We start from the raw sequence: 46,881 nt of genomic DNA, 5'->3' as shown, positions 1-46,881 counted from the left end.
CTTGGACAGAAAGGCATGGCGCCATGCGGAAACTGATCTACGGCATGAACCTGACCCTGGACGGCTACATCGCCGCGCCCGGCGACGACATCGGCTGGGGCAGGCCTAGCGACGAGCTGTTTCAGTGGTGGCTCGACCAGGAGTTGGCGATCGGGCTGTTGATGTACGGGCGCAAGCTGTGGGAGGCGATGAGTTCCCACTGGCCGACCGGCGACCAGCAGCCCGACGCCACCCCGGCGCAGATCGAGTTCGCGCGGAACTGGCGGGACACGCCAAAGGTGGTGTTCTCCTCGACGATCGACAAGGTCGACCGGAACACCCGCCTGGTCACCGGCGACGCCGTAGCGGAGATCACCCGACTCAAGGCCGACGACGGCGAGCCGATGAGGGTCGGTGGCGCCACGCTCGCTGGGGCGGCCATGCGGGCCGGGCTGGTCGACGAGTACGAGATCGTCACCCATCCGGTGCTGGTGGGCGGCGGCACACCGTTCTACACCGCGCTGGACAGCTGGGTGAACCTGAACCTGGTGGAGACGCGAACGTTTCCCGGCGGCGTGGTCCTGACCAGGTACGAGACGAGGCGTTGAGCGCGATTCCCTTGCTGCTTGTCTGAGGGAGTGGCAGCATGCCCCGGAGCAAGGTCGAGCTGTTCGCTGCGACAAGGCAGGGCTCGCCACTCCTCGCCCTCACCCGATAGATGCCGATACCAGTCGAGACCGCGGCGGGGTCCAGGGATCAGCGGCAAGATGTTTTCGGCGCCGGGAGTCCTTGCGCGAGTGGAACGGTCCGGTGGACGGGTGAGGTGGCGGCCGAAACGATCTTGCCGCCCCTGGAAGCCGACGGTGGCTCGGCGCACACTCCCTGGCATCGGGTGAGGGGTTCCACCGGTATATGCCGTGGTGCGGTGTCGTGTGATCTGCGACGGGCGCTCTTGGCTGGTGGGCGTGGTTGCCGTGGCTCTCAGGATCAGGCCGCTAGCGAGTGGCCGCGCGGTCCGAGGACGGCGCCCCGCGCCGCCCGCAAGGACGTGCGCGGAGGCGCGGCGCTCGCGCCGCGCCTTGATCCACAAGAGCCAAACTCGGCAACTGGCCCCACGGCCGACCGACCACGTCAGGTCTCGTCGCAGTAGACCTCGACTGTCGTCGGTCGCGCCGACTCCAAGACGATCATTCCGGATGCTGGTTGACCACGTCGACCCACTCCGGCAACTCTCTCCCGTCGCCGGGGAACCACCACTCCGAGTGTGATCCCAGCGCCCGAAGCGGAGGCGCCGGCAGGTACCGGAGATCGCAGTGGAACTGCAGATACTCATCGGAGTCACGCAAGCCGAACTGCCTGGTGAGATCGAAGTGGAAGCGCGACTCGCCGGAGAAGTCATGGACCCCGAACTGGTACAGAAGCCCATCGGACTCCGGCTCCCGCGGCACATCAAACTCGATCCCGCTGAACGAGCCGAACAGCGTCCACGCCGTCGCCGCGGTCAACGACTCCATCGTCAGGCCCGCCCGACACACGAGCCTGCGAAATACCTCGGGCGAACCCCAACGACTCGGCGGACGATCCATCAGAAGAGACCCCCAACCCACTCAGGTGCTCGTGGATCATTTGCCAGCGGCCGTTGCGCTTGGTCATTGCGTTCGTGCCTCGTCCTTGCCCCTCGCGCCGCTCGCCGTTGGTGTAGCCCACCCAACGGAATCGGTACCGCACGACGGCACAATCGGGTGAGGCGAAGATCCACTGCACGTCGCTGATCGTGTAGACCTCGTCCTGGAGCGTGTCGCCGATGGCCTCGACCAACGGCTCGTCCTGATCGCGCTACGCCTCCAGGCGCTGAAGCAGTTCCGCCTTGGCAGATTGATTCATGTTGAGCATTCTCGGGCCGCCCAAGGCCAACGTGCACTCATCAGCCGCGATTCGCGCACATGCCGATGAGCTGCCGTAGGGGCGGTGCCGGCCAAGACCCTTGCGCCAATCGCGACCTCACTGCTGTTCACTGGTGTCGTGGTTGTGCAGGACCAGCGCCTGGGGATGGCGCACTTGGTCGATGGCGGGCGGGTGGCCTATGCCCTGACAGGCAGCGGGCCGTTCCTGCTGGTCGCGCCGGGATGGCTCAGTCATCTCGAGCTTGGATGGGCCATCCCTGCCGAGCGCATGTTCCACGAGTCGCTGTCGTCGGGCCGCACGCTGGTGCGCTACGACCGCCCTGGTTGTGGCCTCTCGGACGCCTACGACGGCCCTCGCACGATGGCGCTCGAGCTTGCCACGATCGCCGCGGTGACCGAGGCGCTCGGCGTTACCCGCTGTGAGGTCCTGGGCTGGTCGCTTGGCGCGGCGGTGGCCGCGCAGTGGGCCGCCGATCACCCGGAGAAGGTTTCGCGTCTGGTGCTGTACGGCGGCTGGGCGACCGGTGACGCCATCGGCGACGAGGACAGCAAGAGGCACATGCTCGGGCTGCTTGCCTCTCACTGGGGTCTGGGATCAGACCTGCTCACCGATCTCTTCGCACCCGAGGCTGATGCCGGCACCCGCCTCGCGCTCGCCCGCTACCAGCGCGCAGCCTCCTCGCCCGAGACAGCGGTCGCCTTGTTGCGTCTCGCTTACGCCCTCGACGTGCTTCCGAGCCTCGCGCGGGTGCAGGCGCCGACGCTGGTGCTGCACCGGAGAGGAGACCGAGCCGCTCCGTTCGACCAGAGCAGGGTGCTCGCCGACGCGATCCCGGGTGCCCAGCTTGTGGAGCTCGTGGGTCGCTCGCACCTTCCTGCCATCGGGGAGGTGGAGTCGCTGGTCGAACAGGTGCGACGCTTCCTCGGACTGCCACGGCTACGAAGGAACGTTCCCACGGGACTCACCGCCCGCCAGACAGAAGTCGCGGCCCTCGTGGCGGACGGCCTCACGAACCGCCAGTTGGCCGACCGTCTGGGCATCACCGAACGATCCGCCGAGTCGCACCTCGAGCGGATCCGGCTGCGGCTCGGGTTCAGATCTCGTTCCCAAGTCGCAGCCTGGTACGTCGCGCGACACCCACACAAGTGAGGTAATTCCACGGCTGCGCCGGGGACGGCCACCCCGCAGCATGGAGACATGTCCCGACGCCCTGCTCATCTCCTGCTCTCGGCCGCCGCCTGGTTGGGGTTCGTCGCTATCACCGTGTGGACGATGGCCTTTCTCGCTGACATGGTCGTCCCCAGGACCGTCGACGGACCCGACCGCACGACCACCGCTCGCGCGGTCGCCATCGACCTGGCGCTCCTGCTGCTCTTCGCCGTCCAGCACTCGGTGATGGCTCGTCGTCAGGTGAAGTCTTGGCTGAGTCGGCGGATCCCGACGGCGCTCGAACGCACTTTCTACGTGCTCGCCACAGACATCTGCCTCGCGCTGCTGCTGGTGCTCTGGCAACCCTGGGGTGGGCAGATCTGGCACGCCGAGGGGCGGGTCACGGTCATCGCCTGGTCGCTCTTCGCTGCCGGTTGGGCGCTGGCGATCACCGCGACGTTCGCGATCGATCACCTCGAACTCATGGGGCTGCGGCAGGCCGGATGGGCGGCCGCTCGAGACCCCGGTCCCACCTCTGCCCTCTATGTCGGCGGCCTCCACGCCGTCGTGCGGCACCCGTTGATGACGGGGCTGGTGCTGGCCTTCTGGGCGACACCACGGATGGGCGCATCGCATCTTCTCTTCGCCCTCGCCGCGACCGGCTACATCGCCGTTGGGGTCATGTTCGAGGAGCGCGACCTCCGCAACACGTTTGGAGCGTCCTACGACGACTACGCCGCCCGCGTCCCCGCCCTCGTGCCCAGACTTCCCATCCGGCGAGGCTCTAGAGCCTGACGGGCGCCCGGGATTCTCATCTGGGCGCGGGCATAGTGACACTGTGGCCGTGGGCAACTTGTCGCCCGGGGGCTCCTGGTGAGCACAGAAGGACGGCCGCTCAAGGTACGAGCTGACGTGGGACGGCCACACTTACTGACGCAAGACCTGGTCACGCATCGTGGCAAGCATGTCGTCCCAGTACTCGAAGATCGTGCTGCCGTGGCCCTTGCTGGATCGGATGACAACGGTCGAGTCGGGAATTCGCACGGCGAGCCAGTGGCCGTGCGCCGGCGGCACCATGCGGTCCAGCTCTCCGTACCAGAGCCAAGTCGGAACCCCAAGGCGTGTGGGATCGATATCCCAGTGTCCGCCCCAAGCGACGTTGTCGCGGGCATACCCGTCGTAACTCTGCAAGGCGTCGCGGAGATCCGCGGCCCAGCGTCGCTTGGCCTCTGCGTCGAGCCATCTGGTGTCTGCCGTGGGTGCGCCTCGGAAGAACTCCTCGACCATTGCCTCGTCAGACAGCCTGAGCATTCTGTTGTAGGCGATGCCTCCCTGGGCTCGGAAGCCTTTCAATGCTCCGGACACGTCCCCAGTGTCCGTGAGCGCGAGCAATGGGAGGTCGGGATCTTCAATGTCTGGCGGTTCTATCAGCCGCCACGGCCCGATGCCGGCTACGATCCCGACCGCCCGAACTCTTCCCTGGTCAGCAAGTCCCGTGGCGAGGGCGTAAGGACCTCCACCCGACGCGCCCAGCACGGCGAATGCGTCAATGCCCAAGGCTTCGGTCACCAGGAGCGTGTCGAGACCGACGGACGCGAGGCTGGGCGCGGTGTCGGTCGAACGCCCATAGCCTGGCCGATTGAACGAGACCAGCCGTACATTCTGCCGACGTGCCGCGTCGGCGCCGTGCACAGCCTGAAGCCGCCCCGAAGGTGTGCCGTGGTGGAACACGATCGGCACGCCGTTCGGATTGCCGCCCTCCCAGACTTGGAGTGCTCGGTCGTCAGGAAGGTTCACCAGGCGACTCCCAGCCTCATCCGCCATGGCATCGAAGATAGACCCAATGATGGCCGATCCTGCCTCTTGCGTGAGCCGTGCGGCGCAGCAGATCCGTCAATCGCACCCGGGCGTATGCGCCTGTGATCCGTCGCCACGCGGCAGGAATCGCTGATGTGTTCGCGGCTGCGGCTGACCACGTCGACGACGTCCAGGACGACGAAGACGACGGGCCAGACACGTCACCGTTCGTGTCGTGTTAGCAGAGGCGTTTGCAAGAACAGCCGCGGACAACGCGAAACCCCAGGTCATCCACCTGGTGACCTGGGGTTTTGCTGGCGCGCTCGGAGGGATTCGAACCCCCAACCTTCTGATCCGTAGTCAGATGCTCTATCCGTTGAGCTACGAGCGCCGGACAACGTTGGGTAACGATACACGGGCTGGGGGGCTGGGTGCCAATCGGGGGTTTGGTGCGGTTTGAGAGGGCTGTACTGCGCTCAGGGGGCGTCGGTGGGAGGGCCGACGCGCCGGGGTGAGTGGGGGTGGAAAGAGGGGTCGGGGAGGGGGTGTGGGCCATAGCATCCGGGGATGGATATCGGGGATTTGCTGGGCGGTAGGGATCTCAACGATGCGAAGAAGGCCGTCGGGTTCGTGATGGCGAACTCGGACGACTTCGAGAAGATCCTCAAGCGGCTGAACGACGGCAGCGGCACGATCGGTGACGTCGCGTCGGAGATCGAGAGCCTCGCGGGCAACCTGCAGAACCTGTCGGGCATCCTCGCGAACGTCGGCGAGGCGCTCGCCGACCTCGGCACGAAGCTGTCCGAGTCCGGCGGCTCCGTGAAGACGCTCATCAGCTGAACCCAGTGCGCGAGCAGCCGGGCCCGCTTCACAGCGATAGTCGCCGGGCTCCCAGGAGCTCGCCATCGGCGCACGCCCGCGCCAGAGACGGGTGTCGCTGGGAGCTCGGTTCCTCCCGGAAAGCACGGAACCAAGAACGGGTGGGTGACGTCCAACGCGCCGGGTCGCGCGTGGGTGACCGTTGATTGGTAAGGGAGGACCTCTGCGTGGCTAAGGTCGCGGGCATGGCGAGTCGACTGGTTCGGGGTACTGCGATCGCGTGCGGGGTGGCCGCGATCGCGGGCCTCGGGATCGGATACGCGCTGGGGGAACCGGTCAGTCCGGACGACATCCTCCCCGCGCGCAAACTACCGGCGGATCTCTGCGCCCGAATCGGCGACGTCCCCACCTTGTTGCCCAAGGCCACCAAACCCGGCCTCGTCCAGACCGGCACATCGACCGTCCACTGCAGCGCCAAGGCGGACGAGCAGACCCAGCCCACGCACACCTCCGTGGCGCTGACCATCAACATCACCCCGTACGCCGGCAAGGCCGCGGGCGCGGGTCAACCGCCGTTCACGCCGGCCACCGTGGCCCGGCAGACCTTCCAGCGCAAGCCTTGGCAGGAGGTCAAGGACCGACCCTTCCCGACCAAGCTGGACAAGCGGGGGGACCTCAGCCGGCAGGGCTGGCGGATCTCGGTGCTGGTACTGCGGGCCGACATCATCGTCCAGGTGGACTACACGGCCCACCCGATCGACGGGGGCGTCGCCGAGCAGGCCGCACTGGTTCTGGCAGAGCGCGCGATCTGGGAGGCGAAGTGAATCCCACCCCGCAGATCAACGGGTTCGAACTCGACCAGCGACTGTTCGGCCACCCGCTGGCGGAGATCTGGCGCGGCCGCTCGTTCACCGGCATGGAAGTCGTCGCCCTCGTCCTGAGCGAGGCCGGCTCGGCTGATCCGCAGGTCCGCGACCGCCTCGACCTGGCCAGCCGCGGCGCCGCGCTCCGACCGGGCCAGCAGGAGACCCCGCTCTGGGCGGCGAACCTCAGCACCGAGCGGCCGTACGCGATCACCCAGCTGATCCCCGGCCAATCCGGCGCCGAACGACTGCTGGATCCACTCGACGGACTTCTGGGGAACGACGAGGAGTCGCTGGCCGCGGTACGGAGCCAGTTGTCCCAGTACGGCGCTGCGCCACTGCCGCCGGCGGATCAACCGGCCGAAGTCCCGTCGTACGCGCCAACGCCGGAGACCACAGCGACGGCGGCTGCTCCGATGAACAAGATCGAGATGGCGAGGCAGGTCCGGCACAGGATCGGCCGGTGGACGTATCTGGTCGTCATTCTCATCGTGCTGCTCGTCTTCACCGTCCTGTACTCCGTGGGCGCCGCGATCGGTAGTGCCGTCAAGGAGCAGCCGCCGGTGGAAGGCCCCGCTGCCGCACCCGTGAGCCCGGGTCCGCTCCCCTCGCCGGCGCTCCTGCCGGGTGTTCCGAAGGCCGAGACCGCCGGCTATGCGCCACCAGTCCCGGCGGTGGGTCTGGTCGGCGCGACGTACGAGCGCGGAGCCGATGTGCAGGTGGTCGAGAACCTCGAGTTGCCGTTCGCGTTCGGCTGGCCGCGGCCGCCGATCACGGTCGACCTGGGCGAGTCGTCGTCGATGCTCTACCGGCGGGTGCTGACCGAGAAGAACCCCACCCAGTCCACCTTGGACGCGCGGATCGCGCTCCATCCGTGCAAGGACCTGGCGGCGTGCCTGGCCGAGCGAGCGGCGTTCGACAAGGAGTGGACGACCGCCTTCAAGACGCCGGTTCCGGCGACCGCGAAGGACGCGCGGACCTGGGTGACTGTGCGCAACGGGGCTCCGTACACGCTGACGATGACGCACACCTACACCAGCGCCGGCCGATCCTGGCTCGTCGGCGTGACCGTGACCGGCCTGACCGGCGAGGAGCCCGCCGTCCAGAAAGTCCTCAACGACATCTGGCGCCAAACGCAGTAGTCAGGAGCCTCATCAGCAACAGAAGTTGCTTCCAGACCAGCTGAGACCGGAGACCGGCCGCGCGATCACCGCGCGGCCGGTCTTTTTTACTGGGAAAGCCCTTGTCAGCGGAAATCTGTGACGGGCCTCACGTCTGAACGGTTTTCAGCACCCTCCGCAGTCGCGTACGGTTAGTACCACTTGCACACTGGTATACGCCCACTGGGCATACTGGTATGCGACAGATCACACCGCCAGCCAGCTGAATCGAACCGCCGGAGACCCCGGCGGCCGACGTCGTACCCCCTCAACGTCGAGGGTTCAAGCCGTCGGTCGATCGCGAGAGGGAATGAGCCGCCGATGACGACCACCGCCAGCCCTGCCCATACCGAATCCGTATCCGCAACGGCTGGCCTCAGCGCCGAGGCCGCAGCAACCACCCCCACGACCTTCGACCTGAGCAACGCGCCGACCGAGCACGCGGGCCTGCTGGCCTGGGTCGCCGAGGTCGCCGAGCTCACCCAGCCCGACCGGATCCACTGGGTGGACGGCTCGGACGCGGAGTACAAGGTGCTCACCGACGAGCTGATCGCCGGCGGCACGCTGGTCCGGCTGAACGACGAGAAGAAGCCGAACTCCTTCTGGGCCCGCACCGACCCGTCCGACGTCGCCCGGGTCGAGCAGCGCACCTTCATCTGTTCGGTCGACGAGGCCGACGCCGGCCCGACCAACAACTGGATGGCCCCGGCCGAGATGAAGGCCCTGATGACGGAGCTCTACCGGGGCTCGATGAAGGGCCGGACGCTGTACGTCGTGCCGTTCTGCATGGGCCCGCTGACGGCGGAGAAGCCGATGTTCGGGGTCGAGATCACCGACTCGGCGTACGTCGTCGCCTCGATGCGGATCATGGCCCGCACCGGGTCCGAAGTACTGGCGAAGATGGGCACCGACGCGAAGTTCGTGCCCTGTCTGCACTCCGTCGGCGCGCCGCTGGAGCCAGGTCAGACCGATGTGCCGTGGCCTTGCAACGACGAGAAGTACATCGTGCAGTTCCCCGAAGAGCGGACCATCTGGTCGTACGGCTCGGGCTACGGCGGCAACTCGCTGCTGGGCAAGAAGTGCTACTCACTGCGGATCGCCTCGGCGATGGCCCGCGACGAGGGCTGGCTGGCCGAGCACATGCTGATCCTGAAGCTGATCTCGCCGGAGAAGAAGGTCCACTACATCGCGGCCGCGTTCCCGAGCGCCTGCGGCAAGACCAACCTCGCCATGCTCGACCCGACGCTGGAGGGCTGGGAGGTCGAGACGCTCGGCGACGACATCGCCTGGATGCGCTTCGGCGAGGACGGCCGCCTGTACGCCGTGAACCCGGAGTTCGGGTTGTTCGGCGTCGCGCCCGGCACCGGCTGGAAGACCAACCCGAACGCGATGCGCACGATCGAGAAGGGCAACTCGGTCTTCACCAACGTGGCGCTGACCGACGACGGCGACGTCTGGTGGGAGGGCTACTCGCAGACCCCGCCGAACCACCTGACCGACTGGAAGGGCCGCGAGTGGACGCCGGAGTCCGGCGAGCTCTCGTCCCACCCGAACAGCCGGTTCTGCACCCCGATCAAGCAGTGCCCGATCATCGCCGACGAGTACGAGGACCCGAACGGCGTACCGATCTCGGCGATCATCTTCGGCGGCCGGCGCGCGACCACGGTGCCGCTGGTGACCGAGTCGCGGGACTGGGACCACGGCGTCTTCATGGGCGCGACCCTGTCGTCCGAAACGACCGCCGCGGCGGTCGGCGAGGTGGGCGTCGTACGGCGCGACCCGATGGCGATGCTGCCGTTCCTCGGCTACAACGCCGGTGACTACCTGAACCACTGGCTGACCGTCGGCAAGGACAACGACGCGGCCAAGCTGCCGAAGATCTTCTACGTGAACTGGTTCCGCAAGGACGAGGCCGGCAAGTTCGTCTGGCCGGGCTTCAGCGAGAACGGCCGCGTGCTCAAGTGGGTGATCGAGCGCCTCGAGGGTCAGGCGGCCGCGGTCGAGACCCCGATCGGGTACGTGCCGACCACCGACGCGCTCGACGTCACCGGGCTGGACCTCAGCGTCGAGGCCCTGCAGGTTGCGCTGAACGTGGACGACGAGGAGTGGAAGGCCGAGCTCCCGCTGATCGAGGAGTGGTTCGCCAAGCTCGGCGACAAGGTCCCCGCCACCCTCAAGCTCGAGCTCGACGGCCTCAAGGTGCGCCTGGGCTGAGCCTCCGGTACTCCGACAGCTGACCCGGAAGCCAGCCCGTCGGACTGCAAACGAAGCGCCCCGGCCCAGCCGGGGCGCTTCGCTGTTCCCGTACTGCGTCCGCCTGCCGCCCGCTCGCCTGGCCCGCCTCGAGAGGGTCTTGATAGAGCTGACGCGAGTCCTGATAGAGGATCGCAAGGAACGACCGGCGACCCTTGAACCCGGTTCAGGCGACGCCTTGGATCGTGAGGTGTTCACCCGTTCTCGACGAATCGACCAGCGACCCATCGGATGCCGTAGCTCGTATCCGGCACGCAGGACAGCGCTGGATTCGTCTCCATTGTTGCCATCCCTCGTCGACGCGGCCGACAGCGTCGAGCTCAAGATCTGCCTGATCGACGGCCAAGTCGGCCCGGCCGTCGCCGCGCTGGGGATCGATCTGCGCAAGGCACGACCGCAACAGGTCTTCTACCTCGACACGCCTGACCTGACCCTCCACCAGGCCGGACTGATCGTCCGCGCCCGCCAGTTCCACGACCGCAAGGACGATTCGGTCATCAAGCTGCGCCCCGTCACGCCTGACCGGCTCAGCGCCGACCTGCGGCACCTGACGGGTTTCAAGGTCGAGATCGACGTGACGCCCGGCGGATTCGTCTGCTCGGCTTCGTTGAAGCGCCGGCCGCAGGAAGGCGCGATCGCACAGGCTGTCGGCGGCACCCGGCGGTGGAGCCGGGTCTTCACCACTGAACAACGTCGGTTCTTCGATGAGTACGCACCCGACGGGCTCACGCTCGACGACCTCGGCGTACTAGGCCTGGTCCTGGCGCTGAGAGATCGGCAGCGGATCCCAGGCCTTCCCCATCCGCTTGTCGTGGATCTCTGGAGTTACCCCGGCGGTCGGCGCCTCCTCGAAATCTCCCGGCGAGTGCCGTCTGCCAAGGCCTTCGCAGCGATGGCCGAATGGCGGACGTTCATCACGAAGCACCATCTGCCGACCGACGGCAACGACGTGACCAAGACCGCGACGACGCTCCAACTGTTCGCCCATGGGTTGACCGAGCTCAGTCCGCGGTGACGGCCAGCGTGAAGGGCGAGGCAGGTGCAGCGCGCTTCGCAGTACTGCGGGGGCTGGCACCACGTGCCGGCCGGTTACGTCACCCGGATCACCGTCGATCGCATCACCGGCGTTGGTCCTTGGGCCAGCTGAACTGTCCGGAGCTCGCGAGTTGATCGACTGCAGCTCACGAGCTGATGGACTGCCGCTCGCGTGCCGTTGGTGCGCTCAGTAGTGGTGACTGAGTTGGTCGAAGGGGACCCGGCGGGTTTGTTCGTTGCCTGGGGGGTCCGTGTACTGGATCAGAGCTGTCCAGCCGTTGCCGCAGTGCAGGCGGCCGATCAGCCAGGCGGAGCGCCAGTCGTCGTGCACCAGAGCGTCGACGTGCGCGGGAAGTTCCAGTCCCAGGATCGATCGGAGGTCCAGCTCTGGCCGGACGGCCGAGTCCGTCATCACCACCACACCCTCTCGTGAGGCCTTCGAAGAGAACCGGCACCCCGTTCTCCGAACCGCGGCCTGAGGAACCGGGCGTCCCCGACACTACCCAGGCCGAAGCCGGTCGCGCGGCCTTCTGCGCATCGCGAAGTTGCCACGGAAGCGTTACGAAGAACCTCCCGTCAGGTGTTTCCCGGCACTAGGTTGGCCTGATGAAGGTTGGCGTGATGCTTCCAGTGGGTGGTTCGGACGGACCTGACGGGCGGATGCCTGAATGGGCCGACGTTCGCCGGATAGCGGAGTCGGCAGAGGAGGCCGGGCTCGACTCGGTCTGGCTCGCCGACCACTTCTTCTACCGGGCCCCCGACGGTACGACGTACGGCATGCACGAGGCGTGGACGCTGCTCAGCGCGGTGGCCGCGGTGACGGAGCGGGTGGAGCTCGGCACGATGGTGCTGTGCGCGTCGTTCCGCGACCCCGGGCTGGTCGCGAAGATGGCGGCGACGATCGACCAGGTCTCCGACGGCCGGCTGATCCTCGGAGTCGGCGCCGGCTGGCACGACCCGGAGTACGAGGCCAACGGGTTGCCGACCGATCACCGCGTCGGCCGGTTCGCGGAGTGGCTGGAGATCGTCGCGAGGATGGTCCGCGGCGAGACCGTCACCTTCGACGGCACGTATCACCAGGTCCACGAGGCGATGCTCGAGCCGCCCGCGCGCCGGCGGATCCCGATCCTGGTGGCGGCCCGGCAGCCGCGGATGCTGGACCTGACCGCGCGCTGGGCCGACTCCTGGAACACGGCGTGGTTCGGCGCCGTCGACGATCGGCTCAAAGGCCGGCTGCGCGACCTGCAGTCGGCGCTCGCGACCGCAGGGCGGCCGGAGGACGAGGTGACGAAGACGGTCGGCATCAGCGTCCGCGACCCCGAGCAGCCCGCGGTCCCGGAACCGGACGACCACGCCTTCGCCGGCACGGTCGACGAACTCGCCATGCTCTTCAAGGACTACGAGTCCCTCGGCGTCGAACACCTGATCGTCGGCATGGAGCCGATGTCCCCACGCTCAGTAGACCGCCTAGCCCAAGCCAAACACCTCGCCGCCAGCTAACCCGTACGTCGGTCTTGGAAGGCGAGCCGGCCGCCTGACCAGCTCGCGGCGGCCTGGTAGTCACGTGGGGGCGCAGTACCGGCAGAACGGCGAGAGCCGCCTGCGCGTTGGCGCTGGCGGCTCTCTGTACTGCGGAGGCGGGGGGATTTGAACCCCCGAGAGGGGATTACCCTCAACCCGCTTAGCAGGCGGGCGCCATCGACCGGACTAGGCGACGCCTCCTCCGACGGTCCCCGTGGGGACGCGACGACGGCCAAGACTATCCGGAGAGGTGGGTCGTGGGCAAAGCGGGTGGCAGTCGCCTTGGGTGTGTCGACCAGCACCCCTGTAATCTGGCCGAATCGACGGGGTCGGTAGCGTCAGGAATCGAATGAACGTCAACCAAGGAGGCCGTGCCGGCGTCTGAACAATCGAGGGTCGTCATCTCGGCCCGGCACGCCGTCACGTCGTCGATCAGGGAACGGAGCCATGTCGCGGAGCACTCGCGCAGCAGGACGCAGGTCCGCGCCTAGAGCCAGCCGAGCCCGTCACCGGTCGCATCGAGCCAGAACCACGTCGAAGGCGATGGGCCTGACGCTGCTCAGCGCGCTGATCCCGGGCCTGGGCTTCGTGCTCGGCGGCCGCGCCAAGCTCGGCGCGTTCATCATGACGCTGAGCGTCGGGTTGCTCGCGATCGGTGCCTACGTCGGCCTGACCAAGCGTGACTCGATCCTGGCCCTGGCGGTGGACCCGAGCCAGTTGCTGATCGCCACCTCCGGGGTGGTGCTGCTCGGCTTCTTCTGGATCTGCATCGTCGTCTCCTCGCACAAGCTGATCCGTCCGGTCAGCCTGACCGCGACCGGCCGGCTGGCGGGCTCCATGTTCGTCGGGCTGCTGTGCTTCGGCATCGCCGTACCGACCACCGTCGCCGCGCAGACCGTGATGGCGCAGCGCGACCTGGTCGGCAGCGTGTTCCAGTCGGAGGGCAACTCCAAGAGCGCCACCAGGCCCAAGGTCGAGGACAAGAAGGACCCGTGGGCGGACACCCCCCGGCTGAACCTGCTGCTCCTCGGCGCGGACGACGGCGTCGGTCGCGAGGGCACCCGCACCGACACGGTGATCGTGGCCAGCATCGACACCAAGACCGGCGACACCTCGCTGATCTCGCTGAGCCGGAACTTCATGCGGATGCCGTTCCCCGAGGACTCCCCGCTGCACAAGAAGTTCCCGGACGGCTACTGGGATCCGAGCCTCGGCAACGTCGAGCAGCCGGAGTTCTACCTGGACTCGATGTACGACAACATCCCGAAGAAGTACCCGCACATCCTAGGGCCGTCCGACAACGAGGGCGCGGACGTGATGAAGGTGTCGGTGGGCGAGGCGATGGGCCTCGACATCGACTACTACATGCAGGTCAACCTCAAGGGCTTCGAGCAGATCGTCGACGCGCTCGGCGGGATCACCGTCAACATCAACTACAAGGTCCCGATCGGCGGCGACTACGGCGAGGGCCCGGGGTCCAACAGCGAGCGCAAGCCGTCCGGGTACCTGGAGCCCGGCCCGAACCAGAAGCTGAACGGGCACGACGCGCTCTGGTTCGCCCGCGGCCGCTACGGCCTGAGCGACCCGTCCCGGCAGGAGCGGCAGCGCTGCACGATCCACGCGATCGTGAACAGCGCGAACCCCAAGACCCTGGTGACGAAGTACCAGGCGATCGCCTCGGCCAGCAAGCAGTTGCTGCGCACCGACATCCCGCAGGAGATCCTGCCGGCGTTCATCGACCTCGGCCTGAAGGTGAAGAACGCCAGCGTCTCCAACGTCGACCTGGACAAGAGCAAGAACTTCCCGACCGGCAAGAACCCCGACTACGAGGCGATGCGCGAGATCGTGCAGAAGGCGATCGAGCCGAAGACGAAGCCGGTCGCCTCGACGCCGTCCAAGGCGCCGTCCAGCACGTCGACCAAGAAGCCGGGCAAGCAGACCTCCACCCCATCCAAGCCCGAGGCCGGCACCCCGCAGAACCTGAACGACGCCTGCGCCTACGACCCGTCCCAGACCGGCAACTGACCCGTACTGCGAACAGCCCGCGGCGGGGGCGGTTCGCAGTACACGGCAGGAAGCTGTCGCCGGAGTGTGAGTGATCCCACGCCCCGGGGTCGGCCGGGCTATGGCGCCGATGAGATCCTTGCCCGATGCGTACGACGTACCGGATGCGGCCCGGGCGGTTCCTGGGGATCCCGGCCGCTGGGTTGATCATCCTTGGCGTGGCGGCGGTGCTTTGGGCATTCGGGGCGCCGGCTGCCGCGGTGGCGGTGTTCGTCACCCTGGGCGGGCTGATCGTGCTCGCCGGACTGTGGATCCTGCTCCGGCCGCCGGTGCTGCTGAAGTTGGGCGACGACCAGGTCGACGTACGCGGACTGCGGACCTCCTGGACCGACATCACCGAGGTGGGCCGGGTCGGCACCACCCAGGGCGAGGCGCTCGTGCTGCGGACGAAGCAGCCCGATCACTCGGTCCTGGTCCCGCTGCGCTGGCTTGCCCCGGCGCAGGTCGGCAGGCTCGAGACGGAGCTGCGCGAGCGGCTCAACAAGGCCCACGGTTACACCATCTGGGACGGGACTGCCGGTGAGCCGGACGACCGCGCAGAATGAGCTCATTCGTTTGAGCTGACAATGTGAACTGACAAGGGAGCCCGAAGACCGTGTTGTCGTTCGAGATGTCGTCCGAGGAACTGCTCGCCTACCAGGGGACGAACCCCCGGCCCGCGGATTTCGACCAGTTCTGGGAGAAGGCGCTGGCGGAACTGGCCGCAACCGACCCGGAGACCGAGTTCACCGAGGCGACGGACTTCCCGTTGCCGTTCGCACGGACCGAGCACCTCTACTTCACCGGCACCGGCGGCTACCGCGTGCACGCCAAGGTGATCCGCCCGCACCTGGCCGAAGGCCCCGCGGTACTCATGTTCCACGGGTACGGCGGTGAGCAGCCGAAGTGGGTCGACCTGCTGCCGTACGCCGCCCGCGGGTTCACCGTGGCCGCGCTGGATGTCCGCGAGCAGGTCGCGTTCCGGACGGAGTCACAGCAGGCCAACAGCTTCTCGCTGCGCAACCACCTCGTCGAAGGACTCGACGGCGGCCCGGAGAGCCTGCTGTACCGGCACGTGTTCCTGGACACCCGGCGGCTCGCGGACATCATCGGTGGCCTGCCCGACGTGGACGCCACCCGGATCGGCACCACCGGCTGGAGCCAGGGCGGTGGGCTAAGCCTGGTGTGCGCCGCGCTCACCCCGGGGATCAAGTACACGGCGAGCGTGTACCCGTTCCTGACCGACTACCAGCGCGCGTGGGAGCTCAACCTGGAGAGGGGGCCGTACGACGAGATCACCACCTGGTTCAAAAAGCGCGACCCCCTGCACCTGCGCGAGCAGGAGGTGTTCACCACCCTCGGCTACATCGACCTGCAGAACCTCGCGCCGCGGATCCAGGCCGAGGTGACGCTGTACGTCGGCCTCGAGGATCAGGTCTGCCCGCCGTCGACGCAGTACGCGGCCTACAACAAACTGACCACGGCCAAGCAGCTCCGCGTGTACCCGGACTTCGGTCACGACGACCTGCCGGGCGCCTTCGACGAGATCTTCCAGTCACTGAGTCAGAAGCTGTAGACAACCCCTTCGGTAGCCCCGCAGTACCCGCCACCACCTGATGATTGGTGAGTACTGCGCGGCCGCCTCGGGATTCCTCAGTTCGCTTCCTTGCCGACCCAGTAGTGCCAGGGTGGAGACGCCACTGGTGACCGGGTCAGACCGTCCGGCCAGGTGGCCGGCAGGTCGTGACTCCGAGCCGCGTACAGCACCACCTCCGATGCTGTGCGGTCCCCTCGCACGGCGACCCTGGCGGCTGTCTCGGCTCGCATGTCCGCGAGGTAGTGAATCGCCGGCAGGAACTCGGCACTGAGGCGGGGGCTGAGCCGGCCGACCGAGTCGTCGTCCAGCCTGACCTCCACCACCATCCGAGGTCTCTCGGAGAACCCGTCCTCCTCCTCGACCGCGTGCATGGTCCCGTAGGCCCAGCACTCGCCTTGCGGCCGGAAGAACGGCGCCAGCACGTCCGGATGCACCTCGCCGCCGGGCACCACGATCCCGCTGCCGGGCGGGAGCAGGTGATAGCTGCCCGGCGGTGGCAGGTTGACCGGGACCAGCATGTGCGGCTGGCCCAGCGCTACTGCCACGCTGGCGTGGAACTCGGTGCCCTGGTCGCCCTTGCCTTCCCAGTCCGCCGGTTCCCATTCACTGACCCACAAGTGGCAAGGCACCTGCGGTTGCAGGCCCTGTGCCACCAGTTCTGACAACACCGGCTGGTACCGGTGCGCGTCGTCCCTCGGCAGGTAGCCGACCACCTTGCCCTGCACCCGAACGGCAATCGAGCGCGGGTCGAAGCGGTTCTGCGGTTCCGGGACGAGCTCCGCAGTGGTGTCCAGGTCTGCGCCTCGAGCCGGGATGGGATCAGGAAAGAGCCGACGGATCGCCTGCTCGTGCGGAGCCTCCCGCACGACCTCCTGACCACACCACAAGGCATCTCCCCACAGACTGAACGGAATCGATTCCATCTGTGCCCTCCAGTCCCCGTTGACCGGTTTACTCGGCTCATCCCGTCCAGGACCCTGGCCGTTACACCGAGTGAGCGTATGAGAACTAGACTGCCCCAACCATAGCTGTTTCACGCATGGAACCATGACCTGTTGTGGAACGGTGTCCCGTCGGTCCGGACTCTGGACGTAGCGTGTCTTGTGCTGCGAGCAAATCGTTGGAGATCGTGCAGATGCACGGGAAGGAACGCCATGCAGGGCAGTGATTCAGTCGCTCGTTACACCGTCGACGCGGAGCGGATCGAGGACGCGGTCAAGCGTTTGGACGGGGTCGCGGTGCGCACCCCGTTGCAACGCAACCTGCGACTCTCCGCACGCACCGGCGCCGATGTCTGGCTGAAGCGGGAAGACCTGCAGATCGGCCGCTCCTACAAGCTTCGCGGCGCCTACAACCTGATCGCCCAGCTGGACGACAAGGCGAAGAAGGCAGGCGTCATCTGTGCCAGCGCAGGCAATCACGGCCAGGGCCTCGCGTACTCGTGCCACATCCTCGATGTGCACGGCCGCGTCTACGTGCCCAGGACGACACCGCGGCAGAAGCGGGACCGGATCGCCGCGCTCGGCGGCAGCCAGGTCGAGGTGATCATCACCGGCGACTCGTACGACGATGCCGCCGCGGCCGCTCTCGCCGAGGCGACCGAGACCGGCGCGACGCTTGTTCCCGCCTTCGACGATCCCCGAACCGTTGCAGGACAAGGGACTCTCGCGGTCGAACTGGTGGATCAGCTCGGCCACGCGCCCGACGTACTGGTGGTTCCCGTTGGTGGCGGCGGGTTGATCGCGGGCGTTGCGACCTGGCTGGCGGAGCGCCACCCCGGCGTGCGGGTTGTCGGAGTCGAGCCTGGCGGTGCGGCGAGCATGGCCGCGGCTTTGGCAGCAGGAGAACCGGTGACCTTGCCGCACCTGGACAGCTTTGTCGATGGCGCCGCGGTTCGGCGGGTGGGCGACGTGACGTTGCCGTTGGTCTCGGCGGCGGGTGTGGAGATGACGTCGGTGCCCGAGGGCCTGGTGTGCTCCGAGATGCTGGAGCTCTACCAGACCGACGGGTTGATCGCCGAGCCCGCAGGAGCCTTGTCTGCCGCGGCTCTGGGCAACGCCGTCGAGGTGAGGCCCGGTGACACGGTCGTCTGTTTGCTGTCCGGTGGCAACAACGATGTCAGCCGCTATGGCGAGATTCTTGAACGCTCGCTGGTACACGAGGGCCTGAAGCACTACTTCCTGGTGACCTTCCCCCAGGAGCCGGGCGCGCTCCGGCAGTTCCTCGACGGAGTGCTCGGCCCGGACGACGACATCACCCTGTTCGAGTACGTGAAGCGCAACAACCGCGAGACGGGTGTCGCGCTGGTCGGCATCGAGATCGGCCGGCCCGGCGACATTTCCCTCCTCTTGGAACGGATGGACGCCGCGCCGCTGGACATCGAACGGATCAAGCCCGACTCCGCCGAGTTCCGCTACCTGATCTGACCTCTTGGATGATCAGGGCGTCGGTAGGGACCAGACGTCAGCGATGGAAGGGTCATAGCCGGAAGCAGTCGCGTTGTGCTGGACCCGGATCCGCACGGTCTCACCGGTCAGCAACGCCGGATCGTCGACCACGAACTGGTAGGTCTCCAGCCCGGCGCCCGACTTGTTCATCACCCGGTGCTGGACGACCGTCCCGTTGACCTTGACCTCGTAGTCCTTCACCTGCGTCTTGTCGTACGTCTCCACCAGCCGCAGGACGAACGGTTGCAGAAACCGGATCCTCGCTCCCATCGACGAACCTCGCCGTCAGCCCGACCGGCGCCGCGTTCCCAGCCACCGGTACTGCGACCGGAACGCTGAGCGAGGTCTCTCCACCGGGCGCCAGCGTTACGGGGTTCGACGGAGCAGGCGTGATCCATCCCGCCGGCACGTCCACCTCGAGTCGCCCGGTCACGGGAGCGGCCGAGCGGTTCCGGACCGCGGCGGCCACGGTGGTCGTCGTACCGGGTTCGCCTGAGGCTGGGGTGGCCATGGCCGAGGTCAGGCCGATCGGGGCGGGCGCCACCGTGAACTTATAGGTGCCGGAGGCAACTGTCAGGGCGACGGTCGAGCCTTCGTCGACGACGTCGGTGTCTTCGGCGCGGTCGAGGCGACGTGGATTTCGTAGCGGGTCTGGGTGGTGCCGCGGCGGCTGCCGTCGAGCTGCCAGCTCAGGCGGGGCGCGCCGGCAGCGATACCGAGGGGGTTGGTGAGGTTGTTCGTCTTCAGGTTCTGGGGCACGGGGGATCGTGGGTGAGCAGGGGGTGCCGCGCTGGCAGGCAGCAGCGGGGTTAGGAGCAGGACCGCTGCCAGCAGGCAGGTCAGGCGGGAGCGAAGCGACATCGGGGCGGACTCCTCACAGAGACGGGCGGATCTGCAGGGGGAGAACAGGGGATGTGTCGTACTTCGAGGGAGGGGGTCGGTGGGACGCGAGTCAGTGGGAACGGTGTCGGTGCGCGCCCAGGGTGGACGGGCTCCGTGCGCGCGGCGGGGTCGGTGGGCGTCAGAGGAGGCCGCGGCGGGCGGCCCAGACGATGGCTTCCATCGCGGTGCCGAAGCCGAGGCGGTCGCAGGCGGCGCGGGTCCGGCGGCGCACGGTCCGCTCGGAGAGGTCGAGCCGTCGCGCTACCGACTCGACCGGCAGGCCGGTCGCGAGCAGCCGGAGGAGTTGGAGGTCGTCGTGGCTGATCTCGCGGTGGCGGGTCTCACCGTGTGGGGCCCACCGCGCTCTGGGCAGGGTCTCGTTGTGAAGGACGGTCATCCGGAACCTCCGAACACCCGGGACTCGGCGGCGTCCCAGTCGGCCGGTTTGCCCTGCGGCTCGTAGCGCCGCAGTTCGTGGGTCGCGCGCACCAGCGCGCGCATCGCGGTCAGGTCAGGCAGCGGAGCGCCCAAGGCGCGTGCCTGGACGAGCACGTTGCCCAGGGCGGACGCCTCCACCGGTCCGGCGAGAACTGGCAGGCCGCAGGCGTCAGCGGTCAGTTGGCAGAGCAGTTCGTTTTGGGAACCGCCGCCGATCACGTGCACCACGTCGATCTCGCGGCCGGCCACAGTCTGCGCCAGCCGGAGCGTGCGGCGGTACGCGAGCGCCAGGCTCTCGAGGATGCACCGGACGGTGGCCGCCTTCGATCGCGGCGACTCCTGCCCGGACCTCGCACAGAACTCCGCGATCCGGACAGGCATGTTGCCTGGGGCAAGGAAACTCGGATCGTCCGGATCGATCAGTACTGCGTACGCCGGCGCGGCGGCGGCCTCGCCCAGCAGCCCAGGCAGATCGTCGGTGCCCCAGACCCGCAGGCACTCCTGCAGGATCCACAGGCCCATCACGTTCTTGAGGAACCTGATCCGGCCGTCGACGCCGCCTTCGTTGGTGAAGTTCGCCTGCTGCGCTTCTTCGCTGAGGATCGGTTCGTCCAGTTCCAGCCCGGCCAGCGACCAGGTCCCCGAGGAGATGTAGGCGAACCGCTCCCCCTCGGCCGCAGGCACGGCTACCACCGACGACGCGGTGTCGTGCGAACCCACCGCGATCACGGGAGTCGCTGGATCCAGCCCGGTCTCCTCGGCCACCGCGGGCAGCAGTGGCCCGATCACTTCCCCGGCTTCCCGCAGCGCCGGCAACAACCTCACCGGTACTCCGGCCCGCGCGGCGAGTGTCTCACTCCAGCCGTGCGCGCGGACGTCGTGCAGCTGGGTGGTCGAGGCGTTCGTCGCCTCCCCGCTGAGCTTGCCGGTCAGCCAGTAGGCCAGCAGGTCCGGGATCATCAGCAGCGTCTCCGCCTGCTCCAGAGACCTCTCCGCCGCCAACTGGTAGATCGTGTTGAACGGAAGCTGCTGCAGTCCGGTCACGGCGTACAGCTCGTCGGCGGGGATCGTCCGCAACACCCGATCCATCACGCCGTCAGTCCGGGAATCCCGATAGTGCACGGGATTCCCGAGCAGCCTGCCGGCACCGTCGAGCAATCCGTAGTCGACCGCCCAAGAGTCGATCCCGACCCCGTCCAGGCCACCCGCGGCGCCGCCCGCCTCCGCGACGGCAGCCGCCTTCCGGAGACCGACCAGCATCTCGCGGTAGAGGTGGAGCACGTCCCAGTGCAGGGTTTCGCCTAGACGGACCGGGCCGTTCCAGAAGCGGTGGACCTCTGTCAGCTCCAGCTGGTCCGGGCCGACGCGGCCGAGCATCACCCGGCCGCTCGAAGCGCCCAGGTCCACCGCAGCCAGTCTCAGAGTCACCTGCCTCTCCTCCTGCTCACCGCGGGTCGACAACGGTGAGGTCGAGGTGGAGCAGGTCAGCGACCGCCTTCAGCTCGGCCACGCGATGGCCGGTGCCGAGAGCCCAGTGGTGCGCCACTCCGGAGGCCGACCACGCGTCGGTCCACTCTCCGGGGTCGCATCCGAAGTCGACGCGGGAGGTCGTGTTGCCGATCTGCAGCAGCGGCCCGGGAACGACCGTGCCCTCGGACGCGATCAGCTTGAACGACCCGTCCCGGAGCTGTCCGAGCCCGAGCGCCGTCACCGGTCCGTGCTTCACGTCGAACTCGACAGAGACACCCCAGCCACGCTTGCCGTGGTACACCCCGAGCCCGCGCAGCAAGGGCTTCTTCGCGCTGATGGCGAGGTGGGCGGGGCCGTCGTGACCCATCTCGACCACGTTGTCGTTGAAGTTCAGCGCCTGCAGTTCGGTGAAGGAACCACCGCCGCCGAGCTTGTCCATCACCAGCATCGCCAGCGAGGTGCGCAGCTCGTACTCACCCGCGGCCGGGACTCCCCGAGCTGTCAGCAACGAGGCGCCGAGGATCATCCCGGCGGCGACCCGTTCGTGCGCCTCGCCGTCGAGTCCACGGTGGTAGTAGGCGAGCGTGTCGAGCTCGAAGTCCTCGACCAGCCGGTCCAGCGCGACCGAGACGGTGGCACCCCAGCGGAAGTCGTCCTCGACCACGGAATCGTCCAGTGTGAAGACGTCCTGCGCGACCTTCATCCGGGCTTCGGTCTCGGCCTCGGTGACCTTCTCCACGCGGACTCTCAGGTCGTCGATCTCCAGGATCTCGACGTGTCCGCCGAGCTGCGCGGAGACCAGGGTCGGGTCGGAGATCACGTCCATCATGCCGGGGTAGAGATGCCCGAGCAGGCCGTGCCGCCCGTGGCGCAACGCTGCCCTGACTCCAGCGGCCTTGAGCCACCGCTCGATCCGAGCCCACGCGCGCTCGTCCTCGACGTACCCGGAGACCGAGCGGAAGTCGATGCCGCAGCGCTCGAAGGCGTTCGCCATCTCCGGCAGCGGGCAGGCGCCGCAGTACGCGAGCCAGGCGCCGGTGTCGAACGACGCATGGTCCATCGCCCCGGTCGGCTGCAGGTTGAGCAGCAGGACCGGAGCACCGCTGCGCTGAGCAACCGGGACCAGCATCGACGCGGTCATATAGGTGGTCAGGAACCCGACGATCAGGTCGCAGTCGGCCAGCCTCAGCTTCTCGGCTGCTGCGGCTCCCTCGGAAGCGTCGGAGATGAAGCCGACGTCCACCACCTCGCAGTCGAGCTCGGAGAACCGCTCCGACACCCGACGCGCCGAGGCCTGCAACTGGGGCAACAACTCGGGGAACTGCGGCCAGTACGCGCCCAGCCCACCCGCGACCAGGCCGATCCGGGTCTTGCGCGACTCGACCCACGGCAGTACGCCGTTCCCGTCGACCGAGCGGCTCGGGTCACTGCTCCACATGGTGATTCCTCCTCAGCGCAGGAAAGCGGCGGCTACGCCGGCGTCGACGGGTACGTGCAGGCCGGTGGTGTGGGACAGGTCCCCCGCGGCCAGAGCGAAGACAGCGGCGGCCACGTGCTCCGGCAGCACCTCGCGCTTGAGCAGCGTGCGCTGCGCGTAGAACGCGCCCAGCTCCGACTCGGGTATGCCGTACACCGCGGCGCGCTGGGCGCCCCAGCCCTTGGCGAAGATGCCCGAACCGCGGACCACGCCGTCGGGGTTCACCCCGTTGACGCGGATCCCGTACTCCCCGAGCTCGGCCGCGAGCAGGCGGACCTGGTGCGCCTGGTCCGCCTTGGCGGCGCCGTACGCGACGTTGTTCGGGCCGGCGAAGACCGCGTTCTTGCTCGAGATGTAGACGATGTCGCCGCCGATGCCCTGGTCGATGAGGACCTTCGCGGCCGCGCGGGAGACGAGGAACGAACCCTTCGCCATCACGTCGTGCTGCAGGTCCCAGTCCTTCTCGGTCGTCTCCAGCAGCGGCTTGGAGATCGAGAGACCGGCGTTGTTGACGACCAGGTCGACGCCACCGAAGGCCAGCACGGCCTCCCGCATCGCTCGGTCGACCGCGTCCCCGTTCGACACGTCGGCGCTCACGGCAATGGCTTGGTCAGTACTGCCGATCTCCTTGGCGACCGCTTCGGCCGCGGCCACGTCGAGGTCGGCGACGACCACGCACGCGCCCTCCGCGGCGAGCCGGTGGGCGATGGCCTTGCCGATCCCGGAACCACCGCCGGTCACGAACGCGACCCGGGTGGCCAGCGGCTTCGGCTTCGGCATCCGCTGCAGCTTGGCCTCCTCGAGCGCCCAGTACTCGATCCGGAACTTCTCGCTCTCGTCGATCGGCGCGTACGTCGAGACGGCCTCGGCGCCGCGCATCACGTTGATCGCGTTGACGTAGAACTCACCGGCGACCCGGGCGGTCTGCTTGTCCTTGCCGAAGCTGAACATGCCGATCCCGGGTACGAGCACGATCGCCGGGTCGGCGCCGCGCATCGGCGGGCTGTCCGGCGTCGCGTGCCGGTCGTAGTAGGCCGCGTAGTCCTCGCGGTACCGCAGGTGCAGCTCCCGCAGCCTGGTGGACGCCTCCTCGATCGAAACCGTGGGCGGCAGGTCCAGGACGAGCGGCCGAACCTTGGTTCGGAGGAAGTGGTCCGGGCAGGACGTGCCGAGCGCGGCCAACTCCGCCAGCCGCTGCCGAGCCGTGAACTCCAGCACCCCGTCGGAGTCGGTGAAGTGCCCGACCTGCGGGTTATCCGTCGACGCCAGCCCACGGATCAGCGGCGCCAACCCAGCAGCCCGCTCCCTCCGCTCAGCCGGCGGCAATGCCTCGAACCCCGGTACTACGGGTCCGAACGGCTCGGGCTTTCCGTTCTGTGCGAGGAAGAGCTCGGCGGTGCGGATGATCTCCAGCGAGTTCGCCTCGCACTCCGCGGAGGTGGCACCCCAGGCGGTGATGCCGTGACCGCCCAGGATGACGCCGATCGCCTGCGGGTTGTCCTTCTTCACCTGGGCGATGTCCAGGCCGAGCTGGAAACCGGGCCGCCGCCACGGCACCCACACGACCCGATCACCGAAGCACTCGGCCGTCAGCTTCTCGCCGTCGGCCGCAGTGGCCAGCGCGATCCCGGAGTCCGGGTGCAGGTGATCCACGTGTGGCGCGTCGACCAGACCGTGCATGGCGGTGTCGATCGAGGGCGCGGCTCCACCCTTGCCGTGCAGGCAGTAGTCGAACGCCGCGACCATCTCGTCCTCACGGTCCACCCCCGGGTAGACCTCGACGAGCGCGTTCAGCCGGTCCTGTCGCAGTACGGCCAAGCCTCCGGCGGTGAGGGTTCCGAGGTCGCCTCCAGAGCCCTTCACCCAGACGAGGTCCACCGGCTGCTGGGTCACCGGGTCGGTGGCCGTGCCCTTGGCGGACGTGTTGCCGCCGGCGTAGTTGGTGTTGCGCGGGTCGGCACCCAGTCTGTTGCTACGCGCAACGAGTTCGACTGGGGTGCTTGGGGCGTCCGACACAGTCATGCTCCCCATCCGGCCTGCTGGCCGTCGGCTCGGTCCTTGCTGATCTGCTCGAAGTAGCCGGTGCGGTGGTAGGCGGCGACCGGATCCGGGTCCAGCCCCTGCGCCGTCCGCAGGTCGGCCAGCAGCGGCCGGACGTCGGTGTTGAAGGCGTCCATCAGCGCCGCGTTCGCGGCCAGCACGTCACCTTCCTGCTGGGCCTTGCGAAGGGCGTCGCGGTCGACCAGCAGCGCCTTCGCGGTGGCCTCCTGGACGTTCATCACCGAGCGGATGATCGCCGGGATCTTCGCTTCGATGTTGTGGCACTGGTCGAGCATGAAGGCGATCCCGCGGTCCGGGTCGAGCGCGTCACCACGGACGATCTCGTTCATGATCCGGAACAGCTGGAACGGGTCCGCCGCTCCCACCATCAGGTCGTCGTCGGCGTAGAACCGGCTGTTGAAGTCGAACGCGCCGAGCTTCCCGGCCCGCAGCAGGAACGCGACGATGAACTCGATGTTCGTGCCCGGCGCGTGGTGCCCGGTGTCGATGCATACGGTCGCCTTCGGCCCCAGCTCCAGGCAGTGCGCATACGACGTGCCCCAGTCCGGCACGTCCGTGGCGTAGAAGGCCGGCTCGAAGAACTTGTACTCGAGCAGCAGCCGCTGGTTGTCGCCGAGCCGCTCGTACACCTCGTGCAGTGCTTCCGAGAGCCGGTCCTGCCGCTCCCACAGGTCGTCCTGCCCGGGATAGTTCGTGCCGTCGGAGAACCACAGCTTCAGGTCGCGCGACCCGGTGGCGTCCATGATGTCGACGCACTCGAGCAGGTGGTCGGTCGCCTTCCGCCGGATCCGCGGGTCCGGGTTGGTGACGCTGCCGAGCTTGTAGTCGTCATCCTGGAAGACGTTGCTGTTGATCGCGCCCAGCCGGACGCCCTGCTCCTTGGCGTAGGCCGCCAGCTCGGCGTAGTCGTCGACCTTGTCCCACGGGATGTGCAGGGCGACGCTCGGCGCCACCCCGGTGTGCTTGTGCACGACCGCGGCGTCGGCGATCTTCTCCTGCGGGGAGCGGGGCACGCCCGGCTGGCTGAACACCTTGAACCGGGTCCCCGAGTTGCCGAACGCCCACGAGGGCAGCTCGATCTCCTGACGGCTGAGGGCATCAGTCACGCTGGTCATGTCAATCCTCGGTATTCGGAGTCAGATGGAAGATCTCGGGCAGCAGCACGAACGACTCGTCCGGCGGCCGGCCTTCTGTGCCTTCTCGGCTGGTGAAGAACTCGGTCATCTCGGCCTGCCAACGGGTGTTCACCTCGGTGGCCGCCATCGCCTTCTGAGCCGCCTCCAGGTCATCGGACTCGACGTATCCGATCAGCAGCCCGTCGTCGCGGAGGAAGAGCGAGTAGTTGTGCCAGCCGGAGTCCCGGAGCGCGGCCTGCATGTCGGGCCAGACGTCGCGGTGGCGTTCGACGTACTCGTCCAGCCGGTCCGGCTTGACCTGGAGGCAGAAGCAGTAGCGGTTCACGAGATCCCCGGGTGGCTCAGAAGTCGAACTGGTCGATGTTGGTGGCGGTGAACTCGGTCGGCGGGCCGAGCACGATCTCGCCGGCCTCGCCGACGGTGTACTCGCCGAGTGCGACCCCGGCAGCCATCGCGGCGCGTGGTGAAGCGGGCTTCAGCTTCTTGCCGCCGATCTTCACCGTGCCTGCGTCCCGCGGATCCACACCGAAGATCGACTGGACGACCTCGGACCGTCCGGAGCCGACCATCCGGCGCACCATCTCGTCGACGGTCACCTCGCTGACCAGGTCGGTGGAGACGTGCTTGCCGTCGCGCATGATCGTGACCCGCTCGCACAGTGCGGTGATCTCCTCGAACCGGTGCGAGATGAACACCAGCGCGGCGCCGTCGTCCCGCAGCGACCTCGCCACCGCGAACAACCGCTCGACCTCGACGCCGGTGAGCGCCGCGGTCGGCTCGTCCATCACGACCACCCGGGCGTCCGCGGACAACGCCTTGGCGATCTCGACGAGCTGCTGGTCGGCGATCGACAGACCTCTCGCCGGACGGTTCGGTTCGATCGACACCCCGAGCCTGCTGAACAGCTGCGCGGCCTCGCGGAGCATCGCCGTCCGGTCGATGGTTTTGAAACGACCCAGTGGCTGACGCCCCATCGCGATGTTCTCCGCGACGGTCAGGTCGGGGAACAGCGTCGGCTCCTGGTAGATCACCGCGATACCGGCCGCCTTGGCGTCGGCCGGGGTGTTCAGCTCGACCGGGAAACCGTCCAGCTCGATCGTGCCGGCGTCCGGCCGATACACCCCGGCGAGCACTTTCACGATGGTGGACTTGCCTGCGCCGTTCTCGCCGACCAGAGCGTGGGCCTCACCGCCGTACAGGTCGAACGAGACGTTCTGCACCGCGGCGACGGCGCCGAACGACTTCGAGACCACACGCACGCGCAGCAACGGCGCCTGGTCCGGCATGTCCGCCTCCGGTTGCTCGCGGGTCGCCCCTGGGTGATCACTGGCTGCTGACCGGGTCGATTGCTGAAAGGTTTCAACGAGATTGCAAGAAAGTAAGCGTGGCCGCATCCGGTCGTCAAGGGTTCGGCCGGAATCAGGTGGGAAACCACAGGATGAGACTGAGGAAAACCACAGGGCGGAGGTACGCTTCGTCCCCTATCACGTTTCAAACCGGGGAGGCCGCGTGACACCGAGTGGCGCAGCGGACCGTGCCCGCCGAACCCCTGATCCCGGCACCGGCCGCCCACCCCGTACTGCGGACGCGGCCGGCGGTCGCTCTGGGCGAGGGGCGGACCCGGCGGGCCGGGCGGAGCGCGCGGTCAGTCCGAGTGTGCGGCGACAGGCGCGGCGACTGCGGCCCGGGCGGGCGACTCGGGCGGCAGCAGGTGTGAAGGATGTCGCGGCCGCGGCCGGGGTGTCGCTGGGCACGGTGTCGAACGTGCTGAACCGGCCGGAAATGGTCAGCCCGACCACACGTGCGAAGGTCGAGGCGGCGATGGCGTCACTCGGCTTCGTCCGGAACGAGTCGGCCCGGCAACTGCGCGCCGGCAGCAGCCGGATCGTCGCCTACCTGATGCTCGACGCGGGCAACCCGTTCTTCACCGACGTCGCCCGTGGCGTCGAGGAGGCTGCTCAGGCAGCCGGCCTGTCGGTCTTCCTCTGCAACAGCAACGAGGACGCCGCGCGCGAGGCGGACTACCTCGACCTGCTCGAGCAGCAGCGGGTCCAGGGTGTGCTGATCACGCCGATCGACCCCGACTCCTCGCGACTGCGCAAACTCCCCTCCCGCGGTACGCCGGTGGTCCTGGTGGACCGGGCGATCGACGACGACGAGCACTGCTCAGTCGCGGTGGACGACGTACTCGGCGGCGAGATCGCCCTGTCCCACCTGATCGAGCTCGGCCATCAGCGGGTCGCGTTCGTCGGTGGGCCGAACACGATCGGCCAGGTGACGGACCGCCGCGATGGCGCCCGGCGAGCGGTCGAGGACGCGGGCCTGCCGGCCGACAGCCTGGTCGACGTACTCACCGGTGCTCTGACGGTCGCCGAGGGTAGGGGCGCTGGGCAACGACTCGCCGGGCTGCGGGCCGATCGCCGTCCGACGGCCGCGTTCTGCGCGAACGACCTGCTGGCGTTGGGTTTGCTGCAACAGTGCGTCAGTTTGGGCCTGCGAGTGCCGGAGGATCTCGCGATCGTGGGCTACGACGACATCGAGTTCGCCGCGGCCGCTGCGGTGCCGCTCACCTCAGTCCGCCAGCCCCGCCAACTCCTCGGCCGCAGGGCCGCCGAACTGCTCCTCGACGAGTCGAGCAACCCAGACCACGAGCACCAACGGGTCACCTTCACTCCCGAACTCATCGTCCGCACCTCAACCCGCGGCACCACCTGACAACCCAGGGCGCCCCGCGCCCGCCGTACGGGCGAGCGCTCCGGTTTGGTTTCCCTTGGGCTCGGGCCGGACTGCTGACCGTCGTACCCCTGCGGACGGCGGTATGGGAGGCCGGCCCGAGGCCGAGGGAAACCAAACCTCTACGCGAGGTTCGCCGGGAGGCCGTCGTTGCGGACCAGGTCGACGACGTTGTCGGCACCACGGAGGGCTGCGACGACCCCTGGATCCGGTGCGGTGAGGATCTCGTCGAGGTCGGCTTCGTCGAGCGCCGGGTCCGGCTGGTAGGCGAGGCGCTCCTCGTCGAGGGAGAACTCGCTGGTCACGCCGGGCTTGTCGCCGCGCGGATCCTGCCGGTACCAGGTGCCGTCGAGGTTGACCGCGACCATGCCGTGCAGGAAGTGGCCGCCCTTGCCGTTGGAGAGCCGCTGGTAGCAGAGGCCCGCGGGGACTCCCTCGGCTCGCAGCAATGCCGTCAACAGGTGGGACTTGGCGAAGCACAACCCGGTGCGGTGCTCGAGGACCTCCGACGCCTTGACCGTGACGCGCGGATCGCCGGCGTCCATCGAGTGGTTCACCTCGTCGCGGGTGAAGTCGAACGCGGCGCGCGCGAAGTCCGTCGTACCGGGGTTGTCGCGGCGGAGGCGGGCGGCGAGCGCGGTGATGGCGGGATGCGACACGTCGATCACTTCGTCTTCGGCCAGGTACTCCTCCATGCGCTCAGTCTGACACGAATGTCCATGATCCGAAACTGATCGTCTCATTTATCGGATCTGGCCCTTGACCTTGAGTGGACTCCAGTTCAGAGGGTGCACACATGACAGAGATGAAGATCGCTCTCGGAGCGATGGAGTTCGGCAGCCGGATCGACGAGCAAACCTCGTTCGCCCTGCTGGATGCGTACGTCGACGCCGGCGGCGTCTGGATCGACACGGCCAACTGCTACTCGTTCTGGCAGGTCCCGAGCGGCCGCGGCGGTCAAAGCGAGGAACTGCTCGGCCGCTGGTTCGCGGCCCGTCCCGGTGTTCGCGACCGGGTCAAGCTCGCCACGAAGGTCGGCTGCGAGCCGCTGTGGCCAGGCAGCTTCCCCGAACACACGGAGGGGTTGAGCGAGAAGGTGATCGATGCGGCGCTGGAGACCTCACTGCGCCGGCTCGGCATCGACCACATCGACCTGTACTGGGCGCACCGTGACGACCTCACCACACCGCTGGAGGAGACCGTCGCCGCCTTCGGCAAGCACGCGAAGGCCGGCACGATCGGCCGGATCGGACTGTCGAACTATGCGCTGTGGCGGGTCGAGCGGATGCGCGGACTGGCCCTCGAACAGGGCGTCGAAGGCCCGACCGCGCTGCAACTGCGGTACTCCTACCTGCAGCCGAGGCCGTTCGTCCGGAACAACGCGCACGACCACCGGTTCGGCTGGATCACCGACGAGGTGCTCGACTACGCCGACCGCAACCCGGAGCAGGAGTTGTTCGCCTATAGCCCGCTGATGTCCGGCGGCTACGAACGCGAGGACCGCCCGATCCAGGAGGCCTTCGACCACCCCGGTACGACGCGGCGCCTGGAGATCCTGTCCAAGGTCGCCGCCGAACTGGGCGTCTCCCGCAGCGAGGTGGTCATCGCCTGGCTCACCGGCGGCTCCCCCACAGTCACCCCGATCGTCGGCATGAGCACCCCCGCCTACCTCCGAACCGCCCTGGCCGGCGCCGGCCTCACCCTCCCCACCAACCTCAGAACCCTCCTCGACGAACCCTGGTGAATCCGGTCGCACGAAACCGGATCCACCGCCGGTGTCCGAAACTGGAGACCGTGGGCTGCTGGTGGACCGGGTTTCGTGACACGATTTCGGGGTGGACAGGGATGGGTTCTGGGAGCTTGTCGAGTCGGCTCGGGCTGAGGTGGATGACACGGTCGCGGATCCTGACGGGGTCGCCGACTCGTTGACGAAGGCGCTCGGTCAGCTGGCGACGGAGGAGATCGCCGGGTTCGGGGTCGAGCTGGAGCGCCTGCAGGCTGATTCGTACTGCCAGGACCTGTGGGGTGCGGCGTACCTGATCAACAGCGGCGCGTCGGACGACGGGTTCGACTACTTCCGCGGCTGGCTGGTCGCCCAGGGGCAGGAGGTCTGGGACGCCGCGCTGGCCGACGCGGACTCGCTCGCCGATGTCGTCGACGAGGACCTGGCCGAGGAGTTCGAGGGCTTCAACGGCGAGGGCATGCTCACTGTCGCGGTGAACGCCTACGAGTCCGCCACCGGCTCGGACAAGGGCTACTGGGAAGCGGTCGAGGAGGCCGGCATCGACACCCCGGACGTGCCGATGGGTGAGAACTTCGACTTCGACGACACCAGCGAGATGAGGACCCGCTACCCGCTCCTCGCCGCCCTCTTCCTCACCGACTGACCGGACTCCCAGTTGCGGGAGGTCAGGCCGGTTCGCCGCTGAGGCGTTCGATGAAGGTCCGGAGGCGGAGGCGCCAGCGGGGTTGGAGGACGTCCCCGTCGGCCACGGCGAGGCTGACCAGGTGCTGGGTCATCTCGAAGCCGGCGACCGCGTCGCGCAGCGCGGTGAGCGTCTCCTCCGGTACTGCGTGCCGCCCGTGATCCGGCTCGTCGTGGTCCTGGCCGACGGGGCGGCTCACCCAGCCGGCACCGAAGCTGTTCGGCACCAGCAGTTCCGGCACGAGTGACTCGTGCGAGAGCGAGGCCAGGTCCTTGCTGCCGTTGTCGATGCTGAAGATGGTCGTACCGCGGCGGCGTACGTCGTCGATCCGTTCGAGCAGGGTGTCCGCCGGGGCGTTCTCCGCCACGACCAGGAGCGACTCGCCCCGGCCTGCCTCGCGGAGCCGGTCGAGGCCGATCGACAGGTGCGGCGGCGCGTCCGGCGGTGGCGCCCAGCGGACCAGGGCCGGGCGGATGTCCTCGATGCCCGCGCCGTGGAGTTCGTCGTCGAGGTGCGCGGTCAGGTGCCACGGCTCGTCCTCAGGTGGGCCGAACAGCATCAGCCCGCCGGTGCGGGTGGTGAACCTGCGCAGCGAGTGGGCGAACTCGGTGGTCCGGCTGCCGAGCTCCGTGCCGGTCAGCATCTCGCGGAGCAGCGTCGCCTTGGTGAGGTCCACCCCTCAAACCTGACACAAGTCCCCGGACATCGCGACTCGGAGTACAGGGGCTCAGGAAGGGCTGAGCCGGTCCGCCCTGGTCCGCAGGTAGTCGCGCTCGGGGATGGACGTCGTACGTCGGGCCGCCAGCAGGTAGCTCTCCCGGGCGGCATCGAGGTCACCCGACATCTCCAGGAAGTGCGCGCGGACGGCCTCGAGGCGGTGGTGGTCGGTCATCCGGTGGTCGGAGTCGAGCGGCTCGAGCAGCGCCAGCGCCTCCTTCGGGCCGGTCGCCATCGACACCGCGACGGCGTGGTTGAGCCGCACCATCGGGTTGTCGGAGAGCTGTTCCAGCACCTGGTAGAGCGCGACGATCTGCGGCCAGTCCGTGTCCTCGGCCCGCTCCGCGGTCCCGTGCACCCCGGCGATCGCGGCCTGCACCTGGTACGGCCCCAACTGGGTCCGCGAGAGCGCGTCGGTGACGAGCGCGTCGCCCTCCTCGATGGCGGCCTTGTTCCAGCGCGAGCGGTCCTGCTCGGCCAGCGGGATCAACCCACCGTCGGGATCGGTACGAGCCGGTCGGCGCGCGTCGGTCAGCAGCATCAACGCCAGCAGTCCGGCGACCTCCCCGTCATCGGGCAGCAGCCGGCGGACACCGCGAACCAGCCGGATCGCCTCGGTGGTGAGCTCGGCACTGTGCAGATCGGTGCCGGACGAGGCGGTGTAGCCCTCGTTGAAGATCAGGTAGAGGACGTGCAGCACAGCACCCATCCGGGCGTCGCGCTCAGCCTCGGGTGGCATCTCGAAGGAGCTGCCAGCCTGCTTGATACTGCGCTTGGCACGACTGATCCGCTGGGCCATCGTCGACTCGGGCACCAAGAAAGCGGCGGCGATCTGAGCAGTGCTCAAACCGCCGACAGCCCTGAGAGTCAAGGCGATCTGGGAGGCCGCGGACAGCGCCGGATGGCAACACAGGAACAACAGCGTGAGGGTGTCGTCCTGACCACCCGGATCGTCGATTTCAGGGCCTGCGGCAACGAACTCCTCCGGCGCGGCCAGGTTGGCGGCGTTCTCCTCGCGCTTGCGGCGAGCGGAGTCGCTCCGCAGCAGGTCGGTCAACCGCCGGGAGCCGACGCGGATCAACCAGCCGCGCGGGTTGTCCGGGACCCCCTCCTCCGGCCACTGCTGGGCAGCCGCGAGCAGCGCCTCCTGGACGGCCTCCTCGGCCAGGTCAAAGTGGCCGTAGTGCCGTACCAGCGCACTGAGCACCTGCGGGGTCTCTTCCCGCAGCAGCAGCTCGAACCCGCTCACATCTCCAGCCCGGAACTGTCCATCACCGGTCGCACCTCCACGGCGACGTACTTCGCGTCCGGCATTCGCGCCGCGTATTCGATCGCCTGGTCGATGTTCTCGCACTCCACCAGGTAGAAGCCGGCCAGGTGTTCCTTGGCCTCGGCGTACGGGCCGTCGGTGGTGGTGGGGATGTCGTCGCGGACCGACACCGTCCGGGTGGTGATCGGGTCGGCGAGGCCGGCCGAGCTGACCAGCAGGCCCTGCTCGGTGAGTTCCCGGCTCAGCTCCAGGTGCGAGCGGCCCAGGGCTTCGCGCTGCTCGGCGGACAGGCCCGCCCAGCTCTCCGGGTTGCTGTAGATCAGCAGCATGTACTTCACGGGCACCATCCTGACGGTCGCGGAGGCCGTTGTGACCCCCTCTCACCCGGTACGTCGGAACCGGACCCGCTGATTTCGACAGAAACGGTCCGCGATCGAAATGTCGAGGTGGTCCGGACGGAGCCGACGTCCCCGGTGTGAGATGCCCAGCCCGGGCGTCCGGAGTACTGGAGGACGACCACCATGCAGAACGCTCCTGATCCGAAGCGCTGGTTCGCGCTGGCCCTGCTGTGTGTGGCGGGGTTCATGATCATCCTGGACGCGTCGATCGTCCTCGTCGCGGTGCCGTCGATCGAGCGCGAACTGACCTTCTCCACCGGCGGCGTGCAGTGGGTGCCGAGCGGCTACGCGCTGATGTTCGGCGGGTTGCTCCTGCTCGGCGGGCGCATCTCCGACCTGCTCGGACGCCGCCGGGTGTTCATCGCCGGACTGCTGCTCTTCGCCGCTTCCTCGCTGCTCTGCGGGTTCGCCTGGACCGGCGACGCGCTGGTGTTCGCCCGAGGGCTGCAGGGCATCGCGGCCGCAGTACTGGCTCCCAGTGCGTTGTCGATCGTGATGACGACGTTCCCGGACGGGGCAGAGCGCAACAAGGCGCTGGGCATCTGGGGAGCCACCAGCGGCGTCGGCGGTACCGCGGGGTCGCTGATCGGCGGGCCGGTCACGGACGGGCTCGGCTGGGAGTGGATCTTCTTCATCAACGTGCCGGTCTGCCTGCTCGTGGCGGCGCTGGCTCCCACCCTGCTGAAGGACAGCCGCGGCCCGGGCCGGCGCGGGTTCGACGTCACCGGCGCGGTGACCGTGACCGCCGCCCTGATCGTTCTCGTGTACGCCGTGATCGAGGCGCCGACCTCCTCCGCGGGACGCACCACGCTGCTCGCGCTCCTCTCCGCCGTGCTGTTCGCGTTGTTCGTCCTGGTCGAGCAGAGGTCGTCCGCTCCGCTCGTACCGCTGCGGCTCTTCCGCTCGCGTGCAGTGGTCGGCGGCAATCTGATCGGGATGACCTGGGGTCTGGCCGCGTTCGGGCTGAACTTCATCTACACGCAGTACGCCCAGCTGGCACTCGGTACTTCGGCGATCCGGTACGGCCTGATGTCATCGGTACTGGCGGCGGCAGCGGTCGGCGGTTCCATCCTGGGGCAGAACTTGGTGACCCGGATCGGCCCCCGCCCGGTCGCGGCCGCGTCGCTCGTGGTCGCCGGCATCGGCAGCACGGTGATGAGCCAACTGAGTGCCGATTCGGGGTACTTCGAGACGGCGTTCTGGGGGCTGACGATCTTCGGGGCGGGACTCGGTGCCGGTTCGGTGGCCGGAGCTATCGCCGCGCTGAGCGATGTCGCCGCCGAGGACTCCGGAGTCGCCTCGGGTCTGCAGAATGCGACGTTCCAGATCGGCGGCGCTGTCGGGATCGCGGCGCTCTCCGCAGTGGCCGTCGCTCACACGCCCGGCTCGTCCCCTGCCGAACTCGTCCACGGATACAAGGTCGCGTTCACCGCTTGCTGGGCCTTCATCGCAGTCGGCCTGCTCGGAACCGCCTTGCTGGGCAAGCGTTCCGCCGATCGCCCGCAGTTGGCCACGGAGGTCGCCAGCCACTCGTAGTGCGCCCGGACAGCCTGCGCCAACTCCAGCGGCTGCCGTACTGCGAAGTGCCACGGCAGGCCGGACAGCATCCTCGCCATGGCGGCAAGGTCCTCCGCACCGCTCATCAGGACGACACCACCAGCAGGGCCTTCGTGCAGGTCTCCCGCAGTCAGCGGGAGGCTTGCACGGGCCGTCTCCAGGTCGGTGTCGAGCCAGACCTCGGTTCGGTGCGACCAGGCTCCGAAGGTGAGCCCGTGCATCACGTGGGCCACGACGTCGAACCCGTCAGGCGGGGTGAACCGGGTGGCGAGTTCCGTGGCGCGGCCGATCCGGTCCACGCGGAACGTGCGGACTTCCTGGCGCAGGTAGTCGTGCCCGACGAGGTACCAGCGCTTGCCGTGGACCACGAGTCCGTACGGGTCCACCTCGCGCACGACTGGCTCCCCGGAGTACGGGCGGTGTTCTATGCGCATCCGGTGCTTGGCGCGGACGGCTGCGGCGAGGGTGAGGGCCACCTCGGGCTCTGGTTGGGCGGTTGGCCTGCGGTCGGCCACTACCGACGTACCGGAGATCAGGGCGTTCACGCGCTCGCGTAGTGCGGTTGGGAGGACCCGGTTGAGCTTCACGAGGGCTCGAGCCGTCGGGGACGGCTCGGTCACGTCCTCGGCATCACCTACGGCCGCCAAGGCTACAGCGACGGCAACCGCCTCGTCGTCGCCCAGCATGAGGGGCGGCAGACGGTATCCGCGCGCCAGGCGGTAGCCGCCGTACCGGCCTCGTTCCGCTTCGACGGGGATGTCCATCTCGCGGAGGGCGGTGACGTAGCGGCGCACTGTGCGGGCGTCTGTGCGGAGCCGGTCGGCCAGCTCGTCGGCGGAGACCAGGCCGCGGTCCTGCAGCAGCTCGAGGAGCGCTAGAACGCGAGTTGCGGGTCTGGACACAACTCGAGAATAAACAGGGCAAAACCTGTCCACAATCCTCAGTAGCTTGCTCGGTGTAAGGCACCGAACGACACAAGGAGCAAGCAGATGATCGTCCTCGTAGGTGGTTCGTTCCTCGGCGGCTGGGCGTGGGAGAAGGTGACGCCGCTGCTCGAGGCAGCCGGGCAGCGGGCGCTGCCGTTGACCTTGACCGGGACCGGCGACAGGTATCACCTGGCTTCCGCCGAGACCACGCTCAACCTGAACGCGGACGACATCGTGCACGCGATCGAGTACGCCGACCTGCGGGACGTGGTGCTGGTAGCGCACTCGTACGCGGGTGCTCCGGCGACGATCGCGACGAGCCGGATCCCGGAGCGGATCGCGCGAGTGGTCTACATCGGCGGGGTGCTGCCGGTGGCGGGGAAGACGTTGTTCGAGGTGGCGGGGCCGGAGACCGAGGGGGCGATCCGGCAGACCGTCGTGAATGGCCAGATCCCGGTGATGACGGATGCGCTGCTGGATCTGGTGTTCGGCGACCACGGGCTGACTCCGGAGGATCGCGAGTACCTGCGGGCGCGCGGGACCGCGCAGCCGATCGGCACGTACACCGATCCGGCGCCGGTCGATCTCAGCGGGGTGGAGAAGGTGGCGAGGACGTACGTTGCGTGCGCCAACGATCCAGGTGAGCCGGCGGAGACACCTGGTTTCGACGTCGACACGATCGCCAGCGGGCATTGGCCGATGATCACCCGGCCGGATGCCCTCGCCGAAGTGATCCTCCGCTGGTGCTGAGGTCTCCAGTGCTGAAGGCGTTAGGGCGCGGTGAGGACTGTGCCGCGGAGTTCGACGCGGTCGCCGACCACGGCGGAGACCTTGGCGGCGATCTGCTGGGCCCGCTCGTCGTCGTCGGTGTCGATCATGAAGAAGCCGGCGATCTGTTCCTTGGCCTCGCCGAACGGCCCGTCCGTGACGACCCGCACGTCGTCGCGGATCTGCACGATCCTGCCCTGGCTGGGAAAGGTGAGCCCTTCCGCGCTGACCAGTTCGCCGGTCGCGGCGAGCTCGTCCTTCAAGATCATCAGGTCACGCAACCCCTGCCGGTCCTGCTCGGACCCGGTCCAGGAGTCGTCGGCATTGCCGAAGATCATCACGAGGTACTTCATACCGGCGCATCGTAACCAGCCCCTCCGACAGAACCGGCCCACGAGCAGAACAGGGCCCCGCGAGCCAGAAGCTCGCGGGGCCCGTCTCCTCAGACGATCAGAACCAGTGTCGGCGTCCCCCGACAGCACGACCGGTCGATCCCAACAGGAACAGCACAGCACCGATGATGAGCAGGACGATGCCGATGGTCCACAGGACCGGGACACTCAACAAGAATCCCAGCAACAGCAGGATCAGTCCGAGAATGAGCATGAAGCCCTCCTTCTGAGTACGCCGCCGGGCGGAATTGGCGGCCGTCGACTCCAGTGCCCACCCCTAATCGTCAGTAATCGCAGCGATCTCCGAGCACCCACGGCAGCCACAGCTCACCCGGCGTACCGGCGAGTCAGGCGCGTGTCAGTTGGCCCACGGGAAGACCGGAAGGCGTTTCTCGGTGAAGGCTTTGGTGCCTTCGTGGAGTTCGCCGGTGGTGATTGTTTCCTGGTAGCGCTTGAGGGCGGCTGGGTTGGGGTCTTCGCCGGACAGGAGGGCGTTGACCGTCTCCTTGGCCGAGCGGATTGTCAGCTGGGAGCGGGAGACCAGGGTGCTGGCGAAGGTGGCTACCTCGGTGTCGAGGTCGGCGGCCGGGAGGACACGGTCGACCAGGCCCTTGGATAACGCCTCGGTGGCGGCGAGCAGTTCGCCGCTGAAGAGCAGGTACTTCGTGGTCGCCGGGCCGACGAGGTCGAGCAGCACCTTGATCGCGGCCGGCGGGTAGACCACTCCGATCCGGGCGGGCGTCACGCCGAAGGTGGAATCCTCGGCGGCGAACCGGAAGTCGCAGTTCACCGCGATCTCCAGGCCGCCGCCGATGCAGTGTCCGGGAGAACGTCGGCCCGGCTCCGGAGACCTGCAGTACCTTGACCTGCGGGTCGGCGGCGAGGTCGGCGAGCAGGCTCGGTAGCACCTCCCACATCGCCCGGGTGAGCGCGTTGCGCTTGTCCACCCGGTCGATCACGAGCGTCGCGACGGGCCCCGCGTCGACACTGAATCCGAGGTCGCTCATGAGCCGCAGTCAAGCAGAGCGCGGCCAACCACGCCGCTGCCGAGATCACACCACGCCCAGCATGTGGACGCATCACGCTCAGCGCGCGGACTCATCCGGCTGAGCGTCAGCACCCATCCGGTTGAGCGTGCAGAGCCATCAAGTTGAGCGTGCGGAGCACCCCTAGTGAGCGTGCCGACCTCCGCACGCTCAGTGGCCGGTGCACATGCCGCTGAGCGTGCGCCATGTTCGCAATACGTTAAAAGTGGGCGCCAGTTGTGAGACCCGCCGGGATGTGTGCTTGACTCCTCCGCGTCGATAACGTTTTGATCTCGGCAGATTGGGTGGTTCTCCAAGTGGCTGAAGGACGGCATAGACAGGCGCGGCACCGTCAACCGCGCCCGAAGGTGATCCGCCCCGGCATCGTGAAGGTTGCGATACCCGGTGCGGCGGTGGCCCTCCTGGCCACCGGGTCGGCAGGAGCATTCTCCGCCGATCAGGCCCCCGCGACGGATGCGCCTACCGCCAGCTCGCCCCTGCAGCTGCAGCGTGAGACGCAAACCAGCCGGGACGCCCTCCGCCCCTCGCTCGACCTCTCCCCGACCCCGGCGCCGGCTCCTAAGCCCAAGGCGCCGCCGGTCGCGAAGCACCTCAAGAAACAAGCACCGATCCCCAAGCCGACCTCCGCGAAGACCCGCGCCGCGGCCGTCGTCAAGCCGCTCAAGATCATCGGCAGCAAATACACCACCACCGACGTGAACGTCTGGTCGACGGCCGGTGGCACCGGCACCCTGCTGACGGTGCTGGACAAGGGCAGCAAGGTCTCCGTCACCGGCGAGATCGACGGCATCTGGGCGCAGATCGTCCGCGACGGCGTCTCCCGCTGGGTCAAGGCGCAGTACCTAGCGGCGACCAAGCCGGCCGCGACCAGCACTGCCGGCACCCCCTCCCAGGCCGCCTGCGCGTCAGGCTCCAGCGTCGAGTCCGGCCTGACGGCCGACGCGATCCGGGTGCACCGCGCGATCTGCCACCTGTTCCCCTCCGTCACTTCGTACGGCGGGCTCCGCAGCGGCGACAGCGGCAGCGAGCACTCCAGCGGCCACGCGCTCGACATCATGGTCACGGGCCAGACGGGCCAGGAGATCGCCGACTGGCTCAAGTCCAACAGCAAGGCCATGGGCGTCAGCCAACTGATCTGGCAGCAGCACATCTGGACGGTCCAGCGCGGCAGCGAAGGCTGGCGTGCGATGGAGGACCGTGGCAGCACGACGGCGAACCACTACGACCACGTGCACGTCACGGTGTACGGCAACTCCGGCACCGCCTGAGCAACACCTCTTCACCACCTGAGCATCGCGCACGGAACGGCCCGGCCTCGATCTTCGAGTCCGGGCCGTTCCGCGTCGTCAGCAGGTCTCGTCAGGCTGGGCGGATGTTGTGGTTCAGGTGGAAGAAGTTGTCGGGGTCGTAGGCCCGCTTGACTGAGCGGAGCCGGTCGAGATCGGCCGGCGCGTACGCCGTCGCGGCGCGCGCCGGGTCGGCCAGGAAGTTCACGAAGGTCCGGCCGGTCGTCCGGAGTACCGGAGCCAGGTCGGGAACCTCCTGGTCGATGATCACGGAGTACGTCGCGTCGCGGTGCCCGACCGGTCCCGCGCCCGGGCCCGGGTGTGCCATCGCGCCGGCCCAGTGGCGGATCTCGACGGTCGGCGCCGAGTCACCGGTGAGCTGGGCGAGTTCGTCGATCAGGTCGTCCGGGAGCGTATCGACCAAATCCAGGTACCGAGCCGGGGTGCCGCCCATCGCGGACTCCCCGAACGGCATCGTCCGGAGTTCGCCTGCCAGCACAGGCCCGGCCACCTCGAACAACGGCTTGAGGAGGTGCTCAGCCAGGTCGGCCTCACCGGAGTACAGGGCCTTGATCGCTAGGGCACGGGTGCCGCGGACGGCCTCGGGGAACGCCTGCGCGTCGGGGATCCGCGTCAGGACGATCGCGGTGCTCAGCTCGTTCGGGATGGTGGCGGACCAGTCGCTGTAGAACCTCAGCGTCTCGGCCGCGCGGTCGATCCCGAAGTACACGATGCCGGCGTGCACCACCGGAACGGCGTACAGGCGGAACTCGAGCGAGGTGACGATGCCGAAGTTGCCACTGCCACCGCGGATCGCCCAGAACAGGTCCGGATGCTCGTCCGCGCTGGCGGTGACGACCCGGCCGTCGGCGGTGACGACCTCGGCGCGGATCACGCTGTCGGCCGCGAACCCGTACTTGCGGGCCAGCCAGCCGAGTCCGCCGCCCAGGGTGTAGCCAGTGACGCCGACGTCCCGCGACGAACCCGCGAGCGGCGCCAGGCCGAACTCGCCCGCCGCATCGATCACAGCGCCCCAGCGGGTGCCCGGGCCGACCTTCGCGATCATGCGCTGCGGATCGACCAGCACGGACGTCATAGCCGAGGTCTTGAGCAGGATGCCGCCGTCCGCCGGGATCCGGGTACCGTGCCCGGTCGCCTGCACCGCGAGCGGTAGGCCGAACTCCCGGGCCGTACGCACGGCCGCCTGTACGTCGGTCCGGTGGTGCGCCTCGGCGACCACCAGCGGCCGCGAGTCGACCGTCGGAATCACCGACCGTCGCTGCACGTCGTACTCCGCGTCGCCGGGCCGGTGGATCGCACCGTTGAAGCCGGCTCCGAGCAGCCCGGCCACGACATCGCAACCGGTGACGTCGGGGGTGGAAATCGCCTGCGTGGTCATGTCGAACTCCCTAGCCGTGTCTGGTCTCTACCAACACGTCGAAGGAGATCGCCTCAGATGGACACGCTCCGGCAAACTTTTCTCGTGACCCATACCCACCGCCTGTCCACCAACAACCAGGTGGTCACCAAGACCTACGCCTCCTAGTCCCGGCCTGGGATCCTTCACCTAGCGGACGTCGTTGATCAGCTCGACCGCTTCATCCATCCCGTACCTCTCACGGAGGACGGATAGGAACTCGTCCACCGACATAGGCGGCTTCTTAAACCGCGCGGTGAGGGTGGTCACTGCCTGGAGCGCGAGTTGTGGCGCGACGGCGACGGTGTTCGCGGCGAACTCGCCAGGTGCGATGACCTGGATGCCCGGCGGGACCTTGTCGGGTGGGAAGTGCTTCAAGTTGTCGGTCACGATGGCGCCGGCGTGACCTGCTACCGCGGCAGCGATCACGTGCTCGTCATTGGGATCTGTGAGCCCGAACGTACCGTCGTAGGGCTCCCAGTTCTGAACCTCGGCGTCGTCAAAGTGGTCGCGCATCGTTTCGATGAGGCGAGCAGCCCGGGACTCCGCCTCAGCTTGCGGGATCCCATATTTCCCAGTGAGCTTCTCGATCTCGCAGTACTGCAGCTCCTCGAGGATCGCGGCGCTCCATAGCGGTCGATAGAGGTTTACGACGGCCAGGCTGAGCAGGAAGTCTCGCTGCTTGCTGGGCCACAGGACGCAGGTATCGAGGAGTGCGGGGAACACTCCTCGATCCTGTCAGAGATTGGCGCTTCGCCGCCGCTGCTCGGCCCGCTGCTTCCGGATCCTCTTGAGCCTGTCGTTCACTACCGCGGCATCCTCGTCCTCGCTCACGTCGACTGACGTGTCGGCAATCGCCTGGTATTGCCGCTGCCGGCGCGCGTCGCGGTAAGTCAGGGCGTCCTTGAGCAACACCTTTCGACGGTTTCCGATCCTCTCGGAGGCGAGCTCGCCGTTATCGATCAGGCGAACCACCGTGGGCCGGCTGACGCCGAGCAGATCTGCAACCTGCTGAGTCGTGAGCTTCGGCATTGTCGGCGAGATCGTTATGGCTCTTCCCGCGCGGAGTGCCGCCACGGCCTGAACAAGCACCCTGTGAAGCGCCTCGGGAACCTCGATCTGGTCGTGCTCTTCAGCACCCGCCAGGAAGTACCGGCGCTCGGGCCGTTCGCCTGTCTTACTGTGATGGGCGTCAAGGAAGCTCGCGATCGTCGCCATCTGCTCCTGCTCTTCGGGCAGGTAGGTCTGCGACTCGAGGAGTTCGGCAGTCATGACAACCTCCGTACGAACGAAACGAAGTTGCTTTCGCAACGTTCGGATAATCCCATCGGTCACCTCAGCTCGTCAAGCTCCTCTTGACGCCGAACCCCCGGATTGCACACAGGCGCAACGACGCGACGCTTCGTAGCGGCGTCAAGGAGAGCTTGGCGCCCGCCCGCCATGCTGGGTCGGGGTATCGCGTGCGGGCCGGAACTGCTCGCACTGTGGGACTGGGGTGGGCGACAGAGGACCCGGAGCCGGTGACTTCAGGACACGGCCGCCACGGCTGCTCTGATGAGGCGCGACGCAGGAGCGCGCCGGGCCTGGGGTGCGTGGGAGCGGCGACGGAGGAGGCGCATGGGGTCGGAGTACCTGGGTTAGGCGGGGATGGGGAGGGATTGGAGGCGGGGAATGTCGGCGAGGATGTTGATTTCGGTGATTTTGCCGTTGTGGGTGGTGACGGCCATGACGCCCAGGAGTTGGTCGTTGACGACGGTGATAACGCCGGGGGTGCCGTTGACCAGGGCTGGGCGGGAGTAGGGCGCGAGCCTGGTGAACATGAGGGCCTGCTCGACGACCGCGAGCGCGCCGCGCACCAGCTTGGAGACGGCCGGTGAGGTGGGGTCGGCAGGCGTCGTACCGGCGTCGGCGCGGAGTACGACGTCGGGGTCGAGGAGGGAGAGCAGGGCCTCGAAGTCACCGCTGCGGGAGGCGGCGAGGAAGGCGTCGACGACCTCGCGCTGCCGGCCGACATCGCCGTCGCTGACCGGGACGCCCTGGACGCGGCGGCGCGCGCGGGAGGCGAGCTGGCGGGTCGCGGCCGGGGACTTGTCGACGATCTCGGCGATCTCGTCGAAGCTCAGCGCGAACATGTCGTGCAGCACGAACGCGAGTCGCTCGGCCGGTGCCAGCGTCTCCAGCACGACCAGCATCGCCAGCCCGACCGAGTCGGCGCGGACGGCTTCCTCCTCGGGATCCAGCGGGCTCACGATCGGGTCGGGGACGAAGATTTCCAGTGGGTCCTCACGCCGGGACTTGCGGGTGCGCAGCATGTCGAGGCAGACCCGGGACACCACGGTGGTCAGCCAGGCGCTCAGGTTCGCGACCTCGCTGACGTCGGATCGACTCAGCCGCAGCCAGGCCTCCTGCACCGCGTCCTCGGCCTCGTTGACCGAACCGAGCATCCGGTACGCAACCGAGCGCAACTGCGTGCGGTTCTCCTCGAACTTCTCCGCGAGTTGGTCGTGCTGGTCCACTGGTCACAATCTCCCGTCGCGATCCGTCAATACCTTGACGGTTCAGAGCCCCATCATGTGACAGCCAGGGGCCGCGCGCCGATGATGGGTCCATGGCCGAACGCCGACTGGTCTTCGAGGACGACTTCGACGGTCCGGAGCTGGACCCGGCCGTCTGGCTGCCGCACTACCTGCCGCACTGGAGTTCGCGCGCGGCCACGGCAGCGCAGTACGAGCTGCGCGACTCCTGCCTGCACCTGACGATTCCGCCCGGCCACGCGCTGTGGTGCGAGAACGACCACTCGCCGCCCATGCGGGTGTCTGGGATCCAGTCGGGCAACTTTCTCCGGGACGGTCGGCAGCACGATCGGTCAGCAGCCGTACCGCGACGGGCTGGTCGTCCGCGAGGAGCAGGAGCCCTTCTGGGGCTGGACCCCGGACGGCGGTTACCTCGAGCTCCGCGCCCGGGGCGTCGTCTCGCCTCGCTCGATGGTCGCCCTGTGGATGGTCGGACTGGAGGACCGCCCGGAGCGCTGCGCCGAGATCTGCGTGACCGAGATGTTCGGCAACGCGATCGTGCCCGGCAAGTCGACCGCCGTCGGGATGGGCCTGCACCCGTTCCGCGACCCTGCGGTGAAGGAGAACTTCAAGGCCGTTCGGCTGCCCATCGACATCACCGACTTCCACCTGTACGGCGTGGAGTGGTCCGCCGAGCGCGCCGACTTCTTCGTCGACGGCCACCTGATCCGCAGTTGTCCACAGCCGCCGGCGTATCCGCTGCAGCTGATGGTCGCGGCCTTCGACTTCCCGGACGGGTCGATCGGCGAACCGCCGACTCCGGAGTTCGTCATCGACTACATCCGCGGCTACCGCTGAAATCCAACAAGCCGACACCACTCACTCTGCTGCGGCTTCGATCTCCGGCCTGGCGCGGTCGGACCGGGGAATTGCCAAGTGGGAAAGGAGTTCCAGCTTCTCGTGCGACGGCGAGCCGACTTCCGCGTGGTAGGTGATCAGCATCTGGCCGGGTGCTCCCGGCAGGGCGAGCTTCTCGTAGTGGAGGTCGAGCTCCCCCACCTGCGGGTGGTTCAGGCGGGTGCGGCCGCTCGTCTTCTGGCGGACGTCTTGCCGGGCCCACAACGTCCGGAAGCGGTCGCTGTGCAGGCTGAGCTCGCCGATCAACTCCATCACCCGCGGGTCGTCCATCACCGGCACGATCACCGACCGCAGGTACGCAACGGCCTTCGCGGTCATCTCGTCCCAGTCCCGGTAGAGCTCCCGCATCTCCGGCTCGAGAAAGGCCGCCCGCAAGATGTTCACGCCCGGCGCGAAAAAGGGGCTGAGGGCAATGGCCATGGAGTTCGCCGCGAGCGTGGTCATGTACCGCCCATGCACCAGCGCAGGTGTCGTCGGCCAACTGTCGATCAGCCCACTGACCCCGGCGCTCACATGCTCGGGGCGTGACGGACGACGGCGGGCAGGCTTCGCCGGATTCGCCAGCTTCTTCAGGTAGATCTCGGCGTCGTTGTCGAGTTGGAGCGCACGAGCCAGGCTCTCGAGCACCTGCTCCGACGGATGCTGGTCCCGCCCCTGCTCCAGTCGCAGGTAGTACTCGACGCTGATCCCAGCCAGCAGCGCGACCTCCTCGCGCCGCAACCCCGGTACGCGTCGGCGGCTGCCGCTCGGAAGGCCGACGTCCTCCGGGCGCAGCCGTTCGCGACGTACCTTCAGGTACTCGCCGAGGTTGCTCACGCTTCCAGAGTAGAGGCGCCGCGCGGGCTCATCCTGTCCCTGCCGGTACCAGTGTCGACAGAGCCTTCTTACGGATCCGCACGGCACGCACCCTCGAAGCATGACCCCCTTTGGATTCACCTCAACCGCGAGCGAAGTACTGGCCGGCGTAGAGCTGGCCGGCCAACGCGCACTTGTCACCGGAGCCACGTCCGGCGTCGGCGTCGAGACTGCTCGCGCCCTGGCCGCGGCGGGTGCCGAGGTCGTGCTCGGAGTACGGAACGTTGACGCGGGCAAGCAAACGGCCACGGCGATCGGCAACGAGAACGTCTCCGTGGCGCGACTCGACCTGGCCGACCTGGCCTCCGTCCGATCCTTCGTCGCCGACTGGGACGGCCCGCTCCACATGCTCGTCAACAACGCCGGAATCATGGCCGTCCCGGAGCTCACCCGGACGCCGGAAGGCCACGAACTCCAGTTCGCGGTCAACTTCCTGGGCCACTTCGCCCTCACCGTCGGCCTGCACGACGCGCTCGCCGCGGCCGGAGGCGCCCGGATCGTCTCGCTCAGCTCGAACGCGCACCAGTTCGGGCCGCCGGTCTTCGACGATCTCGACTGGATCTACCGGCCGTACCACCCGATCGGCGCGTACGCCGATTCGAAGACGGCCACCGCGCTCCTGGCGGTCGAGGCGACTCGGCGCTGGTCCGATGAGGGCATCTTCGCCAACGCCGTACACCCCGGCGCGATCGCCACCAACCTGCAGCAGCACACCGGCGGCCTCCGTACTCCGGTCGAGCGCCGCAAGACCGTCGAGCAGGGTGCGGCGACCTCCGTCCTGGCCGCAGCCTCCCCACTGCTCGACGGGATCGGCGGCCGCTACTTCGAGGACTGCAACGAGGCAGAGGTGCTGACCGGAGCCCCCGTGATGTTCGGCGGTGGCGTCGCTCCCTTCGCCCTCGACCCAGCCAACGCCGTACGGCTCTGGGATCTCGCCACCGGGTTCATCAGCTGACGGACTTGCTATGGTTCCGCTGTGAGCACGCGTCTGAGCAGCTGGTGGCCCGCCGACTAGGCGGCCCCTGCTCCTGCGCTCACGCGAATCAACCGGCCGCCTCGACGAGGCGGCCGTTGCTTTCGCACCACCCTCGTCGGGGCCCAGCACTCCGAGGATGACCCATGGAAACAACAGTCCGTACTGCGGATCGCACCTGGTCCGGGATCATCTCCGCCCTGCTGAATGGGCACAACCTCTCGGCTGACGACGCCTGGTGGGCCATGGACGAGGTGGTCGGCGGTACGGCGACCTCCGCGCAGGTGTCGGGATTCCTGGTCGCCCTGCGGGCCAAGGGCGAGACGCCGGAGGAGATCGCGGGACTCGCCGAGGCCCTTCGCCGGCACGCGACACCCATCGCCATCCCAGGTCCGTTCGTCGACATCGTGGGGACGGGTGGCGACGGGACTGGCGCGGTGAACATCTCCACGATGGCCGCGATCGTGGCAGCTTCCACCGGTGTCACGGTGGTGAAGCACGGAGGCCGGGCCGCCTCGTCGACGACCGGCGGCTCGGCCGACCTGGTGGAACACCTCGGCATCCCGCTCGACCTCACTCCCTCGGCAGTACTACGAGCCGTCGCCGCGGCGGGGATCACCTATCTGTTCGCGCCGAGGTTCAACCCGGGCCTGC

At 68.1% G+C, this 46,881-nt stretch carries 48 protein-coding genes, 2 tRNA genes and 1 pseudogene (1 of these 51 running past the window's edge); 22 read left to right on the top strand and 29 right to left on the bottom strand.

The features are described from left to right. The first annotated feature begins 23 nt into the window (after window positions 1-23). Window positions 24-587: a dihydrofolate reductase family protein gene (locus ACFPJ1_RS07685; RefSeq protein WP_380102378.1), complete on the top strand. Its 564-nt coding sequence runs from the start codon at window positions 24-26 to the stop codon at window positions 585-587. A 579-nt stretch (window positions 588-1,166) separates the two neighbouring features. Here the strand turns inward: ACFPJ1_RS07685 and ACFPJ1_RS07680 are convergent. Then, window positions 1,167-1,493 carry a hypothetical protein gene (locus ACFPJ1_RS07680; protein ID WP_380102380.1) on the bottom strand — a complete coding sequence of 109 codons (327 nt, stop codon included), beginning with the start codon at window positions 1,491-1,493 and terminating at the stop codon, window positions 1,167-1,169. Beyond that, window positions 1,429-1,797, bottom strand: coding sequence for a DUF4440 domain-containing protein (locus tag ACFPJ1_RS07675; RefSeq protein ID WP_380102366.1), 369 nt, complete (start codon window positions 1,795-1,797; stop codon window positions 1,429-1,431). The genes ACFPJ1_RS07680 and ACFPJ1_RS07675 overlap by 65 nt, the downstream gene beginning before the upstream one ends. Window positions 1,798-2,001: 204 nt before the next feature. Here ACFPJ1_RS07675 and ACFPJ1_RS07670 point away from each other — a divergent pair, with 204 nt between their 5' ends. Both ACFPJ1_RS07670 and ACFPJ1_RS07665 read left to right on the top strand, forming a co-directional pair. Beyond that, window positions 2,002-3,033, top strand: coding sequence for an alpha/beta fold hydrolase (locus tag ACFPJ1_RS07670; RefSeq protein WP_380102365.1), 1,032 nt, complete (start codon window positions 2,002-2,004; stop codon window positions 3,031-3,033). 48 nt (window positions 3,034-3,081) lie between these two features. After that, window positions 3,082-3,828 carry a methyltransferase family protein gene (locus tag ACFPJ1_RS07665; protein WP_380102364.1) on the top strand — a complete coding sequence of 249 codons (747 nt, stop codon included), beginning with the start codon at window positions 3,082-3,084 and terminating at the stop codon, window positions 3,826-3,828. Between the two features lie 132 nt (window positions 3,829-3,960). Here ACFPJ1_RS07665 and ACFPJ1_RS07660 read toward each other — a convergent pair whose 3' ends face one another. After that, complete coding sequence (locus ACFPJ1_RS07660) at window positions 3,961-4,857, bottom strand: alpha/beta fold hydrolase (RefSeq protein WP_380102363.1); 897 nt, start codon at window positions 4,855-4,857, stop codon at window positions 3,961-3,963. A 288-nt stretch (window positions 4,858-5,145) separates the two neighbouring features. Beyond that, a tRNA-Arg gene (locus ACFPJ1_RS07655) sits at window positions 5,146-5,221 on the bottom strand. A 176-nt stretch (window positions 5,222-5,397) separates the two neighbouring features. On the opposite strand from ACFPJ1_RS07655, the gene ACFPJ1_RS07650 reads away from it, so the two are divergent. From ACFPJ1_RS07650 to ACFPJ1_RS07630, 5 genes are all read left to right on the top strand, one after another. Next, on the top strand, window positions 5,398-5,670 hold the full coding sequence (locus tag ACFPJ1_RS07650; protein WP_380102362.1) for an Mce/MlaD family protein: 273 nt from the start codon (window positions 5,398-5,400) through the stop codon (window positions 5,668-5,670). Between the two features lie 224 nt (window positions 5,671-5,894). Then, window positions 5,895-6,473: a hypothetical protein gene (locus ACFPJ1_RS07645; RefSeq protein ID WP_380102361.1), complete on the top strand. Its 579-nt coding sequence runs from the start codon at window positions 5,895-5,897 to the stop codon at window positions 6,471-6,473. Next, complete coding sequence (locus tag ACFPJ1_RS07640; protein WP_380102360.1) at window positions 6,470-7,654, top strand: hypothetical protein; 1,185 nt, start codon at window positions 6,470-6,472, stop codon at window positions 7,652-7,654. Before ACFPJ1_RS07645 ends, ACFPJ1_RS07640 begins: the two co-directional genes overlap by 4 nt. A gap of 339 nt (window positions 7,655-7,993) precedes the next feature. Next, a complete protein-coding gene (locus ACFPJ1_RS07635) occupies window positions 7,994-9,886 on the top strand; it encodes a phosphoenolpyruvate carboxykinase (GTP) (protein ID WP_380102359.1) in 1,893 nt (630 codons plus the stop codon). A 322-nt stretch (window positions 9,887-10,208) separates the two neighbouring features. Then, a complete protein-coding gene (locus ACFPJ1_RS07630; protein WP_380102358.1) occupies window positions 10,209-10,940 on the top strand; it encodes a CYTH domain-containing protein in 732 nt (243 codons plus the stop codon). A gap of 207 nt (window positions 10,941-11,147) precedes the next feature. Here ACFPJ1_RS07630 and ACFPJ1_RS07625 read toward each other — a convergent pair whose 3' ends face one another. Next, on the bottom strand, window positions 11,148-11,372 hold the full coding sequence (locus ACFPJ1_RS07625) for a hypothetical protein (protein ID WP_380102356.1): 225 nt from the start codon (window positions 11,370-11,372) through the stop codon (window positions 11,148-11,150). A gap of 194 nt (window positions 11,373-11,566) precedes the next feature. Here ACFPJ1_RS07625 and ACFPJ1_RS07620 point away from each other — a divergent pair, with 194 nt between their 5' ends. Continuing rightward, complete coding sequence (locus ACFPJ1_RS07620; protein ID WP_380102355.1) at window positions 11,567-12,460, top strand: LLM class flavin-dependent oxidoreductase; 894 nt, start codon at window positions 11,567-11,569, stop codon at window positions 12,458-12,460. A 132-nt stretch (window positions 12,461-12,592) separates the two neighbouring features. On the opposite strand, the gene ACFPJ1_RS07615 is transcribed toward ACFPJ1_RS07620, so the two are convergent. After that, window positions 12,593-12,682: transfer RNA gene (locus ACFPJ1_RS07615), tRNA-Ser, on the bottom strand. A gap of 342 nt (window positions 12,683-13,024) precedes the next feature. Between ACFPJ1_RS07615 and ACFPJ1_RS07610 the strand changes: the two genes are divergently transcribed. The 3 genes from ACFPJ1_RS07610 to ACFPJ1_RS07600 all read left to right on the top strand — a co-directional run bounded on the left by ACFPJ1_RS07610 (window position 13,025) and on the right by ACFPJ1_RS07600 (window position 16,100). Beyond that, window positions 13,025-14,506, top strand: a complete 1,482-nt coding sequence (locus ACFPJ1_RS07610) for an LCP family protein (protein ID WP_380102354.1) — start codon at window positions 13,025-13,027, stop codon at window positions 14,504-14,506. A gap of 125 nt (window positions 14,507-14,631) precedes the next feature. Continuing rightward, window positions 14,632-15,090, top strand: a complete 459-nt coding sequence (locus ACFPJ1_RS07605) for a hypothetical protein (protein WP_380102353.1) — start codon at window positions 14,632-14,634, stop codon at window positions 15,088-15,090. 50 nt (window positions 15,091-15,140) lie between these two features. Continuing rightward, the gene (locus ACFPJ1_RS07600; RefSeq protein ID WP_380102352.1) at window positions 15,141-16,100 is read left to right on the top strand and encodes an acetylxylan esterase; all 960 of its coding nucleotides are present in this window, start codon (window positions 15,141-15,143) and stop codon (window positions 16,098-16,100) included. A gap of 77 nt (window positions 16,101-16,177) precedes the next feature. Here the strand turns inward: ACFPJ1_RS07600 and ACFPJ1_RS07595 are convergent, their stop codons facing one another. After that, complete coding sequence (locus ACFPJ1_RS07595) at window positions 16,178-17,044, bottom strand: HIRAN domain-containing protein (RefSeq protein WP_380102351.1); 867 nt, start codon at window positions 17,042-17,044, stop codon at window positions 16,178-16,180. 231 nt (window positions 17,045-17,275) lie between these two features. On the opposite strand from ACFPJ1_RS07595, the gene ilvA reads away from it, so the two are divergent. Beyond that, the gene (gene ilvA, locus ACFPJ1_RS07590; RefSeq protein WP_380102350.1) at window positions 17,276-18,547 is read left to right on the top strand and encodes a threonine ammonia-lyase IlvA; all 1,272 of its coding nucleotides are present in this window, start codon (window positions 17,276-17,278) and stop codon (window positions 18,545-18,547) included. A gap of 12 nt (window positions 18,548-18,559) precedes the next feature. Here the strand turns inward: ilvA and ACFPJ1_RS07585 are convergent, their stop codons facing one another. From ACFPJ1_RS07585 to ACFPJ1_RS07545, 9 genes are all read right to left on the bottom strand, one after another. Further along, window positions 18,560-18,838 carry a hypothetical protein gene (locus tag ACFPJ1_RS07585; protein WP_380102349.1) on the bottom strand — a complete coding sequence of 93 codons (279 nt, stop codon included), beginning with the start codon at window positions 18,836-18,838 and terminating at the stop codon, window positions 18,560-18,562. Between the two features lie 303 nt (window positions 18,839-19,141). Beyond that, complete coding sequence (locus ACFPJ1_RS07580; RefSeq protein WP_380102347.1) at window positions 19,142-19,429, bottom strand: glycoside hydrolase family 78 protein; 288 nt, start codon at window positions 19,427-19,429, stop codon at window positions 19,142-19,144. A gap of 160 nt (window positions 19,430-19,589) precedes the next feature. After that, window positions 19,590-19,847, bottom strand: coding sequence for a LuxR C-terminal-related transcriptional regulator (locus tag ACFPJ1_RS07575; protein ID WP_380102346.1), 258 nt, complete (start codon window positions 19,845-19,847; stop codon window positions 19,590-19,592). Next, the gene (locus ACFPJ1_RS07570) at window positions 19,844-21,316 is read right to left on the bottom strand and encodes a rhamnulokinase (protein WP_380102344.1); all 1,473 of its coding nucleotides are present in this window, start codon (window positions 21,314-21,316) and stop codon (window positions 19,844-19,846) included. Before ACFPJ1_RS07570 ends, ACFPJ1_RS07575 begins: the two co-directional genes overlap by 4 nt. A gap of 16 nt (window positions 21,317-21,332) precedes the next feature. Continuing rightward, on the bottom strand, window positions 21,333-22,796 hold the full coding sequence (locus ACFPJ1_RS07565) for an arabinose isomerase (protein ID WP_380102343.1): 1,464 nt from the start codon (window positions 22,794-22,796) through the stop codon (window positions 21,333-21,335). Between the two features lie 12 nt (window positions 22,797-22,808). After that, complete coding sequence (locus ACFPJ1_RS07560; RefSeq protein ID WP_380102341.1) at window positions 22,809-24,857, bottom strand: bifunctional aldolase/short-chain dehydrogenase; 2,049 nt, start codon at window positions 24,855-24,857, stop codon at window positions 22,809-22,811. Continuing rightward, window positions 24,854-26,011, bottom strand: a complete 1,158-nt coding sequence (rhaI, locus tag ACFPJ1_RS07555; RefSeq protein ID WP_380102340.1) for an L-rhamnose isomerase — start codon at window positions 26,009-26,011, stop codon at window positions 24,854-24,856. The genes ACFPJ1_RS07560 and rhaI overlap by 4 nt, the downstream gene beginning before the upstream one ends. 1 nt (window position 26,012) lies before the next feature. Further along, window positions 26,013-26,357 (bottom strand): L-rhamnose mutarotase, encoded by a 345-nt coding sequence (locus tag ACFPJ1_RS07550; RefSeq protein ID WP_380102339.1) that lies wholly within the window; start codon window positions 26,355-26,357, stop codon window positions 26,013-26,015. A 16-nt stretch (window positions 26,358-26,373) separates the two neighbouring features. Further along, on the bottom strand, window positions 26,374-27,318 hold the full coding sequence (locus ACFPJ1_RS07545; RefSeq protein ID WP_380102338.1) for a sugar ABC transporter ATP-binding protein: 945 nt from the start codon (window positions 27,316-27,318) through the stop codon (window positions 26,374-26,376). Between the two features lie 223 nt (window positions 27,319-27,541). Here ACFPJ1_RS07545 and ACFPJ1_RS07540 point away from each other — a divergent pair, with 223 nt between their 5' ends. Beyond that, window positions 27,542-28,747 carry a LacI family DNA-binding transcriptional regulator gene (locus ACFPJ1_RS07540; RefSeq protein WP_380102337.1) on the top strand — a complete coding sequence of 402 codons (1,206 nt, stop codon included), beginning with the start codon at window positions 27,542-27,544 and terminating at the stop codon, window positions 28,745-28,747. A gap of 140 nt (window positions 28,748-28,887) precedes the next feature. Here the strand turns inward: ACFPJ1_RS07540 and ACFPJ1_RS07535 are convergent, their stop codons facing one another. Next, window positions 28,888-29,460 (bottom strand): transglutaminase-like domain-containing protein, encoded by a 573-nt coding sequence (locus ACFPJ1_RS07535; protein ID WP_380102336.1) that lies wholly within the window; start codon window positions 29,458-29,460, stop codon window positions 28,888-28,890. Between the two features lie 101 nt (window positions 29,461-29,561). Here ACFPJ1_RS07535 and ACFPJ1_RS07530 point away from each other — a divergent pair, with 101 nt between their 5' ends. Together ACFPJ1_RS07530 and ACFPJ1_RS07525 are read left to right on the top strand one after the other, a co-directional pair. Next, window positions 29,562-30,509 (top strand): aldo/keto reductase, encoded by a 948-nt coding sequence (locus tag ACFPJ1_RS07530; RefSeq protein WP_380102335.1) that lies wholly within the window; start codon window positions 29,562-29,564, stop codon window positions 30,507-30,509. 91 nt (window positions 30,510-30,600) lie between these two features. Continuing rightward, a complete protein-coding gene (locus ACFPJ1_RS07525) occupies window positions 30,601-31,152 on the top strand; it encodes a DUF4240 domain-containing protein (RefSeq protein WP_380102334.1) in 552 nt (183 codons plus the stop codon). 22 nt (window positions 31,153-31,174) lie between these two features. On the opposite strand, the gene ACFPJ1_RS07520 is transcribed toward ACFPJ1_RS07525, so the two are convergent. Genes ACFPJ1_RS07520 through ACFPJ1_RS07510 form a run of 3 tightly spaced genes read right to left on the bottom strand, consistent with a single transcriptional unit; the run spans window position 31,175 to window position 33,507 of the window. Continuing rightward, window positions 31,175-31,867 carry a hypothetical protein gene (locus tag ACFPJ1_RS07520; protein ID WP_380102333.1) on the bottom strand — a complete coding sequence of 231 codons (693 nt, stop codon included), beginning with the start codon at window positions 31,865-31,867 and terminating at the stop codon, window positions 31,175-31,177. Between the two features lie 51 nt (window positions 31,868-31,918). Continuing rightward, a complete protein-coding gene (locus tag ACFPJ1_RS07515; protein WP_380102332.1) occupies window positions 31,919-33,157 on the bottom strand; it encodes an RNA polymerase sigma factor in 1,239 nt (412 codons plus the stop codon). After that, the gene (locus ACFPJ1_RS07510) at window positions 33,154-33,507 is read right to left on the bottom strand and encodes a YciI family protein (RefSeq protein WP_380102377.1); all 354 of its coding nucleotides are present in this window, start codon (window positions 33,505-33,507) and stop codon (window positions 33,154-33,156) included. Before ACFPJ1_RS07510 ends, ACFPJ1_RS07515 begins: the two co-directional genes overlap by 4 nt. A 192-nt stretch (window positions 33,508-33,699) precedes the next feature. Between ACFPJ1_RS07510 and ACFPJ1_RS07505 the strand changes: the two genes are divergently transcribed. Then, window positions 33,700-35,112 carry an MFS transporter gene (locus ACFPJ1_RS07505; protein WP_380102331.1) on the top strand — a complete coding sequence of 471 codons (1,413 nt, stop codon included), beginning with the start codon at window positions 33,700-33,702 and terminating at the stop codon, window positions 35,110-35,112. 308 nt (window positions 35,113-35,420) lie between these two features. Here the strand turns inward: ACFPJ1_RS07505 and ACFPJ1_RS07500 are convergent. Further along, window positions 35,421-36,035 (bottom strand): annotated as a pseudogene (locus ACFPJ1_RS07500) (helix-turn-helix transcriptional regulator); the annotation flags it as partial. Window positions 36,036-36,122: 87 nt separating this feature from the next. On the opposite strand from ACFPJ1_RS07500, the gene ACFPJ1_RS07495 reads away from it, so the two are divergent. Further along, window positions 36,123-36,809, top strand: coding sequence for an alpha/beta fold hydrolase (locus tag ACFPJ1_RS07495; RefSeq protein ID WP_380102330.1), 687 nt, complete (start codon window positions 36,123-36,125; stop codon window positions 36,807-36,809). Between the two features lie 20 nt (window positions 36,810-36,829). Here ACFPJ1_RS07495 and ACFPJ1_RS07490 read toward each other — a convergent pair whose 3' ends face one another. From ACFPJ1_RS07490 to ACFPJ1_RS07480, 3 genes are all read right to left on the bottom strand, one after another. Continuing rightward, window positions 36,830-37,180 (bottom strand): YciI family protein, encoded by a 351-nt coding sequence (locus ACFPJ1_RS07490; protein ID WP_380102328.1) that lies wholly within the window; start codon window positions 37,178-37,180, stop codon window positions 36,830-36,832. A gap of 97 nt (window positions 37,181-37,277) precedes the next feature. Continuing rightward, window positions 37,278-37,433 (bottom strand): DUF6131 family protein, encoded by a 156-nt coding sequence (locus tag ACFPJ1_RS07485; protein WP_380102326.1) that lies wholly within the window; start codon window positions 37,431-37,433, stop codon window positions 37,278-37,280. Between the two features lie 144 nt (window positions 37,434-37,577). After that, window positions 37,578-38,009: an enoyl-CoA hydratase-related protein gene (locus ACFPJ1_RS07480; protein WP_380102325.1), complete on the bottom strand. Its 432-nt coding sequence runs from the start codon at window positions 38,007-38,009 to the stop codon at window positions 37,578-37,580. A 648-nt stretch (window positions 38,010-38,657) separates the two neighbouring features. Between ACFPJ1_RS07480 and ACFPJ1_RS07475 the strand changes: the two genes are divergently transcribed. After that, a complete protein-coding gene (locus ACFPJ1_RS07475) occupies window positions 38,658-39,533 on the top strand; it encodes a VldE C-terminal domain-containing protein (protein WP_380102324.1) in 876 nt (291 codons plus the stop codon). Window positions 39,534-39,624: 91 nt separating this feature from the next. Here the strand turns inward: ACFPJ1_RS07475 and ACFPJ1_RS07470 are convergent, their stop codons facing one another. From ACFPJ1_RS07470 to sigJ, 4 genes are all read right to left on the bottom strand, one after another. Further along, window positions 39,625-40,950 (bottom strand): FAD-binding oxidoreductase, encoded by a 1,326-nt coding sequence (locus ACFPJ1_RS07470; RefSeq protein ID WP_380102323.1) that lies wholly within the window; start codon window positions 40,948-40,950, stop codon window positions 39,625-39,627. A gap of 168 nt (window positions 40,951-41,118) precedes the next feature. After that, a complete protein-coding gene (locus ACFPJ1_RS07465; protein ID WP_380102322.1) occupies window positions 41,119-41,694 on the bottom strand; it encodes a PIN domain-containing protein in 576 nt (191 codons plus the stop codon). A 12-nt stretch (window positions 41,695-41,706) separates the two neighbouring features. Further along, window positions 41,707-42,240: a helix-turn-helix domain-containing protein gene (locus tag ACFPJ1_RS07460; RefSeq protein WP_380102321.1), complete on the bottom strand. Its 534-nt coding sequence runs from the start codon at window positions 42,238-42,240 to the stop codon at window positions 41,707-41,709. Between the two features lie 365 nt (window positions 42,241-42,605). Then, window positions 42,606-43,484, bottom strand: coding sequence for an RNA polymerase sigma factor SigJ (sigJ, locus tag ACFPJ1_RS07455; protein ID WP_380102320.1), 879 nt, complete (start codon window positions 43,482-43,484; stop codon window positions 42,606-42,608). A gap of 468 nt (window positions 43,485-43,952) precedes the next feature. Here sigJ and ACFPJ1_RS07450 point away from each other — a divergent pair, with 468 nt between their 5' ends. Continuing rightward, on the top strand, window positions 43,953-44,339 hold the full coding sequence (locus ACFPJ1_RS07450; protein WP_380102318.1) for a glycoside hydrolase family 16 protein: 387 nt from the start codon (window positions 43,953-43,955) through the stop codon (window positions 44,337-44,339). Window positions 44,340-44,360: 21 nt separating this feature from the next. On the opposite strand, the gene ACFPJ1_RS07445 is transcribed toward ACFPJ1_RS07450, so the two are convergent. After that, window positions 44,361-45,215 (bottom strand): helix-turn-helix transcriptional regulator, encoded by an 855-nt coding sequence (locus ACFPJ1_RS07445; RefSeq protein ID WP_380102316.1) that lies wholly within the window; start codon window positions 45,213-45,215, stop codon window positions 44,361-44,363. Window positions 45,216-45,315: 100 nt separating this feature from the next. On the opposite strand from ACFPJ1_RS07445, the gene ACFPJ1_RS07440 reads away from it, so the two are divergent. After that, complete coding sequence (locus tag ACFPJ1_RS07440) at window positions 45,316-46,209, top strand: SDR family NAD(P)-dependent oxidoreductase (RefSeq protein ID WP_380102315.1); 894 nt, start codon at window positions 45,316-45,318, stop codon at window positions 46,207-46,209. A 164-nt stretch (window positions 46,210-46,373) separates the two neighbouring features. Continuing rightward, window positions 46,374-46,881: the 5' portion of an anthranilate phosphoribosyltransferase gene (gene trpD, locus ACFPJ1_RS07435; protein ID WP_380102313.1), read on the top strand. It continues 536 nt past the right edge of the window; only the first 508 of its 1,044 coding nucleotides appear in the window; it begins with the start codon at window positions 46,374-46,376; the stop codon falls past the right edge of the window.

This window comes from Kribbella qitaiheensis (assembly GCF_042657745.1).
Classification (GTDB): domain Bacteria; phylum Actinomycetota; class Actinomycetes; order Propionibacteriales; family Kribbellaceae; genus Kribbella; species Kribbella qitaiheensis.
Note: the sequence above shows the minus strand (reverse complement) of the source record. Positions and strands in the feature narration are given on the sequence as shown.

Coding starts and splice junctions, on each gene's coding strand:
- ACFPJ1_RS07685 (WP_380102378.1), top strand. CDS start 24: ATGCGGAAACTGATCTACGGCATGAACCTGACCCTGGACGGCTACATC.
- ACFPJ1_RS07680 (WP_380102380.1), bottom strand. CDS start 1,493: ATGGAGTCGTTGACCGCGGCGACGGCGTGGACGCTGTTCGGCTCGTTC.
- ACFPJ1_RS07665 (WP_380102364.1), top strand. CDS start 3,082: ATGTCCCGACGCCCTGCTCATCTCCTGCTCTCGGCCGCCGCCTGGTTG.
- ACFPJ1_RS07660 (WP_380102363.1), bottom strand. CDS start 4,857: ATGGCGGATGAGGCTGGGAGTCGCCTGGTGAACCTTCCTGACGACCGA.
- ACFPJ1_RS07650 (WP_380102362.1), top strand. CDS start 5,398: ATGGATATCGGGGATTTGCTGGGCGGTAGGGATCTCAACGATGCGAAG.
- ACFPJ1_RS07645 (WP_380102361.1), top strand. CDS start 5,895: ATGGCGAGTCGACTGGTTCGGGGTACTGCGATCGCGTGCGGGGTGGCC.
- ACFPJ1_RS07635 (WP_380102359.1), top strand. CDS start 7,994: ATGACGACCACCGCCAGCCCTGCCCATACCGAATCCGTATCCGCAACG.
- ACFPJ1_RS07625 (WP_380102356.1), bottom strand. CDS start 11,372: ATGACGGACTCGGCCGTCCGGCCAGAGCTGGACCTCCGATCGATCCTG.
- ACFPJ1_RS07620 (WP_380102355.1), top strand. CDS start 11,567: ATGAAGGTTGGCGTGATGCTTCCAGTGGGTGGTTCGGACGGACCTGAC.
- ACFPJ1_RS07610 (WP_380102354.1), top strand. CDS start 13,025: ATGGGCCTGACGCTGCTCAGCGCGCTGATCCCGGGCCTGGGCTTCGTG.
- ACFPJ1_RS07605 (WP_380102353.1), top strand. CDS start 14,632: ATGCGTACGACGTACCGGATGCGGCCCGGGCGGTTCCTGGGGATCCCG.
- ACFPJ1_RS07595 (WP_380102351.1), bottom strand. CDS start 17,044: ATGGAATCGATTCCGTTCAGTCTGTGGGGAGATGCCTTGTGGTGTGGT.
- ilvA (WP_380102350.1), top strand. CDS start 17,276: ATGCAGGGCAGTGATTCAGTCGCTCGTTACACCGTCGACGCGGAGCGG.
- ACFPJ1_RS07585 (WP_380102349.1), bottom strand. CDS start 18,838: ATGGGAGCGAGGATCCGGTTTCTGCAACCGTTCGTCCTGCGGCTGGTG.
- ACFPJ1_RS07580 (WP_380102347.1), bottom strand. CDS start 19,429: ATGTCGCTTCGCTCCCGCCTGACCTGCCTGCTGGCAGCGGTCCTGCTC.
- ACFPJ1_RS07575 (WP_380102346.1), bottom strand. CDS start 19,847: ATGACCGTCCTTCACAACGAGACCCTGCCCAGAGCGCGGTGGGCCCCA.
- ACFPJ1_RS07565 (WP_380102343.1), bottom strand. CDS start 22,796: ATGTGGAGCAGTGACCCGAGCCGCTCGGTCGACGGGAACGGCGTACTG.
- ACFPJ1_RS07560 (WP_380102341.1), bottom strand. CDS start 24,857: ATGACTGTGTCGGACGCCCCAAGCACCCCAGTCGAACTCGTTGCGCGT.
- rhaI (WP_380102340.1), bottom strand. CDS start 26,011: ATGACCAGCGTGACTGATGCCCTCAGCCGTCAGGAGATCGAGCTGCCC.
- ACFPJ1_RS07545 (WP_380102338.1), bottom strand. CDS start 27,318: ATGCCGGACCAGGCGCCGTTGCTGCGCGTGCGTGTGGTCTCGAAGTCG.
- ACFPJ1_RS07535 (WP_380102336.1), bottom strand. CDS start 29,460: ATGGAGGAGTACCTGGCCGAAGACGAAGTGATCGACGTGTCGCATCCC.
- ACFPJ1_RS07530 (WP_380102335.1), top strand. CDS start 29,562: ATGACAGAGATGAAGATCGCTCTCGGAGCGATGGAGTTCGGCAGCCGG.
- ACFPJ1_RS07510 (WP_380102377.1), bottom strand. CDS start 33,507: ATGCTGCTGATCTACAGCAACCCGGAGAGCTGGGCGGGCCTGTCCGCC.
- ACFPJ1_RS07505 (WP_380102331.1), top strand. CDS start 33,700: ATGCAGAACGCTCCTGATCCGAAGCGCTGGTTCGCGCTGGCCCTGCTG.
- ACFPJ1_RS07495 (WP_380102330.1), top strand. CDS start 36,123: ATGATCGTCCTCGTAGGTGGTTCGTTCCTCGGCGGCTGGGCGTGGGAG.
- ACFPJ1_RS07490 (WP_380102328.1), bottom strand. CDS start 37,180: ATGAAGTACCTCGTGATGATCTTCGGCAATGCCGACGACTCCTGGACC.
- ACFPJ1_RS07485 (WP_380102326.1), bottom strand. CDS start 37,433: ATGCTCATTCTCGGACTGATCCTGCTGTTGCTGGGATTCTTGTTGAGT.
- ACFPJ1_RS07470 (WP_380102323.1), bottom strand. CDS start 40,950: ATGACCACGCAGGCGATTTCCACCCCCGACGTCACCGGTTGCGATGTC.
- ACFPJ1_RS07460 (WP_380102321.1), bottom strand. CDS start 42,240: ATGACTGCCGAACTCCTCGAGTCGCAGACCTACCTGCCCGAAGAGCAG.
- ACFPJ1_RS07450 (WP_380102318.1), top strand. CDS start 43,953: ATGGTCGCCCTGTGGATGGTCGGACTGGAGGACCGCCCGGAGCGCTGC.
- ACFPJ1_RS07440 (WP_380102315.1), top strand. CDS start 45,316: ATGACCCCCTTTGGATTCACCTCAACCGCGAGCGAAGTACTGGCCGGC.